Here is a 57671-nt window from a genome sequence, read left to right on the forward strand (position 1 = left end):
GTGGAAGAAATATGGGATTCAATCATTAAGCCAGTAGACGAAACCGATGTACTGGCAAGCTTAATTATCGGGATAAAAGACATGCCCGATGTACAACGCAAGCAACCACGGCTCCGCAAGCCGATTATGAGTGATGGAAGTGTTACGGCACGTTAAATAGGAGATAGACATGGCAAGTAAAGATATACAAAAACTATTACTGGCAGCTGTTGAAATTGCTGAAAACATAGAAAAGGTTTTATCTGAGCGAGGACTTACAGGAAAAGAAAATGATGTTATTGATGTTTTAAAAGCGGCTTGTGAACAAAACCGCTTCATATCATCTAGCTCATTTGATTCCTAGTTTTTTCGCCATTTCCTCAAGAATATGATTCTGGCGAATGTCTATAGCGCTAATAGCGGAACCACACAAAGAGCATCGTATAAATGCAAGTTGATGTCTGCAATTTTTGATTGTTACATAATTTGATAACTCAAAAGTGATTGAGTTGCAGCTTGGATTTGGACATTTGGTATTAATAGCCATTTTAAACATTCCTTATTTTGACTGTGGAATAACCAATATATCAATTTTCCTTGACTGTGGAAAGGAAGGAAACCACCTCGCCTGACGTGGTTAAAAGCAGGCACAGTTAACTAATTACAGTCCATCAAGGTGGGCTGTGGTGAGTTGATTAATAGATAGGAGCTGCAATGAAATGTAGCAACAAATATTGCCACGATGGCATTGAGTTTATTACCTGTTGCTCTGGTCGTGAATGTGGCTGCATGGGTCAACCAGTAGCGGCAACCAATTGCAAGGAATGCAATAAAGAGAACCGAGAGCCAACAGACGAGCAAGTTATTCAGGAGATGCAATACCTTGAATGGCTTGGTGATTAATAGATAGGAGATAGAGATGGAAACAATACCAACAGGCGCTATAGGTCACACCTACAGCGATGGCGACGAGTTAATTAACCAGCCTAACAAAGAGATGCTACCTGCAATTTTATCATCAGCAAAAGCGCATCAGAAACACGCTGACCACTTTTTACGGGTTGGCGCTATGCATGGTAATCCAGCTTTAATCATCAAGGGTCACTTACACGGAATCGTATCCAGAACTTTATGTAACGTGCTTGGCTTGTATGACTGTAAATCGATTGAGTTAGGTGAGTTAGTCGAAGGTACGCAAGACTGGCTTTCTGAAAGTAGTGGAATCCATCAATTTGATGAAACAATAAAAACAATCATCAAATTCGCATCGTTAGATGATGATGACGTTTAGTTAATAACGGAGGGAGTATGACAATAGATGATTTCCACAATGGAAAGCTACCCATGCCGAAGTTATTTAGAGTTGTTAGTGTTGAGCTTGGCGTGTTACGTAGCTGCCTTGGTAGTGGCTATGGAGTCATATTTGATTGCGACGAAACTGTAATAAGAAAAGTTCGCAGGGTTAAGTCAAAAATAGGCTGGCATTGGCAGTTGGTCAGGGAGCATAAAGACCAAGAGATATGGGATTACTACATAGAGTCAGATAGGGAAAGTCTTAACAATATCAATTATGAATACGGACTGATGAAATAGTTAGGAGGGAGTATGACAGATAAAACAGGTGGAGCAGCTTTTCCAATTCCAGCAACAGAATTGCATGGCACTGATACTGGCATGAGTTTACGTGATTACCTAGCGGCTAAGGCTATGCAGGGCGATTTAGCTTCACAGAGTGTAGGCCTCGGTAGCTTTGATAATGACGCACCAGATGAGGCGCTAGTAAATAGAGCTAAATTCCACTACCGCATGGCAGATGCAATGTTAAAGGCTAGGGGGTGATATGGAGAATAAATTTGTACATTTATTTGAAAGTGGAAATTATCAGTTGCTTGTAAAAAAGACCGAAAGTGACGATGGTAAGCCAAAATTATCACTAATCACACAATATGATGGTGCAGAAGTAGATTTCGGTATCGTAATGAACAATGACGATGAACTTGATAAGGCATTTAATAACTATGAGCAAATCAAGACTGGCGCTGAAATGTACTTAAAGGAACTAAACCAATCAACATCTTTGCAAGACTTCATTAAGCGAATTTATTAGCAGTCGCAAAAGCCCTCGGTCAGTAGTAACCCACCGCACCAACACCAGAACCTAAATAACAATCGCTATCAATCGATAAGTGAGGGTTTCGCACATCCAGAGGTAAGCATGAATATTGATAAATACAAACTTTGTTTAGCTCAACAGCAAGCTGGAATTGCACGTTATCTCAAGGATGAGAACGGATGGAGCGAAGCAAACGAAACATTAAAAACAGCATACGGAGTACAGCATGAACGCAAAGCAGAAACACGCAAAACAGCAGATATTCACCCTACTTCGCGAATCTGAAATGACTGAGCAACAAGTCGAATTACTGTTTGCTGATTGGAAATTTAAACAGCAATGCGAAAAGACAAATCGCATCTTACATCAAGTTAATACTCGTGGAACGTACGCATTCACGTAAGGAGATAGTCATGCGCCCTATTCTGGATATGTGCTGCGGCAGTCGCATGTTTTGGTTTGACAGGCAAGACAACAGAGCAATTTACAGCGATATAAGGGTAGAAAAACACATTCTATGTGATGGCAGGAAGCTAAATATAACACCAGATATTATCGCTGATTTTAAAAACCTCCCCTTCCCTGATAACTCATTCCATCAAGTTGTATTCGACCCACCTCACTTAATTCGCGCTGGCCACAATGGTTGGATGTTTAAAAAGTACGGTCGATTAAATAAAGAATCTTGGAAAGAGGATTTAGCAAAAGGATTTAGTGAAGCATTTCGAGTGCTGCGGCCAAACGGAACATTGGCTTTCAAATGGAACGAAACTCAAATTCCTACAAAGCAAGTGCTAGCCCTTACTGACTATAAACCAACGATAGTTCAGCGCGTTGGCAAGAACGACAAAACTCACTGGATATTATTCATTAAGGACGCAGCATGAGAATTTCAGAGTATGAGCTTAAACAAAAGCAGGATGCCGAGAAGAGACGCAGGGAACGCGAGGAAGAGGCTGAATACTATCGCATGGAAAGTCTTGGCGTTCAGCCTCAATCAGTGCCAACAGGCTGGCTAAGGGGTGAATATGGGTAAGTATTTAATACCTGCATTCCCCAGTCATAAAAGCAAGGATGCTGCCCTGAAATATGCTTTATCAATGATTGATGAAGATATCGAAAGGCGAAGAGTGCGTGACCTAACGGGCAATGAAATTCAACCAGTTGAAAGGATTTCAACACTAGAATTAGCTCATGCCACACTAGTTAAAAGTCAAAACTTAGAAATGTCTCAATTCTACCCTCCTCTACCTGAACACATTCAAGCGCAACGAAGACAGGCTGACTTGGAGCGATATGCAAGGCATTTATTCAAAGATAACTTTGACCCTTATTTAAATATTCCAGAACTACCAATGGGAGGTAGAAAAGTTGGTGACTAAATATAGAGTAATCGATACTGAAACTTGTGATTTTGATAGCGGAATAGTTGAAATAGCAAGTATCGATTTAAACGATGCAGAAATTGATTATAACTCGCAGCAATCCCACTTTGTAAACCCTCAGAAACCAATCTCAATAAGCGCAATGGCTATTCACCACATCACCGATGAGATGGTTGAACTATCCCCGCTTATTGAAGAGGTAATTGATGCTTATAAAGGCGCTGATTATCTGGTTGCACATAATGCCGAGTTCGATAAACGAATGATGCCAGAAACGAATGCGCCTTTTATCTGCACTTTAAAACTAGCGAGGCGTTTATGGCCTGAGCTAGAAAGTCACAGCAATCAATATCTGCGCTACGCACTGAAACTGGATGTTCATGTGCCAGATGGGCTACACGCTCACAGAGCACTATATGACTGCATTGTTACAGCGTCATTATTTAAGCGAATCAAGGATGATTCGGGGTGGTCAGATACGGAAATGTTAGAAATAACTAATCAGCCATCACTATTAAGCAAGTTACGCTTCGGCAAGTACAAAGGGATGACATTTGCCGAAGTTAAGAAAGAAAACGCAGGGTATTTAACTTGGCTGCTAGGCCAACCTGACTTAGACCCTGATGTTGAGTTTAGTATTAATTACTGGCTTGAGAGGTAAATATGGACTTAGACAAACTAGATGAGCCATTCAGCCCTAATGATATTGAATGGAGAGTTCAGCAATCAGGAAAGACAAGCAAAGGTGCTTGCTGGGCAATGGTTCTCGCATATGTGACAAATCGAGCTATTCAAAAGCGATTGGATGAAGTTTGCGGAAAACAAGGCTGGAAAAATGAATTCACCCCAGCGCCGGACAAGGGAGTCATGTGTGGAATATCCATAAAAATTGATAACGAATGGATCACTAAATGGGATGGTGCTGAAAATACCGCAGTGGAAGCGGTTAAAGGAGGCATGTCCGGCTCAATGAAGCGCGCGGCAGTTCAGTGGGGCATTGGTAGATACCTGTATCAACTAGAAGAGTCATTTACCAAATGCGTTACCGAAAAGCCCAAAGATCAAAATGGATGGGTTAGAGCCAAAACCAAGGATGGAACTATATTTTGGTGGCAAATCCCAACACTACCAGCATGGGCGCTACCTTCATCTAATTCTCTACAAAATAACTCTAAACAACAAGTGAGCCAACAGCAGGAAGCCGATAACCCACTTGATGTTTTTACAGCCTATCTATTAAAGGCGACCAATGAAGACGAAATCATGACTAAATATAGGGAAACGTGGGGCGCACTGGAAGGCAATAAGCAACTTCAGGATGAATGCCATAGATTAACAGGCATTAGAATTAACGAACTTAAAAAGGCAGCGTAAATGGCTAGTAAAGGCGTAAACAAGGTAATTCTCATTGGTCACTTAGGCCAAGACCCTGAAATTCGATACATGCCATCAGGTGGAGCGGTAGCGAATCTCACATTAGCCACATCGGAATCGTGGCGTGATAAACAATCGGGTGAAATGCGCGAGAAGACAGAGTGGCATAGAGTGTGCATCTTCGGAAAATTAGCGGAGGTTGCAGGTGAATATCTGAAAAAAGGCTCACAAGTCTATATCGAAGGCTATCTGCAAACGCGCAAATGGCAAGACCTGAGCGGTCAAGACCGATACACAACAGAAGTGGTCGTAAATATCGGCGGCTCTATGCAAATGCTAGGTGGTAACGGTGGCAATAATCAGGCAGGAGGCCAGCAGCCAGCGCGACAGCCTCAGCAGCCACAGCAAGCGCCGCAGAATGAGCCACCGATGGATTGGGAAAGCGACCCAATACCCTTCTAACACTTCCCTATGTGATTTAACCAAAGGATATATTTGCAAGGATGCAAACAGGAGATAGATATGAAAAACAAAACTCAATACTCGTGCAACTATGGAAGCCATAGGACAGGTAAATGCGTCGGAGGTCGCTTATATATCGACAATCATAGTGACTATTACGATTATTCAGATGAAAGCAGGCCTTGTCCCAACTGCAATTCAGACGAATGGCTAAAAAAATATCGCAGTGAATACATTAAAGCTGGAATTAATTGTGGCACGAAAAGAAAGCAATTGAATTTAATAGAGTATACATCATGCATTCCTGACGAAATTAGAGCTAAACACGGGGTGGTAAAGAAAATAGAGAGATGGTTAAGGCGAGGTTATTACTACGGATTAAAGAATCGCCATTAACTCGCAGGGATGCAATGAATAAAAAAGCCGCCACGGAGCTGACGGCAAGGGGACGTGCAGGAATGAAACTTATAATTTATCTGTGTAAGCAATTTAAGAATAGTTAAGCCATGGAATTTAGCAAGGAAGTAGATAAAAAAATGCCGACACAGGGAGAATCGGCGAGGACTACAAAAATAATTAGAAAGTTCAAATTAACTATAGGTCATAAATTAAAAACAATGATGAATTATTTTAATCATATCGATTAAATAGATGCAATAAGAGGAGTGAATGCCAATCCTTGGCAATTAAATTCTAGATAAATCTAGCATTAACGTATCCATCTTTACTAATGGATACAACCTCAGCTAGTAATCTTTGCGGAGGATACAGCGGGACTAAATCAAACCTATCCCCTTCAACAAAATAAGAAAAGGCTTTGTCATTTCCAATAAGAGGAAAATTAACAGTACCATCCAATAACTCAGAATTATGGATTTCAACCGTTCTTAGTTTACTTATTTTTTTATCAATAATGCACGCCATACAAATCATATCATTCACCATTAGTAGTCAAAAGGAAAACCAATAATAACACCATGTTTTTAAAAGAAAAGAAGTTAAAATATGGCTGTACAGATTATTATATTTGTAAGTAAAAATACTTATTATATGGAGTAATGTAATAATGAAAGACAGAATCAAGTTTAACGATGCAATGTTAGCCGCTGTCATGGATGGTAAGAAAACGCAGACACGTAGACCGATTGAGCCACAGCCAAAAGTAACCGAGGAAGAGTTACGCAAGCTTGGCGCATGGCAAGAAGGTTACACCTTATCAGAGCAAGTATGTGCGGCATGGAGGCATGGTTTTGTTGATGTTGATTGCCCATATGGTGAGATTGGCGACATCATCAGCGCTGCTGACAAGGAAGGTAATATCAAAGGGGAAATTGAGATTACTGATGTTTGGTTGCAGCAAGTAAATTATATCAGTGAAAGCGATGCTAAAGCTGAAGGTTTCGAGGGATATGAAAACGCTTACTCATCTGAGTTTGCTTTGATGTGGAATGCAATATACGGAACTGATAGCTGGATTAATAACGAATGGGTATGGGTAATAACGTTTAAAAAGGTGGAGTGATGGATAAATCAAGGCGGGAATTTGAAGCGTGGTTTAGCGTAAATCAGAATAACCATTTAGACCAATTAAAAAGAGACCAGCGCGGTAATTATTTTTACATTGTAACCAGAACAGCGTGGGATGCATGGCAAGCATCACGCGAGAGTTTAATTAATAGTTTGGAGCCTGTTGGTTATATATCGGAAGATGGATTGAATTCATTATCAGAAAATAGCGATGCAATAACCTCTTCCAAGCAGCAATATAATAAAGTAATTCCTATATATAAATTAGATTAAATAACCATGCAAATAATCGGATATGTATTACTCATGCTAATACAGGGTTCTGCTGTGCCTGTATCTGAGCAAATATACACACAGCAAGAATGCGAGAGCCGTGCTATGAAGATAATGCAGGTGCGGGATGTTGAGATAGTTTGCGGGGAGATAATAAGAGATGAAATTTAAAATCGGCGATAAAGTTAGAGTGGTTAAAGATATTCTCGGCTCTAATCTTGTTGGTTATGAATGCGAAGTAACATCGATTGATAATAGTGAAACTTTAAATATTGGAGTTAATTTTCCTGATGGTATTGAAACGTATTTCGCACAAGGTGAATTGGAGTTGATCAATGAATAAATACACCAAGCTCTCTGACTTCGAGATTAATAAAAAGGTTGCTGAAAAGTTACTCATTCCACACTATGTAATTAAAGACAAAGTTTTAAATGCTGGTAATGATTCAGTATACGACCCCTGCAACAACCCTGCGGACGCAATGCCGATTATTATTGATAATGGTATCAGCATGGTTCGAGTTAATAATACTTGGTCAGCTCGTCAATTTAACAATCATTGCATAGAAGTTAATGGTGATAATTATTATCGAATTGCCATGGAAGTTTATTTATTAATGAATGGAAAATAGCATAGGTGAATTATGGATATTATCGACTCAGCAAATGAACTAGAACAATTACACATTCAAGCAGCATTATCAAATCGCCAGCCAATAGTTAAATCAATAAACGGAATGTGCGTATGGTGTGAAGAAATGCCAGCAGCACCAAATAGTGCATATTGCAGCAAAGATTGCGGAGATGATGATGAGCAATATAAGCGGAAAAATGGATGATGTAACGCTTGAGAACGGACGCCGAAAGATAGCCCGTGAATGCAGAGACAAATTAAAGCAACTCAAAAAACTCAGCGACAAACAAAGCACTGCAATACTCAAAGATTACCTTCCGAAGTTTCAATTAACACTCAGCGAAAAGCATAAGAAATTCCCACCGATCATGTGGTTGACTTATTACGTCAACTCTATCGATAAGGAGATTAATAGTGGATGACTCATATTACACAGTAGAAGAATACTCGAAGCTATTGAACCTATCAAAAAGCACTATATACAGGAAGCCATCAAAATATTACATGTTTAGAGTTGGTGGCTCTTGGCGTGCAAACAAGGAAAGCCTAAAAAAGTTTGAACAGGCGCAGTTTAACGACAATAATGTCTATCGGCTGGCTTTGGTCGGTAGTAAGAGGAAAACCAAATGCCAATATACAAAAGAGGCAGCAAGTATTGGGTCGATGTATCCACCCCAACTGGCGAGAGAATTAGACGCTCTACTGGCACCTCAGACAAAATAAAAGCACAAGAATATCACGACAAACTAAAGCATGACCTGTGGCAGCAGGATAAGCTTGATAAGCAACCAGATCGGATATTTGAAGATGCAATCATTTTGGCTCTTAAGGATGCCAAGGGGCAAACAAGCTTTAAAACTAAGCAAGCTTACTCTAAGTATTTTATCGCTATTTTAGGTGGAAAAAAGCTCTCATCAATCACTAGTGATGATATAGCAAATGCAATTCCGGATTATAGCCCCATTACTAAGCGTAAGTTAACAAGTGCAACAAAGAATAGATATCGCTCTTTTGTTTTAAGGGCTTTTTCATTGGCACACAAAATGGGGTGGTTAACCAAGTCATCCTATATACCACGGATGAAAGAGCCCACTGTTAGGGTTCGATGGTTAGAAAAGTGGGAAGCTGAACTACTACTGTCTAACATCAAAGTTAAGTGGATGAAGGATTTTGTTTCTATTGCTATTTTAACGGGTATGAGAAAAAGCGAGATATTATCGCTTAAATGGAAAAGTGTAGACCTAGTTAGAAGAGTTGCTCATGTAACTGCAGATAATGCAAAGTCAGGACGAGCTAGACCGGTTCCTCTAAATGATGTGGCCATTGAAATTCTAAATGGGATTGAAAAAGATGGTGACTATGTGTTTTCCAACGAAGGAAAGCGAAGGAGTAACTATTATCGTGAATGCTATTACCAGGCATTGGCTGATTCTGGCATAACTGATTTCACTTTTCACGACCTCAGACATACATGGGCAAGTTGGCACGCACAAAGTGGAACTCCACTGATGGTGTTAAAAGAAATGGGAGGATGGGAGACTTTAGAAATGGTTCAGAAATACGCACACTTTAGCGGTCAACATTTAACCAAATATAGTGAGCATGTCACAATCTCGACACAGTCGAAGAATGAAGCCAGTCAAAAGCCACATCTAACACTTTTAACTGGCTGATGTTAAACGATTAATTTCACACATCCAAAATTCAAAATCACTTCGACTTTAGATTACGAGTCAGAAGCGGCAATTATGGCAAATATGCCGCTAATCACCCAAGGCAGAACCGTTATTAGTATTGCTCATCGACTTAACACTATTATGCATGCTGATAAAATTTGTGTTATTTGCCATGGGGAAGTGACAGAAATGGATACTCATGAGAATTTACTCAAATTAAAAGGCCTGTATGCCAACTTATGGCAGCAACAGACACAATGATTATGTCTAAAAAAGCACCACCCATACTGTAAGTGGTGCTTTTTTGTTAAATGTGTGTTTTTTTTAACCTATTGAATACACTAGCCTAGTATGCAGCTATAGCACTAGGGGATTAGCTAGGGTATCATTGCGCGCTGAATTACTGGCACACCCCTTTAGCAGTTATAGACATGGCAAAAGAACAAACTGATCGTACTACTCTGGATTTGTTCGCTGAGGAACGAAGGCCTGGGCGACCTAAGACAAGCCCGCTATCACGGGATGAACAATTAAGGATCAACAAACGTAACCAGCTAAAACGCGATAAAGTCAAAGGATTGCGTAGAGTTGAGTTAAAACTGAATGAAGAAGCTGTCGCTGTATTGAACCAATTAGCTGAAGATAAAAATATAAGCCGTAGTGAATTGATCGAAGAAATTTTGATGTCACAACTTGAACAGGTTAATGAAGCGATACGCAAATAGTGTCATCTTGATAAATCACACAAATTTGACAGACTTAGACGCATTTTTTCGCCAGAATAAGGCGTAATATTATATTTATTTTCGTTCTAAAAGAGCTATAGAAGATCAGCACTAACTTCTATCTCCCTTAGAAAAACAAGAGGTTAATCACTTTATGGCAGTCATAGGCATTTTCTTCGGAAGTGACACAGGTAACACAGAAAATATTGCCAAAATGATCCAAGAAAGACTAGGCAAAGATGTAGCAGAAGTTCATGATATTGCTAAATGTAGCAAAGAAGATATCGAAGCTTTTGACATTCTACTTCTGGGTATTCCTACTTGGTATTATGGTGAAGCTCAATGTGATTGGGATGATTTTTTCCCAACTCTCGAAGAAATTGATTTTGAAGGTAAACTTGTCGCCTTATTTGGTTGTGGAGACCAAGAAGACTACGCAGAATATTTCTGTGATGCGATGGGAACCATTCGCGATATCATCGAACCTCGTGGTGCTGTTATTGTGGGTCATTGGCCAACTGAAGGTTACCACTTTGAAGTATCCAAAGGTATGGCAGATGACAATCACTTTATTGGTTTAGCCATTGATGAAGATCGTCAGCCTGAACTAACTGATGAACGTGTCGATGCATGGGTAAAACAAATCTCTGAAGAAATGTCCTTAGCAGAAATTATCGGCTAAGGCATATGAAATAGAGCCTAACCCATAGATCAGCTCACTTGTCGCTCTAAACACATCATTCAAACAAGTGATCTAGTCTAAAATAGCCGATAAAGCATCCTAATAGGATAGGCTCTCAAGAGATTATCAAAATAATGAGACAAAGCATGGTTTCTATTTTTATTTTCCATGCCTATAATTGTAAAACAGTTTAGAAGACAACTGAATTTATGTTAAAAACGTCTCATTATTGTTAAATTTATGATTTAAGATACAGGACAAACCCGCATGACAGACAACAATAAAGCATTGAAAAATGCTGGACTCAAAGTCACTCTTCCAAGACTTAAGATTTTGGAAGTACTTCAAGAGCCTGAGTGCCACCACGTCAGTGCGGAAGATCTCTATAAAAAGCTGATCGACATGGGCGAAGAGATCGGGCTAGCTACCGTATACCGTGTATTAAACCAGTTTGATGATGCAGGTATCGTAACCCGCCATAACTTTGAGGGTGGAAAATCTGTATTCGAATTAACTCAGCAGCATCACCATGACCACTTAATCTGTTTAGATTGTGGCAAAGTGATTGAGTTTACTGACGAATCTATTGAAACTCGCCAGAAAAATATCGCCGCTCGCCATGGTATTAAATTATCTAACCATAGTTTATATCTATATGGCCATTGCGCAGATGGTGATTGCCGTGAAAATGCTGACGCACACGAAGCAAAAGAGTAAAAGAATCACAAGGTATTGCTACCCTATGAATAAATCATAGTAGCGACAAACGAAAAACCCCTGATAACCATGCTATTGCTAAATGTTATCAGGGGTTTTTATTTCCATAAATTATATTGTTATTCACACTATATTGGTGATTAAGCTCACTAATCTTCTGACAACTTTCACTTAAATCGCCAAATATCAGCACAGAGCTTGCATATTTAGCGCTCGATAATAAGTTGCAATTCAACCCAAATCCTTTATATTATTTTACATATGAATTTTCTTATATTAGAAATTATGCTGCCTTTATTAGTATAGGTACATAAATATCATCATAGATGATTTCCAATATATCAATAATATAAAATTTATATGTATTTAGCTTATTAACTCATTATAATTGTATTATCTTAAATTACAGTTATTCTTTAGTCTGTAACGAAGACGTTATATTACATTTTTTTTGTGTAGTCATTTTTTTTGACTAAACTCATTTATGTAGCTTTAGTCATTTTGTAAGAGATTAACTGATGAAAAAAACCTACCTTTTTCTTAATACTAGTTTTTTCTTCTGGTTTCTTACTTTGATAGGATGGTTTTTTAGTTACTCTGCCATCACCTTATTTTCATTTGTATTATCAATTTTGTTCTTGATATTACACTTCAATCAAAAAAAGGTAAGTAAAATGTTCACCAAAAGACAAAACAAACCAACCCCTGAAGTAACCCCAACACCAACCGCTAGCACGCCCGAAGCACCCGCTAAGCTAGAAGAACAGATTACAATAGCAACCCCGACTATAAGTGAAGAGAAATCCAATACCATCATCTCAAGGGATGTCATTTTTGAAGGTAATATTACCTCTAATGAACAAGTACATATTTATGGCAAAGTGATTGGTAACATTATAGGGAAAAATAATACAGTGAAGGTCATGTTAAATGGCCAAGTTACTGGGAACATTACCAGTAAAGAGTTGATTGTTAACGGGCGAGTTGAAGGGGAATGTTTATCTGATTCGATAAGCATCGAAAATAATGGTGAAATTCATGGAACCATTCAATATAGTAATTTATCTATTAAGAAAGGTGGTATTTTATCAGGGCAAGCAAAAGTAAAAGAGGCTACTTTACATAATGAAAAAGTAACCCAATTAAAAGATAGGGTAAAACACGACCTTCACACCCCTACCGATAACATCGATAAAGACATCGCTTCTATATAATTATTAATAAATCTAAGTATTGTTTTAACCATTCAAAAAAGGTGAAATATATTCACCTTTTTTATTCAATCACCATTCCCTTAATATACGTATAATTAACTATTTCATTACATCATTTAATATTTAGTCTGTATGTTATTCCTATTTTTAGTAGATCACTGCCAAAATAATTAATTTAAAGCAGCAATCTACTCTCAAAAAAATTGATATTAAAATACAGTAAATGGCATCATCACCATAAATTTAATATCTTTTTCATCTTGGAAGATATTGCCATAACCACCGCCATAGCTAGGAATATCTGTATGGTTATCATATTTAGTAAAGTGCAACTTAAATAGTGTGTCTTTTGCACGGCCTGATTGTACTGTATATAAAATATCAAAGTTCCAAGCGCTTTCTCTTAAACGCACATCCTGAGCGTATTGTGAGTTAGTGCTCGGTTTTGCATCCCAACCATAAATATAGGATGTCCCAACTTTCCACCCTGCTAAATCCCAATTTTTTAAATCATACATTACACCTGCATACACCGCTTTTTCATTGTTCGCATTCCAATCAGAGCGGCCATCCCACCATATATCCATACGGCCGTTTGACGTCGCCCAACCCGGTGTCATACGTTGTAAAAAATAACCTTGGTTTCCTTCAGCTTTAACATATGTCCCTTCAACCTTAAAATCGAATTCGTCATAGGTATAACCTAATGTCATCGCTTGTAACCATGCTAAACCATCGTATACGTCATTAACGCCACCGTCTGAAACTTTATCTTTCGAGCCATAAAATTGATAAGAAAGACGTAAATCGCGGTCAACTACAGGTACTGCATATGATACCTTCGCAAAATACTGGTCCATATAATCCTTTGCTTGACCGTATGAACCTTCTAACACTAATGAATTTTTAAAATCATATTTAAAACCAATAGCATGTAAATAACTGATCCCTGTTTTACCATCCGCTTCTCGGAAATTGTACATATCACGATACCAAGGGGCTTTATAGCGGTCAGCCCATATGTACGACATGCTAAGTTCACCACTTTGCTCAAAATCAAATACCCCACCAACCTCTACCCCTCGGTAAGTTCCTGGCATATAGCTCCAATGAGAAGCAAGCAGTGTTTGCCCTGTTGGTTGAATATAGCCCCCTCTTCCCCAAAAAGGCCCATACTTCATTTTTGCCGCGGCTTTATAAATACTCACACCACTGCGGTCGCCTTTATATTTTTCATCCCAGCGTGTCTTTGCATCACTGAAACCAATTTCATTGGGAGCCGCAGGCCCACTATTGGATAATTCGATTGCGGTAAAACCAGCCAAATCTAAGCCAATAAAGTCCTGAAAATAACCTGAGGAAAAATCAAGGCTAGCGTTGAAAGTCGAGTGCTTAAGGTTATCTGCATATTTTTTATATTTGTCGCTATTTGGGTCTAAATCTTTACGTGAACGATCCCTTTGCCAATAGTAGAGTCCACCTTTTAGTGTCGAATCTTCCAAAAATTGCTCTGCTTGCATGATAGGATGATAACCAATTGGCAGCATAGCGATGGCTATTTTTAAGACGAGCAGTTTCCTGCCAGTATTGACATGTTTATTAACCATTCTTGTATTCCTCTAATAATTTTTAGTTTTAATTTTTCGGCCGAAATACGATTTAACTTTCCTTTTAAATCTAATAATTCACAATAACTTAAGCTATTTGTGATGTATTTAGCCTATTTTTTGCGACGCGAATTATCAACACAGATACTGGCTTTGTTGCCAAAATATGATCAGCGACACATTAATTTTTTTTAGTGATGGTTATCAATATTGATTACTCAATAAAAAATAAAATGTAACCAATTGATAAATAATGAAAATTAAACATGTACTAATAACAGCCTGGGTTAAAAAACAATTCAATAAATAGCTATCTAATGATTTATTTATCTTAATTTTATAGTAATTGCTTAAGTTATATCACCACATTGACCTAATTGAATAAAAATGTATAACTGGTATAAGCATATTTAGTTGGGTTTTCTTAATTTATTTCACATATTAGAGAAAATGGATGACTCAGAATAACGAACAAGGCTGGAGCGTACTCCTTACGGGTAAAAACCTTTGGCTAACTCTAGCGTTAGCAGGGGGCATTTGCCTACATGCGATTAATGTTTATATCACTATCACAACGCTCCCTTCTGTCGTTAGGGATATTGGTGGTATCCGATTCTATGCATGGAATACAACTTTATTTATCCTTTCATCCATTATTCTTTCTGCACTAACCTCTCGGATTTTAAACCATCTCGGTCCTAAACGGAGTTATTTACTCGCTACTGCTATCTTCCTAATTGGCTCTGTTATTTGTGCCATAACGCCTTCTATGTTTATCATGTTGCTTGGCCGGATTATTCAAGGAGCAGGCGGGGGAATATTACTGACACTTTCCTACTCAATGGTGCATATTGTTTTCCCTCAGCACCTATGGTCAAAAGTATTAGCCATGATGTCGAGTATGTGGGGGATGGCAACATTACTGGGCCCCGCATTAGGTGGTTTTTTTGCTGAATATGATATCTGGCGCGGTGCATTTTGGTGCTTAGTATTTGTTGGGATACCTTATTTATGGCTAACGTGGTTGATTTTACCAAGTCATAATTTAACTGAAAAATGCCCTCAAGACCCAATCCCACTGCAAGCTTTGTTGCTACTTTCTGCCGCAGTATTGGCTATTTCACTTGGAAGTCTAAGTAAAGCAAGTCTAATTCCTATTCTTGGGATGTTAATTGCCATTTTATTATGTATACGATTAGTTAAACTTGAACGGACAGCCGAAAATACACTATTTCCCCAAGGTACATTCCATTACAAAGCACAACTTGCTCCTATTTACCTCACGATGGCGCTATTAGGGCTAAGTGTGCAAACAGAAGTTTTTGTCCCTTATTTTTTACAAACCCTTCATGGTGTTGCTCCATTAATGTCAGGCTACTTGGCCGCCTTAGTTGGAGCAGGATGGTCATGTTCTGCCATTATCTCGTCTTCATGCAAACCCGAACATGCGATAAAAACTATACAAATAGGCCCTTTTATTACCTTTAGTGCATTAGCTATTTTAGCACTTTTCATAACAAACATTTGGCAGATTGAAACGCTGCAAATCTGGATAATCTGCTTAGCATTATTCACAACAGGAGCTAGTATCGGCGCAGCTTGGCCACATTTGCTAACCCGTGTCCTGCAAGTTTCTATCGGCCCTGAATCACAAAAAGCCTCTTCAGCGATTACCACATTGCAGCTATTCTCCACTGCGTTTGGCGCATCTTTAGCTGGGTTAATCGCCAACCTTGCAGGGTTATCAGTACCAGGGGGAGTTGAAGGGGCGCAATCCTCAGCGAGTTGGCTATTTGCTGTGTTTTCACTGATCCCGTTACTTGCCTTAATGACGGCAAATATCGTTGCTAACAGAATGAAAGGTCAGTAACTAGAAGGCGGTAAACTCACCGCCTTCTATGCATGGTTAATATTGTTCAAATAGTTCTTGAATTTGTTTTGCATCCTTCGTTTGCGTCAAGGCTAATTGTAGTAAAACCCGTGCTTTTTGTGGGTTTAACCGTTCTGATGCTACAAAGCCATATAAGTTATCATCAACTTCCGCATTGCGTGTGGTATAGCCTGTTGGTACACGGCTTGAACGCACGACCACAACATCTTCTTTTGCTGCGTTTGCTAAGGCATCAAATACTGTTTTATACATATTACCATTACCGACTCCCGCACTTACTATCCCCTCAACCCCTTCTTCTCTAAGTGCTTTAACTGGTGCTGCGGAGGCATTAGCATAATTATAAACAATACCCACCATCGGTAGTTTTTCGAGTTTACTCACATCAAATACCGCCTTATCACTACGGGGCTGGGCAGCTTGGAAGTACGTCACTTTACCATCATGAATAAACCCTTCGGCTCCCGAGTTCACTGCATCAAACGCTTGTACTTCTGTAGTACTCATTTTCATCACATTGCGGCCTTGAACAACTTTATCATTCATAGCCATTAAAACCCCACGCTGCCCTGCTGATTTGTCTGTCGCTAAAACGACGGCGTTATACAAATTAAGCGGGCCGTCGGCACCTAACGCCGTTGAGGGGCGCATTGCCCCCACTAATACAATAGGTTTTTTACAACTCGTGGTTAAATCGAGAAAAAAAGCGGTTTCTTCTAATGTATCAGTCCCATGAGTGATCACAAAACCATCAGTTTTATCACAATCTTGATTAATCTTTTTAGCCAGTGTTAGCCAAACTTGGTCATTCATATCTTGGGAACCGATATTCACCAACTGCTCACCACTTAAATTAGCAATTTTTTTAGTTTCAGGAACAGCATTAATTAATGCGTCAATCCCGACTTTACCTGCTTGGTAGTTTGAAGAGGTTGCTGAATCTCCGCCTCCAGCAATAGTCCCTCCCGTCGCTAATACCGTAATATTGGGTTGGGCAATTGCTGATACGGCAAACAATGAAACCAGTGTCGCGAGCAGCGCTTTATTTCTGTTTTTCATCTTAATTTCCTTTCATTAATAAACTTCAGTTATTATGTGTATTTGTACTGGGTTTTATGTGATCTATATAATTATTTTACGATAAATAATGAATTTTAAGATGATTTCTCTATGAACGAATAAAAAGCGTGAGGCTGACGACAAAAATCCGTATCATAGCCCGTTTGAAACACCCTACTCACAAGTGACTGACAATGAGCCAAACTTTTATACCCGGCAAAGATGCCGCTCTTGAAGATTCCATCGATGCATTTCAAACCAAATTAAAAAAATTGGGGTTTGATATTGAAGAAGCATCTTGGTTAAACCCTGTACCAAACGTTTGGTCAGTACATATTCGCGATAAAGAATGCCCTCTTTGCTTTACTAATGGCAAAGGTGCGAGCAAAAAAGCGGCATTAGCCTCTGCACTTGGCGAGTATTTTGAACGTTTATCAACTAACTACTTCTTTGCTGACTTTTACTTAGGTAAAGCGATTTCTGAAGGGGACTTTGTTCATTATCCCAATGAAAAATGGTTCCCACTGACAGAAGATGACAGCTTGCCTGAAGGCTTATTAGATAGCCGTCTGCTCAAATTCTATGACCCAGATAACGCATTAGCAGCAAGCCAATTAATTGATTTGCAATCAGGTAATGAAGAACGGGGTATTTGCGCCCTACCATTTACCCGCCAATCAGACGATAAAACGGTTTATATTCCAATGAATATCGTTGGCAATTTATACGTTTCTAACGGTATGTCTGCGGGAAATACAGCGAATGAAGCCCGAGTACAAGGCCTTTCTGAAGTCTTTGAACGTTTTGTAAAAAACAAAATTATCGCAGAAAGTATCAGCTTACCAACGATCCCAGCAGACGTGATGGCACGTTATCCTAGCGTAGTTGAAGCTATTGATACCCTTGAAAAAGAAGGCTTCCCAATTTTCTGCTACGACGCTTCATTAGGTGGGAAATACCCTGTCATTTGTGTCGTGTTATTTAACCCACAAAATGGCACTTGTTTTGCCTCATTTGGAGCTCACCCTGACTTTGGTGTTGCCCTTGAACGTACCGTCACTGAATTACTGCAAGGTCGTGGCTTAAAAGACCTCGATGTATTCAATGCCCCAACGTTTGATGACGAAGAAGTGGCTGAACACACCAATCTTGAAACTCACTTTATTGATTCAAGTGGTTTAATTAGCTGGGATCTATTCAAAGATGATGCGGATTATGCATTTGCAGATTGGAGTTTCAAAGGGACAACCCAAGAAGAATTTGCAACGCTTATCAGTATCTTCAATACCTTAGATGCAGAAGTGTATATTGCGGACTATAACCATTTAGGCGTATACGCATGCCGTATCTTAGTACCGGGTATGTCTGATATTTACCCGGTTGAAGACCTACATATCGCCAATAATGCGATGGGGGCTTATTTACGCGATACTATTATTAATTTGCCGGATAGCCAATGGGAAAAGCAAGACTACCTTGCCCTTATTGAGCAATTAGATGATGACGGTCTAGACGACTTCACCCGTGTCCGTGAGCTACTTGGTTTAGCTGTGGGTAAAGATAACGGCTGGAGCAACCTGCGTATTGGTGAGCTAAAATCCATGCTAGCACTGGCTGGTGGTGACCTTGAGCAAGCATTAGCTTGGGTTGAGTGGACGCAAGATTTCAACAGTTCAGTATTTACTGCAGAGCGTGCGAATTATTATCGTTGTTTGCAAACCCTGCTGTTGCTTTCTCAAGAAGAACAGCGTGAGCCTACTCAATACTACAACGCATTTGTTCGTATGTATGGGAAAGAAGCGGTGGATGCAGCATCTGCGGCTCTTGCGGGTGAATCATGTTTCTATGGTTTGTGGTCCATTGACGATGAACTAAAAGCGTTACCTGCACATCAAGCCTTGCTTGCCGCTTATGAAAAACTACAAAAAGCGAAAAGAGACAACGCATAATAGGTATTAGTTTATTGACGGGGTATCATTACCCCGTCAATATTTAGTTTTATTCTAAATAACTTATAAATCGAGTGAACGTTTCCACAGTAAAAAATCATACTGCTCTAAACGGTCTGCTTTGACTTTATAGTCCCCACTCGCCGTTTCAATAACACGCTCAAACAACCCTTCGCTTATCGTCGGTAATGGGACACCCTCTATAATTGGCCCGCAATCATAATCAATCATATCCGATAAACGCTCTGCTATTGCGCTATTTGTGGATATTTTCAACACCGGAACAATTGGGTTCCCTGTCGGCGTACCAAGACCCGTCGAGAAGATAACCACATTACATCCCGCAGCCACTAACCCCGTAACCGCATCCACATCGTTACCGGGCGTACAAACTAACGATAACCCACTATTTGGCATTGGCTCTGCATAATCACACACCGCACTAATTGGCGATGTTCCCCCCTTTTTAGCCGCTCCCGTTGATTTAATTGCATCTGTTATCAACCCATCTGCAATATTGCCCGGACTTGGGTTATCTGCAATGGTCGTACTAAAGAAATTTGCCGTTTTTTCATAGCGTTCCATTAGTTCAAGGAATTTCTTTTTATCATCAAAAGCGATACAGCGTTTCACCATATCCCCTTCAGCACCACAGAGTTCGGGGAATTCCGCTAAACCAGATGCACCGCCAAGAGTCACTAACCAATCAGAAACTAACCCCATTGCAGGGTTACCAGAAATCCCTGAAAAACCATCAGATGCCCCGCATTTAACACCTAGTTTTAAATATGATAGAGGGACATCAACCCGAGACTGAGGCTTAACTGCTTTCATGCTCTCATACGTTTGCTTTAATGCCGTTTGCATCATTTGTTCCTCGCTGTTCCATTCTTGTTGACGGAAATACAGCGTCGGTTTATCAAAGTTAGGATTACGGGCAAAAAGTGATTCTTTGAACATGTCCCGCTGTGCTTTTTCACAACCTAAACTAAATACAGTGATCCCAATGACATTAGGATGGTCTGCATAAGCCGCAAGCACATCACACATCGTTTTGCTGTCTGACGTTGCCCCACCGCACCCGCTGGTTACAGTAATACAGCGAACACCTTCTATATGTGGAAATAGTTTTGGCTTAGTGATTGCCTCTTGTGCGCCTGCCGTTAAATCAAGTGCGAAACTTTTTAAGCTATTATTGCTGTAACCCAATGCGTTATTAAGAGCATCAGTCAACTTAGTCACATTGCGGTTTTCACAAAACACTAATGGAAAAATTAACCAGTAATTAGCCGTACCAACGCGGCCATCATCCCGTAAATACCCTTTAAATGTACGCCCCTTATATTGTGAAACATCTGGGGCCAGCCATTCATAAGGCTCTTGTTCTAACGAAACAGGTGCAGCATAGTGGCGGATATTATCAACCGTAATCGCCTCACCTTTTGCGATAGCTTTTGTGGCTTTCCCTACTGCCGTACCATACATAGACACAATGCCATCAACAGGGATAGCTTCAAGGGCAAATTTGTGCTTGGCTTTGACCTCTGTCACTAACGTAACGCTTTCATTTCCCCATTGATAAGTCTCACCTGCATGTAAGTCTTTCAGCGCTACAATCAGATTATCACTTTCATCTATTCTTAATATTTTTTGCATGTTTCACCTTCCAGAAATCAAGCTATTAATTTGACGGTAACGCCTTAATATTTTTTTTATGTGTATTCTTTTTTAGTAACCCAATAAGCAATGCGCACCCCACAGTGATCACCGCTAAAGTGACAATACCCGCGGTAGTACTATTCATCATTTTATCGACCTCAACGCGAATGATTGGCGCAAGGAATGAGCAAAATGCCCCCATCGTAGTACAAAAGCCGATCCCTGCAGCAAGTGCTGGGCCGCTCAATAGCTGTGGAGGAAATGTCCAAAAAATCGGTTGCACTGATAAAAAACCTACCGCACTTAAACAGAGAGCTGCAATAGCGAATACCGGACTCGCAAATGCAGATAATGCAAGACCTAAAGCGGCTGCTAGCATACACACAACAGAGATTTCGATGCGACGATTTGGGTACCTGTCAGCAATACGAGGGATAAAATACACCCCGAATGCAGAACAAGCCCAAGGGATTGCAGCCACCAGTGATTGTTTAAAGCCTAGGCTTTCCCCCATGAGGGATGCAACTTGAGAAGGTAAAAAGAACATCAAACCATACACTGAAATTTGGATCGTGCCGTAAATCAATGCCAAGTGCCATACTTTGGCATTTTTCAGTGCAGATAATACCGATGTTGTTTCTGTTTTTTCATTTTCTTTTGCTAACTGCTCTGTCAGTGCTTTTTTCTCTTCATCAGTAAGAAAACGCGCTTTTTCGGGGCTATCATCCAGATAAAAGAATGCAAAGATACCAATAACAATCGCGGGTAAGCCTTCAATAACAAACATCCAGAACCATCCCGGACGACCTAACCAACCATGTAATTCAAGCAAAGCTCCTGATAACGGTGAACCTAAAGTTAACGCAAGTGGCACACCAAGAACAAAAATACCAATCACTGAGCCACGAACATTATTTGGAAAATAAATAGAAGCTAGTAATAAGATCCCTGGATAAAACCCAGCTTCACCCAGCCCAAGTAAAAAACGCAAAATAATAAATTGCGTTTCATTGGTAACAAACCCTGTCATTGCAGAAAGAACCCCCCAAATGACCGTCGTAATACTGAGCCATTTTTGGGCGCCTATTTTATTTAAAATCAAGTTTGCGGGAATGCCAAATAATGCATACGCAGCAAAGAAAATCCCTGCACCAAATGCAAAGGCAGAATCTGATAAGCCAATATCCACTTGCATGGCATCTTTGGCAAAACCAACATTCACTCGGTCAATGAATGCAACAAAATACAAAATAAACATCAGGGGGACTAAACGCTTCCACGATTTGGCTATCGCAGAATTTAAAACGGGATTGTTATAAGCTTTTATCGTTGCCATGATATTTTTTCCCTGTCAGTAAGATGTTCTATGTTTTGGATTCAGGAAAGATTAGAGCGGTGCGTCAGCAAGTGCCAATAGCTGCTGAAGCTGCTCTATCTGTGTACTATTCAATCCAATAAATGGTGATGTGCAATGATCAGAATTAATCACCCCTTTGAGTTGTAACGCTTTTTTAAATGTTGGAATAAATGGCGTATTCACCCCATAAATCGCCATTAATTGGTCGACGCGTTGCTGATATTTTGCGACTAATGCTAAATCACCTTGAGCAAAAGCCTGCATCCATGATGCAAAAAATTGAGGGAAAATATTCGATAAACCGCCGATACAGCCACTTCCGCCAGACAACACGACATGAGCAAAGTTATTGTCATAGCCTGCATAAACTTCAAAATGTGGGAGCCGTGATTTTACTGTTTCAATCACTTGAGCTGTATGAGAAGTGTCAGGAATGGTATCTTTTAGCCCAACAATATTAGTGTATTTATCCGCTAAGCGAAGACAAACCTCAGGAGAAACAGAGTAGCCAGTGCGCTCAGGGAAGTTATAAATAAAAATTTTAGCGGGTGTTTTTTCCGCAATCGTACTGTAAAAACGGTAAACCCCTTCATCGTCTAGTGGGAAATAATACGGGCTAATGATCATCACACCGTCAATTTCCTGCTCATAGGCAAAATTAGCCAATTCAATGGATTCATTCACGTCTAGACGGCTTGCCCCTGCATAAACATGCATTCCTTCTTTTTGATAACCGCCACAAAGTTCTATTAATGCTTTTGAATTCTGCATATTTAATGCAAAAAACTCCCCAGTACTCCCCATCGTCACAAAACCTGACACCTTTCCTTTCAAAGAGTCATAAACGTGTAAGTTCTGTTCAAGATCTACTCGCCCCTTGTCATCAAAAACGGTCACTACGGGGGTAATATAACGACTTTCCATACTTTTTTTCTCCATTATTCTTTTTCTTCATCAATCATTGTTCATATATACAAACTGCATTCATAAATAAAAACACAATCAAATAAACACGAATTCTAGATGGAGTCAAATTTATCCATTAACTTTAACTATTCACTTAATGAATTGATTAATTGAGATTTAATTGATGAAAGGGATAATAACGGTAGATTAAATCTATTTTTTTTATTAAAAAATTTTGAGCAGTATCACGGCTTTTTATTGCTCATATCAGGTTTATTCATGATGGAAATGAGATAAATCGTTTTTCTACGGCGATTTACATCGTGTTATTTTAAACCTAGAATAGCGGCAAAATTAATCAGGGAGATAGTTCAATGTCTACGGAGCACATGCCGACAATTCGAGTATTAGAGATACTTCAAGTTTTAGCGGCTGAAAATACTGGGCTTTCTTTGACACAACTTTCTGATAAAACTAATATTTTAAAGGGGACAATTTACCCTATTTTAAAAACATTGGCTGAGTTTCGGTATATCAATTACGATGATAAGAGCCAGCTTTACTATTTAGGCATTGCGTGCTCAATTCTTTCCCGCTCATTTTTCGAAAAATCATATTGGTTGAAAATGATACATCGAGAGATGACGCAAATTGTTGAAGAGTGTAATGAAGTTTGCCAAATGGGCATCTTAGATGGCGCTGATGTACTATACATAGACAAAGTGCAATCTGCACAAAAAGTCCAACTAATTTCTAACATTGGAACCCGCTTACCCGCCATTTATTCAGCATTGGGTAAAGCGATGATTTTTAACTATACTGACCAACAAATTGCTCAGCTATACCCTTCTGGCTTTACGCCACTCACTCAATATAGTGTGCAAACTCTACCTGAATTGCGCCAGCAACTTAATATTGTTAGCCAAAATGGCTATGCTGTAGACAATAAAGAAATTAACGAAGAAACAACTTGCTATGCTGTGGCATTGCGCCAACGTAATAAAATCATTGCAGCAATTAGTGTATCTATTCCGACCTTCCGCAGTGATAAACAAAAAGTTGATCAAGTCATCAAAACATTGCTCAACAGCCGTGAACGCATCGAACAAGAGCTAAATACATTAGAAGATATTGAATTTTATACTGAAAACTAATTTAGCGTCTTCATAAAAATTTAAAGCATTGGTTGCTTCCATCAAAGATTATTTTCTTATAATTGGCATAATTGTTAGATAAATATTGCTCGTTAATATAACTAACTAAAAAGTGGTATATCAGATTAAAGTTATACAAGTTAGGGGGATATATACACATAAGTTAAATTAAATATTAAACGGATCATATTCATCTTAAATAATTAACATTTGCACGTATTTTTTTACTTAATCATGGCCTTAAGATAGCCTTTATAAAAATATTTTATAAATTTTAAAAAATATTTTTATGTTATTTTTCATTTAGTTACAGTTAATTTTAACATTTAATTAACCATTTTGACCGCTTTCTCTAGAGACTTCATGATCCACATCAAATTTCTCATTTATCCCCTTTGTTACTATTATTGCGTGCTATAATTAATCAACTTTGTAAGAGAGTGTTGGTATGAAAGCTGACAACCCTTTTAATTTACTGCCACCAGCTGTAATGGCGCAAGTCGCAGATGATGCGGCCTTTTATAAGGCGAATAAGCATCCTGCAATTACTTACTTGTCAGCATTCACTGCCGGTATTTTTATCTCTATCGCATTTGTATTTTACATCACTGCAACTACAGGGGCGGCTGAAGCGCCTTATGGTTTTACTAAGCTCATTGGTGGGATTTGTTTCTCCTTGGGTCTGATGCTAGTCGTTGTATGCGGTGCCGACCTTTTCACTTCTACCGTACTCACTATTGTTTCGAAAGCCACAGGCAGGATCACTTGGGGACAAATGTTCCGTAATTGGTTTCATGTCTACATTGGTAACTTAATTGGTGCATTGTTCTTTGTCGCAATTATCTGGTTCGCAGGGCAATATACTGCAGCAAATGGGCTATGGGGTCTTAACGTTTTACAAACCACCAGCCATAAATTACACCATACTTTTGTTGAAGCTGTTGCATTAGGAATTTTAGCAAACTTAATGGTCTGCCTTGCGGTTTGGATGAGTTATTCAGGTCGTAGCTTAACTGATAAACTGGTTGTTCTTGTTCTGCCTGTTGCTATGTTTGTAGCAAGCGGTTTTGAACATAGCATTGCAAATATGTTTATGATCCCATTAGGGATTATGATTAAAGAATTTGCTCCTGCTGAGTATTGGGCTCAAATCAATATGTCACCAGAGCAGTTTTCGCACCTAACAGTCGGAAACTTTATTACAGATAACTTAATTCCAGTCACTATTGGAAATATTATTGGCGGCGCGATTTTAGTCGGCCTCATTTATTGGTTCATGCATTTACGTGGTGGCCAAAAACATTAATAGCCACTGACACACACAAAAAGATTTATTAAGATCCTTAAAAGATCCATTGTTAAAAGGTAAAAGTATCATGTCCGAGTTAAATGAAAAATTCGCTTTAGCATGGCAAGGTTTTAACCAAGGTAACTGGCAGGATAACGTCGATGTACGTGATTTTATCCAGAAAAACTACACTCCATATGAAGGTGATGAATCTTTCTTAGCAGGCTCTACCCCAGCGACTGACGCACTGTGGGATAAAGTCATGGAAGGGATCAAAATCGAAAACCGCACTCACGCGCCAGTTGATTTTGACACAGATGTTGCGTCAACTATCACTTCCCATGATGCTGGTTACATTACTAAAGAATTAGAAAAAATCGTTGGTTTACAAACTGACGCCCCTCTGAAACGTGGTCTTATCCCGTTCGGTGGTATCAAAATGGTTGAAGGCTCATGTAAAGCTTATGACCGCACTTTAGACCCAGAAATCAAAAAAATCTTCACTGAATATCGTAAGACTCACAACCAAGGTGTTTTCGACGTTTACACACCAGACATCTTAAAATGCCGTAAATCAGGTATCTTAACAGGTCTACCGGATGCATATGGCCGTGGTCGTATCATCGGTGACTACCGTCGCGTTGCACTGTACGGTATTGATTTCCTGATGAAAGACAAATTTAACCAATTCACCTCTTTGCAAGAAAGATTAGAAAAAGGTGAAGACCTGCAAATGACTATCCAACTGCGCGAAGAAATTGCTGAACAGCACCGCGCATTGGGTCAAATGAAAGAAATGGCTGCAAAATACGGTTACGATATTTCTGCACCAGCAACAAATGCACAAGAAGCTGTACAGTGGACTTACTTCGGTTACTTAGCCGCAGTGAAATCACAAAATGGTGCAGCAATGTCATTTGGTCGTGTTTCAACGTTCTTAGACGTTTATATCCAACGTGATATCGAAGCAGGTAAACTGACTGAACAACAAGCGCAAGAACTGATTGACCACTTAGTCATGAAACTGCGTATGGTACGTTTCTTACGTACACCTGAATACGATGAGCTATTCTCTGGTGACCCAATTTGGGCAACAGAATCATTAGCGGGTATGGGTCTTGATGGCCGTACTTTAGTCACCAAAAATACGTTCCGCTTCCTGAACACACTGTATACCATGGGCCCATCTCCAGAGCCTAACATGACTATTTTGTGGTCAGAAAAACTGCCATTGAATTTCAAAAAATATGCGGCAAAAGTCTCTATCGATACTTCATCAGTTCAATATGAAAACGACGACCTGATGCGTCCAGATTTCAACAACGATGACTACGCTATTGCATGTTGTGTTAGCCCAATGATTGTTGGTAAACAAATGCAGTTCTTCGGTGCTCGTGCTAACTTAGCGAAAACCATGCTGTATACCATCAATGGTGGTATCGATGAAAAACTGAAAATGCAAGTTGGTCCTAAACATGCGCCAATCATGGACGAAGTCCTTGACTTCGATACTGTGATGAATCAAATGGATGGCTTTATGGACTGGTTAGCAACTCAGTACGTCACTGCACTGAACTGCATCCACTTCATGCACGACAAATACAGCTATGAAGCTTCTCTAATGGCGCTGCATGACCGTGATGTCTATCGTACAATGGCATGTGGTATTGCGGGTCTGTCTGTTGCAGCTGACTCACTGTCTGCGATTAAGTATGCCAAAGTTAAACCAATTCGTGATGAAGACGGTATTGCAATCGACTTTGAAATCGAAGGCGAGTATCCACAATTCGGTAATAACGATTCTCGTGTAGATGATATCGCGTGTGACTTAGTTGAACGTTTCATGAAGAAAATTCAGAAACTACCTACTTATCGTAACGCAGTACCAACTCAGTCAATCTTAACTATCACATCTAACGTTGTGTATGGTAAGAAAACAGGTAATACCCCTGATGGTCGTCGAGCAGGTGCTCCGTTTGGCCCAGGTGCAAACCCTATGCACGGCCGTGACCAAAAAGGTGCGGTTGCATCGTTAACTTCTGTTGCTAAACTGCCATTTGCTTACGCGAAAGACGGTATTTCTTATACTTTCTCTATCGTACCAAATGCATTAGGTAAAGATGACGATGTTCGTAAAACTAACTTAGCAGGTCTGATGGATGGTTACTTCCACCATGAAGCGTCTATCGAAGGCGGTCAGCACCTGAACGTTAACGTTATGAACCGTGAAATGCTGTTAGATGCAATGGAAAACCCAGAAAAATACCCACAACTGACTATCCGTGTATCTGGTTACGCAGTGCGTTTCAACTCACTGACTAAAGAACAACAGCAAGACGTTATTACTCGTACTTTCACCAGTACAATGTAATAATTAGCTTATTAAAATAAAGTAAATTAAAGGCCCCGTTTTATGGGGTCTTTTTATCTATACCAGCAACGATATTTTTCTCTCTAAAGTTTGCGGTATGACGGATATTTTGGAGTGCCTGCTATGTCTATCGATGATACTAAAACTAAAACAATAGCGACAACTAATGTGACAGAAACCCCTGCCGTACTTGGCCGTATTCACTCTTTTGAATCATGCGGTACCGTCGATGGTCCGGGGATCCGCTTTATTGTCTTTTTCCAAGGCTGCCTAATGCGCTGTCTGTATTGTCATAACCGCGATACATGGGATACCCACGGCGGTCAAATTGTGACTGTCGATGAACTAATGAAAGAAGCAGTTACCTATCGCCACTTTATGAATGCAACCGGTGGTGGTGTTACCGCATCCGGTGGCGAGGCAATTTTGCAGGCAGAATTTGTCCGCGATTGGTTCCGCGCCTGTAAAAAAGAAAATATCCATACTTGCTTAGATACGAATGGCTTTGTGCGCCGTTATGACCCTGTTATTGATGAACTAATGGATGTTACTGATTTAGTCATGCTCGATTTAAAACAAATCAATGATGATATCCACCAAAAATTAGTGGGTGTATCCAACCAGCGTACACTTGAATTCGCTCGCTATCTGGCTAAACGTAATCAAAAAACATGGGTTCGCTATGTCGTTGTGCCAGGTTGGAGTGATGATGACCACTCAGTGCATCTGCTAGGTGAGTTTACTAAAGATATGAGTAATATCGAAAAAATCGAGTTATTACCTTACCATGAGCTGGGTAAACACAAGTGGGAAACTATGGGTGAAGAATATAAACTTGATGGGGTGAGACCACCAACAAAAGAAGTCATGGAGCGTGTTAAAAGTATTCTCGAAAGCTATGGCCATAAAGTGATGTATTAATACTCGTTGGGGCTTGAAATAAAGCCCCCCTTACCTTAGCGTATTGCAACTGGCTCTGTTAGTTGGGGTTGGTTTTATCAAGCAATACGCAGGTATAAAACAATTTATCCGATGCAAGTTTCCATTTCCGTATATTGTTTTTGAATTAATAACGAATATTTGGAATTGGTAATCAAACATAGAAAATGCTGTTTTACGTACCGTTCAAATACTGCAAAAACAGACCAACCGAGAATAAATCTGCGACTATGTGTTGATGCGACGTAGCCAGCCTCCCTTAAATCTACAAATAGCATAATTCAATGATAGAGCGGCCTTTGAATTTAATTTCTTTATTAACAGTTAGTAAAGAAGCTTTATTAATAAAAGCTTGAACTTTTATTGTGCCTTTTATATTAGAAAAAAGAGCAGGTTGCAAACTCCCTAATTTTGCCCAAGATATGATTTTATTTGAAGAATCATTAGGTAATAAATCACCATTCGCATGTTGCCAAATGATATTTTGGTCTCCACAAGATGCATTACCTGATATTGGCTGCACTCTCTCTGCCTTATTATCTACATATAAAGAACCTAAATCTAACGCTATCGCATATCCACCAATAGGAACACCTTCCTGAGTATTACCTAATCCCCCTGCCATCATATTGTTATTTAATAACTGAACAGGAGGAACTCCATAACCGCTAACACCTTCTTGTTTATTTGGCGCAAGTGAACGTTCAATTTGATTAAAAGTTTGGAGTGCTATAGCAGTTTTCCCCGAATCACATTGTACAGTGAAGTTAATATTTTTTTCGGGTAATATTGTATAAGAATAATTACTTAACTCATTTCTATTTATAGCACCATAGTCAATTGAGGTAGAATCAACAATAAGATTACATGCTGTTGTCATTTCTGAATAGCTAATACTTAAACTTGTACTTCCACCCAACGTTTTTAACGGTATTTTGTTCCTAACAACAACACCTTTTTTACTCAATGAATTAATTTTTAAATCAACAAGTAAATTGAAGGAAAATACTTTTCCTTTTTCACCCTGTGCGGGTTGAATACGTAGATTGGGATGAATTTTAACATCTTTTTGTGATGAGTTGATTCTATTTGAGCTATTTAATTCAATAGCATCGATTAAAATAGGTTTCCCATCAAGCATCGGATTATTTACATTTAAAATAGCTTCAGATGTATTATTTGAAAAGGTATTGCTAATCGTAGAAAAATCAATATATGGGGTAGTTTCTTCACTGCACTCTACTACTACAGGAACAATCCGATTCCCCGCATATACCACACCATTTTGTTTTTTTGTATTAAAATCAGCTAAGGTATCATAGTTAACCTCATCTGTTCCCAAGTTGATGTTACATGTCCCATGACCATCTGATGCAAATGCACTAAAAGATAGGCAAGTTAGTAGCCCTGCAATTAATTTTATCATTCTAAAGCCTTTAGTTAGCCATAAAGCAAATAGGGTTTATTATTGTAAACAATTCAGTTTTCGAAATACCAACATCACTAGTGAGATTAATAGTGCATTTTTTATTATTGCCTACGTCAACAAAATAACTTGTCGGCAAGGATAGATTATCGATAATAATTCGCCCAGCATTGTCAGTTATGGTTAATAAATCACCGTTTTTATCATATACTTTTAAATTTTTAGAAAGTTTCTTCCCATTAAATGATGGAGTTAAAATAGCACGGTTAACTTGATTAATGTAGAAATTAACCAAGGGAACACTTCCATTAGCAGGTTGAAATTCTATAATCCCATAGGGAGCATTCATATTTTTAGGTAATTTTCGGTAGTCTATCTTAGCATAATTAGTTCTATAACTATCTATACTTGGTATTACCGCGTAACCTTTACTATTAGTCATCACTGTTCCTGATGAAGATTGTATTGGAATATTTTCTTGGTTTTCTGTTTTTGCTATAGCAAATGTATTCGCTATTCTTTTCGATGAAAAAATGAGTTCATTATCAAAATAAACCATGCCGCCGGATAACGACCCATAGTAACTACTGGTATTATTACCTTTACTAATATTACCCGAAAGTAAAGTGACCGGTGTAGTATAATTCATATTCAATGAGACATTTTGATTACTTGGTTCTGTATTTTTATTCGCACTAATCGAATAACTTAAGTTATCATAATTATGGTTGCTATATCGCGTTCCGTAACTTTTGTTATTGTCATACTGATTCATCCAACTCGATAAATTTTGCCTATCCCCTAACGAAATATCGACATTTAAATAAATAGTGTTATCATTTGTGTGGTTATATAACCTTCTCTCATATCCTAAATAAACATTATATTTATTTGCATATAAGTTGTTCCAATTAGCATTATAATAATTAATCGTTCTGTCACCAAGAGAACGGTTCCAACTTAATGAAAATGACCCTAAGCTATTGAAATGTGTATTTACACCAATACCATATTGAGTTTCACTGCTGTTTACATGATTTGAATACATTATTGTATCGTAATCATTCAATGTTTCGTTAAAGTCTTTGTATTCTTTACTTCTATATAAAGAGTTCGCCGCTAAATTAGTATTCGCGATAACTGGATAATTATAACTTAATGTATAATACTCACCGTATTTGTTGTCCATATCTTTAGATATATTAGTTGTTATAGTTGCTAGTGATAAATTCGGAAATTCATAAGTATTACTGAGCCCCACACCTTGGTAATCTTTTGATGCAAGCCCCCCGACAACAACCAACATATCTGGACGTAGATTAAACCCTTTACTGACATTCATAACATAAGGCTTTTTATCTGCTTTATTTTGGTTAACTTTACCTAAGCCAAATGTTATATCTTTATTGATACTATTTGAGGCTAATATAAATGAACTAGCAGGAACGATAAATGTACTTTCTTTATTACTTTGGTTTATAACCGTTACTGATAAATCCAACCGATTATTTAATAGCGGGAGGTTTTCTAATGTATAAGGGCCTTCTGGGACAGTTGTTGTATAAATTAAAATTCCCGCTTGCCTTACTTCAATCACAGAACGTTCAAATGCGATACCATTGACGATACCACCGCCTTGAGATGAGCTATCTAATGCCAATTCCGGAACTAACTGAAAGCCAATAACTTGCCCAGAGCTAAAAAACGAATTCGATAAATTAATCTGGCCAACCTGCAAGTTTTTTTTAAGAGGTTCTAATGTTTTCTCTGCATATAAGGTTTGATGATCAAAACTCGTTTCGCCATTAAAATACGTATATGTTTGGTCGCTTCTCACAATCCAATTGTATACATTGAATCCTAATGTAAGATTTGAATTAAAAAATGACTGAGAAGCAAAATCACTTTTAGTAGAAAAATATTTTATATCATAATTGAAAACGCCTGATTTCCCTGTGTGAAGCCAATCATTTGTTGATTTATTTTTTAACAGTGATGGCGATGCGTAGATATTGACGCGTAAATCACCAGGTATCAGTTCTACCTCTAAATTATCGTAGTCCTTTATTGTTGGACACGTTGAATTAATTTTGGATAGTTCGATATTTGTAGTATTAATAAACTTAGTATCAAGACAAAGCTCTCCTTGAGAGTTAAATAAAAAAGAACTCTGACCAATATATTTATCATTTAAAAACACACTAACGATATTTTCGCCTTGAGGAAAATGAGCCTTTTCACTATATAACTTTGCAATATCACTAGGTATTCCTTTGTGTTTTAGTGCATCTTGGTCGAAGACTACTTCTTTCGCATAGGAAGAAGTAGTCACAAATAGCAAAATTGCAACAATTTTATTCTTTTTTTTTCTAGTCATTTTTACTAGTTATTTAACTTGATAGAATATTTTTGCGTGGTTGAATACCCCCATTGAGTAAATGGTTGTATAGTAACCCCATCAATCAGTGTCGGCGAACGTTGAGATGTAGTTAACTCTATAGATTGATTAGGTAAAATATAATTAGATGGTAACACCCACTCAATATTCCCAGGCTTACTCAATACACTATTGCTTAATCTTACGATATAAGGGCTAGGGTTAGTTACGATTAACGTATTTTTTTCATACTTCCATTTTAACAATTCCCAAGGAGTATCATTTTCAGGCAAATTTTTGGGTTTTATAATAAGAGGAAGATTTTGTCGAATAGTAAATTTGATCTGTTCAGCATCAGGATCTGCTTGTGGCGGGATGCCTTCAAAAATAACTCTCATTAATACTTCATGCTTTAAATCAGAATTACTTGTGAGCATAAAGCGTATTAATTGCTTAGCTTTAGGCTCAACTCGAATAAGTTGAGGAGTAGCAATAACCAGATCTTGGTATTCAGGATCGACATTTACTAATTCTGTTGTTAATAGAACAGGATAGTTGTCTGTATTAGTCACAACAATCTCACCATCTTGACTTTTTTCATTAACAACAACGACTGACGTAGCAGGTAATATACCTGCTGCAATTGATAGCTGTGGGATTAGTAATACAATTATAAGTAATAAATATGTTTTTATTTTCATTTTAGTTGCGTCATTTTATTATAAGGTAACTAAATTAATTTAGTTACCTACAAATTTTAGATATAATTTAATTCAATTGTTGATAAACCATCGAGTAAAACAGGTTTTGATTTACCGACTGTAGCTGCCTCTTCACTTACATAAGCTTGAACCTGTAAAACTCCATCATAAATACTCGCTTCAATAGGCGTTGTTTCATTTGCTTTCGCAAAAGAAGTTTGTAAATCCATATTATTTGAGAATAGGTTTCCGCCCGAAACTTTCCAAGCTTTGCTTTGAGTATTATAGTAAATATTCTGAACTTCACTACCTGAAATAGTTGTTAGCTGATTATTGCTATCCAATGTACTCACATTCAAGCTATTCGCTTTGTAACGAACAATATACCCGCCAATATTTATACCTGTAGAGGTTTTACCTAATCCAGCTACACCATTTGAGCTATTTCCCGCACCAATATCTAATAATTTAATAGGAAGTGCAGCAAATCCTCGAGAATTCTCAGTTGCGCCAGCAACTGTACCAACTCGTTTACTAGATGCAGATAATTTAACAGGAGCATTAGCTGAACAACGAATTGTAAAACTGGTTTCCTGTATTGGTAAGGCGGCAAATTTGCCACCAAAGGCACCATCTACAAATGTTAATGTATCAAGATCAATCAAACCATAATCAATATTACCACCACCAGCAATATCTAATTCACAAGCTGCAGGGTCAATTCGACCTGTAACGCTAATATCTATAGAACCAACGCTAGCCGCTGAGGCTGTAAATGAGCATATCATTGCTGACGAAATGAGGATTGGTAATAGCTTTTTCATACTTGTTTTCCATATAATTTATTAGTTTGGCTTATATCTTATGTTTTATCCCAAAAAAGAGTAGAGAAATAATGTTCTATTTTGTAAAATTTAACTACATATTAATAATATTATAGACCTTGCTATACGCAGAATAAAACACCAACAATTTCAGATTAAATACGATAACTTATTACTTTGGCATTCTCAATATGACACACTCTATGATTTAAATTAACATCATTAACAAAATAGCATCATTTTATGACTAAGTTTTTAATGATGTTAATAATGATGTTAGTAACATTTTGTTTCATTCAATACCCCAACTGCTAACTAATAGTTAAAAATAATAACTAATTTATCGTGCTAATATTTTAATATGGGAGAGTTCATAATTTAATTTACTACTCATAATACAATAATATAATTTTACGCTTGGGTTTTGCATAATGTTAACAATCTTATATTTAAGCAAATCAAGGTATTGAATACTCACCCTCTATTTCTTAGATTAGTGTTTTATTGGTACTGAAAAGCGCTATCTCAACTATAGCAATCGCTGGTTTAAAGGTCGTGCTCTAGTCTAGAGCAGCTCTAATTTATGTTGATGATGCGACAAGTTCACTGATGTAACTGAGATTTGTTAAATATGGAGCCACTTTTAGTTATTTTGAAGCAACTACAGTGATATAGAAAAGCATGACAACCTCCTTTCGTGATACAGAAACAAAGCAAGCATTTTTCAGATCAATAATAAAAATATAACTAAAGGCGATGAGCACACTGAATTTGGAAGAACGATGCGCGACTTAATATCCAAACCATTTGTATTCAGACTAGCTCAGATAAAGATCGTGTCGAAGTGCTCATTTAACCCTTCACGACTGGCTAGTCAAAGAGTTCAGGCATAAAGGTATCAGTTGTATGGGAGAATTGATATTTTCCCAATAGAACAACCTCCACAGCTGTACCATAAAAAACATACCCAATATGCTAGGTACTGGCTTTATACCTATACTCCCACTTCACCACACAGGTACATATCTTGACTTAGTTTTCCTACTAATTTTGATTAGTACAAACCCTACGTTCAACAATATAGTGCGATTAACCCGAAAAAATTAATATAAATACCTTATTTCAATATACCGATTACGTTCCTTTTAAATAAAGGAATTACAACGTATGTTTCTACTGAAAGAAATTAAACCATCAGATATCTGCCCAATATCGAGTATTAGTTTATAAAAATTACCAATATTAACCATGTTGTTTTCATGGGTAATGTATTTCAATTAAGAATGATTTAATGCTATATTAATGTGTTATAAAAACAAAAAACAGTATTTTATACCAACTTAAAAAGCCAATTGTTTGTTGTCATTGATAAAATATTGTCTATTTGGATTTTTTAACAAAATACTTTTTATTGAAAAAATAATTAAACATAAATACCTTACCAGAATTGTCTGCTTTATAATGTACTCACTTATCTGCATACTACTGCCAATAAGTAACAAGAGTGACATAAACTCAAAACACTTATCTATAATAATATATTGCTAACTCACTACGAAAAATAGGTTCCTTTTTTATCATGAATAATGAAAACTTTAGTGCAGATAACAACCCTGCACCTACAATTGACCCACAAAATCAAACTGATACTTTTGTTTTCCATGCTGAGCCTCGCGCGGTAGATGCTGGTGAAGGGGTTAACTGGATCAGCCAATCATGGTCTCTCGTTAAAGAGAAACTGGGTATGTGGATCTTGATTAACATCGTACTATTTGCATTAATCTTTATCATTTCGATGATCCCTTTCCTTAATTTACTGATTACCTTTATTACTCCTATTTTTATTGGCGGTATTATTGCAATCTGTGAAAACCAGCGTAAAACAGGTCAAGCTGAAATTGGCTTACTATTCGCCGGTTTCCAAAATAAATTCGGTACCCTATTTGCCGTTGGTGCAATCAACTTTGCCGCTAACTTAGTGGGTATGATCATCGCCTTTATTATTGGTGGTTCCGCTATGTTTGGTTTATTGATGGAAAGCAACCAATATGGCTCACCATCTGATGCTGCAATCCTTGCGTCTTCAGGTACATTCTTCTTTGCAATCATTATTATGGCTGTTGCTGCATTAGTCGGTACCGCATTAACTTGGTTTGCACCTGCACTGGTAATGAACCATAACTTTACTGTTGGCGCTGCAATTTCTGCCAGCTTACAAGCTGTTAAGAAAAACATCCTGCCAGGTATTCTGTTCTTTATCGTTATTTCAATCCTAATGATAATCTCAGTTATTCCTTTAGGTTTAGGTCTGTTAGTTTCTATGCCAATTATGTATGCTTGTTATTACAGCAGCTACCGTAGCCTGTTTTTCTCCCAAGTAAAATAAGCCAAGGTATGATGATTTAGCGATTTTGCTAAATCATTAAATCTAAAAAAGGAAAGCATTTGCTTTCCTTTTTACTATCCCCTACAAATCCACATATATTCCTTTAAATAATAATTTTCTTCCTCCTTTTTTAAATTAGAGTTGTTTTCCATTTATTTCGATATCACTGATTTGCAACTGTGTTAATGTCGCTAATGCAGGAAGCATCAGCCATGGAGAGGAACTAACTTATCTTACATTGCAATCTGTAGGTGAATGAATGGGTGGGTTAGAAAATGAATTAAATATTGGCATATTTAGTCATTCAGTGAAAGGGGGCTCAGGTTTAACCTGAAGATACTTATTCAGAACACGTTAAATTTACAAAAAAAACGCGACCACTATGAGCCGCGTTTAACTTTTGAAAGAATAACGGAAATTAACCGATATATTCTAGGCCTTTCATATATGGGCGTAATACTTCTGGAACTTCAATACGGCCATCTGCTAATTGGTAGTTTTCTAAAATCGCCACCAATGTACGACCAACGGCTAAACCAGAACCATTTAGCGTATGAACTAGTTGAGTTTTCTTATCACTCTTACCACGGAAACGCGCTTGCATACGACGTGCTTGGAAATCCCACATGTTTGAACAAGAAGAAATCTCACGGTATGTATTTTGAGCTGGTAACCATACTTCTAAGTCGTAAGTTTTGCGTGAACCGAAACCAATATCACCAGTACATAAAATCACTTTACGGTAAGGTAAGTTCAATAATTGCAGAACCTTCTCAGCGTGACCTGTTAGCTCTTCCAGTGCATCCATCGATTTTTCAGGGTGAACTATTTGTACAAGCTCAACTTTGTCGAACTGGTGCATACGGATAAGACCACGAGTATCCCGACCATATGAACCCGCTTCAGAACGGAAACAAGGTGTATGTGCAGTCATTTTTAGCGGAAGATCATTTTCATCTAAAATTTCATCCCGTACTAAGTTAGTAACAGGGACTTCTGCTGTTGGGATCAACGCATAAGTGCTGCTGTCTGCTTCTTCTTCCAACGGTTTGGTATGGAATAAATCTTCACCAAACTTTGGTAATTGGCCGGTACCGTACAGCGTATCATGATTGACCAAATACGGAACATATAGCTCTTGATAACCATGCTGCTCTGTATGTAAATCCAACATAAATTGGGCTAACGCACGGTGCATACGGGCTATTTGCCCTTTCATCACCACGAAGCGTGCACCGGTCAGTTTTACCGCAGCAGGGAAGTCTAGGCCCCCTGTTAATTCGCCTAGGCTAACGTGATCTTTAACTTCAAAATCATATTCACGAGGTTTACCCCAACGCGCAACCTCGACATTGTCGGAATCATCTTTGCCATCAGGAACTTGGTCATCAGGAATATTCGGGATACTCAATGCAATATCACGGATTTCTTGTTGCAGCTTGTCTAATTCTGCCTTAGCAGAATCCAATTTTTCGCCTAATAAGTTAACTTCTTGACGTAATGGCTCAATATCTTCACCACGTGCCTTAGCCGCACCGATAGTTTTCGATCGCGAGTTACGGTCTGCTTGCAGGGTTTCAGTTTCAACTTGTAAAACTTTGCGGCGTTCTTCTAATTCACGCAGCTTTTCCACATCAAGGGTAAAACCCCTGCGAGCCAGTTTTTCAGCAACCGCGTCTAGCTCCGTACGCAGTAAATTTGGATCGAGCATGCTTATCCTGTGATAATTGTTAGTTATTGATGGTACTTAATATAACGCATTCCAGCGTTATAAATAAAAGTATAGTAATTGGCTATATAACCTTACCGCATTGCCCAGTTTAGCGATAGCGTTTTATGGCACTATTTTGATCCTGTTGGGCTAACCAGTCTAATTTTTCAGCAAACTTGCTCTCTTGCCCTCGTTTTTCAGGGTAATAATAACGCGTTGCCTGCATTGGCTCAGGAAAGTAGTTTTCCCCAGCAGCGTAAGCATTAGGCTCATCATGAGCATAACGATACCCTTTCCCTGCCCCCATTTCTTTTAACAACTTAGTTGGGGCGTTGCGTAAATGCTCAGGGACGTCGTAGTCGGGCTGCATTTGAGCATCTTTAATAGCTGCTTTATATGCGGTGTAGACAGCATTACTTTTTGGAGCACAGGCAAGGTAAATAATCGCTTGGGCAATTGCACGCTCACCTTCTGCGGGCCCCACTCGGGTAAAACAATCCCATGCAGAAATGACCACTTGCATAGCCCGAGGGTCGGCATTCCCGACATCTTCAGAAGCTATTGCTAACAAGCGGCGTGCGACATAAAGTGGATCTCCCCCCGCCGTAATGATCCTTGCATACCAATAGAGCGCGGCGTCAGGGGCCGAGCCTCTTACTGACTTATGCAATGCAGAAATTAAATCGTAATAACGGTCACCTTTATTATCGAAGCGTGCAGTACGTTCACCACTGACTTCTTTCAGTAAGTCAGCGGTCAAAATACGTTGGCCTTGGCTATCGGCTTCAGCCATATCGGCCATCATTTCCAATAAATTCAATGAGCGCCGAGCATCGCCATTAACTAACTGTGCAATAATTTTACGTGTACTGTCAGGTAGAAGAATATTTTGCCCACCTAGCCCTCTTTCTGTATCAGCTAAGGCTTGTAACAATACTAGCTCAATATCCGCTTCTTCCAGTGACTTAAGTAAATAAACCCTTGCGCGCGAAAGTAGTGCAGAATTCAACTCAAATGAAGGGTTCTCTGTTGTCGCCCCAATGAATGTGATAGTGCCATCTTCGATATGAGGTAAAAAAGCATCTTGCTGGCTTTTATTAAAACGATGAACTTCATCCACAAATAAAATTGTTCTGCGGCCTGCGCTACGGTTTTGGCGTGCTTTTTCTATTGACTCACGGATTTCTTTAACACCTGAGGTAACAGCAGAAATACGCTCTATGTCAGCCTGAGCATAATGGCCAATCACTTCAGCAAGAGTCGTTTTACCTGTCCCCGGTGGCCCCCATAAAATCATGGAGTGCAAATGCCCTGCTTTAATAGCGCGTGGTAATGGTTTCCCCTCCGCTAACAAATGCTTTTGGCCAATGTATTGCTCAAGGGTTTCAGGCCGCATTCTTGCTGCTAAAGGTTGGAATTCATTCTGCGAAAAATCGAGAGACAGGTTACCCACGAGATCCTCTTTTTTACGTCTTAAAAATAAAGAAGTGCAAATCACCAGGCCATTAAAACCTGATGATTATTGTCGTTACTATTGGTTATTTTGCATTCGGTCGCTGGTCATCTAAGGTCACCCCTTTAGGCATCGTAAATTTGAATTTACTTGCATCAACAGGACCATTTTTTTGTTCTTTTAACTGATAAGCACTGACTTGCCCATCCTGTTCCACTGCCGAAAATTTTTCAATTGTCCCCTCTGGTGAGACTGTGATTGAAAAGCGTTTCAAGGTGCCATTAGTTTGCTTTGGTTTTAAATCAAACGTGTTACCTTGCTGAATAATTGAATACTGCTTCCAATCTTTAGGATCATTACGAGTGATTAATAAAAATGGCGTGTCTTGTGTGGCATCGGCCAAATTAGTTACCGTAACTTGTTCAACAAAAGGGTTATAAAACCACAAGTTTTTGCCGTCCGAGACTAATACACTTTCATCAGGTGATGTCATATTCCAATTGAATAAATTCGGGCGTTCAAGCCATAAATCCCCAACACCTTCTTGAACAAGATCCCCTTCAGGGCTAGTCACCTTCTGTGAAAAACTGGCTTGGAAGCTATTGACCTTGTTCAGACGAGCTTGTAGGTCTTGGCTGGCGTCGGCCAGTACTTGGCCGATATGTAAACTGAAGGCGAGTACGCCTAATAACATCATTTTTTTCATCGAACAATGACCTTAAGTTATGACCCTAAGAGGTGTGATAACGTTATACACCCCTAAAATTAAACCAACAATCAGCACACTAAATGATTAAGCTGTTAACCTATTTTTAATGCCCCATTGACGGTGGCGCAAGGACTTCACGATTCCCGTTATGACCTTGTTCACTCACAATACCTTGGATCTCCATTTGCTCAACAATCCTTGCGGCGCGGTTATAGCCAATCCTAAATTGACGTTGAACACCGGAAATAGAAACACGTTGTTTTTCAACCACAAACTCTACAGCTTGGTCAAATAATGGGTCAAGTTCTTCCCCACCACTATCATAGCCCCCACCTTCGTTATCATCACTACAAGTGGTAATGTTATCAATATATTGTGGTTTCCCACGCGCCTTCCAATCATTCACAACCGCATGAACCTCTTGGTCACGAACAAAAGCACCGTGTACACGCATAGGGATTGATGAGTTTGGCGGAAGATATAGCATATCCCCCATCCCTAATAGGGACTCAGCACCGCCTTGGTCAAGGATAGTACGAGAGTCTATTTTACTGGAAACAGTAAATGCAATACGAGTAGGGATGTTTGCTTTGATCAACCCAGTGATAATGTCGACAGACGGACGTTGCGTTGCAAGAACAAGGTGAATACCTGCTGCTCGGGCTTTTTGTGCCAATCGAGCAATTAGCTCCTCAACTTTTTTACCTGCCGTCATCATTAAATCAGCAAATTCATCAACCATAACAACGATATAAGGTTCTTTTTTCAGCATAGGATGTTCAATTTCCATGCTATCACTAGGTTTCCAATGCGGATCAGGTATTGGACGCCCCATCTCTTCGGCTGCTTTAATTTTATCATTATAACCCGCAAGGTTGCGTACACCGAGAGCAGACATTAGCTTATAACGACGTTCCATTTCATTCACACACCAACGTAATGCATTAGCGGCGTCTTTCATGTCGGTAACGACTTCTGTCAATAAATGCGGGATCCCTTCATAGATGGAAAGCTCCAACATTTTCGGGTCAATCATAATAAAGCGGACATCTTCGGGCTTCGCTTTATACAAAATACTGAGGATCATGGCGTTGACACCAACGGATTTACCTGACCCAGTGGTACCTGCTACTAATAAATGCGGCATTTTTGCTAAATCAGCAACCACGGGGTCACCTTCGATATCTTTACCTAACACAATCGTTAATGGCGAAGGGGTTTTCCTAAAGTCATCGCAGTCTAAAACTTCACTTAAATAAACCGTTTGGCGTTTTTCGTTAGGGAGTTCAAGCCCAACGTACGGCTTACCCGGTATCACTTCCACAACACGTACTGCCACTGTAGATAAAGAGCGTGCAAGGTCTCGTGATAATGTTGATATACGAGCGGCTTTCACGCCGGGTGCCAAATCCAGTTCAAAACGCGTGATCACAGGCCCTGGGGAGAAACCAACAACCTCAGCTTTCACCCGATAGTCATTTAACCGAGCTTCGATTAACCTAGCGGTTTGCTCAAGTTTAAACATGTCGACTGGTTCTTCCTGTTCAGGTGGGCTCGCCAGTAAGTCAAGGGATGGCATTGGTGTTGTTGGTTTTGGTAAAGGTTGATCATTTCGCACCAAAAACGGGTGGAATAAGCTATCTTGCTGTGGCTGCTGTGGCTGCTGTGGCTGCTGTGGCTGCTGTGGCTGCTGTGGCTGCTGTGGCTGCTGTGGCTGCTGTGGCTGCGCAAAAGTGTGTGCCGATGTTGACGAATTGCCAAGACCTTCATGAATATTATTTTGTGAATTTTCCGAAGGAACTGGCACCGCACTAAATGAAGGCATAAATAATGGGTCAGCTGGTTCATCGTCTACCAGATCATCAACTGGAGAAAAACTACCCAGCACGGAAAACTCTTTTTTCAAATCAACCTTAGATTCAAAGTGATCAGATATCTGGGAATGTTCATCTTCTGCAAAGCTATTTTTGTACACGTCATCGACTGCAGGAGTGGATTCAGTTGATGCGGGTATTGTGTGAGTATTATTAGAAAATGCTGACGCTGATGGCCAACGATGCTCAATTTCTGGCTGCGTCAAAGAACCTGATTCAGATGGTTCATCTTGCTGCTGTTGTTCTGCAACGCTCGGTTGTGCGCTAAATACCGGCGATTCATAGTCAGTTTCATCGATATCACCATAACGCTCTCGTTGTTGCTCTAAGAACTGAGCTCGTAGCAATTCATCTTGCTGTGCTTCCTCTTTCGTTTCAGAGGACTCCTGCTCACCTGCGGACCACTGTTGATACGCTTGCTCGCGTTTTAACGCCTCTTCTTGGCGGCGTTGCAACTCAGCATCACGCTGAGAAGGGATACGGATACCGTAAAGTTCACGACGAGTAGGTAAACGAACAGGGTTTGGCCTTGGTAATTCAGGCTCTACTGTTTGTTTTACCTGGGCGTGGCGTTCAAGTGCGGCAATGGAAATCCCCGCAGCAGCAATGGCCGCTGGGTCTGAAACACGCTCCGTCACTGTTGAACTTACAGCACTCGCGACATCACTAACATTCATCGATGGCGATGAAAGTGATTGTGGCTCAAACGAGTTATATTGTGGCCTTTGAGGCTCTATTTGATTATTTGACTGTTCTTGATGAGGAACATCAGCTTGATTTTGTGGTGTTATATGTTCATTAGCGTGATATTCAAATGGCGTGGATGTCGCGTTTGATTGATGAACAGGAGGTTCATCCGATATTGGTGCTGTTTCCTCAAAACCAGAACCTAATTGAGGCTGGTAATCTTCAGGCACTTCAAAATGATAGGTATTAGGCTCATCAATAGCAGAAAACGATGGCACCGTTTCTTGTTCCGGTACACCTTGAGCCGCTATTGGCGTTGCCCCTTCAGTAACCGCTGTATTTTCGGTAGACTCTGCCTCTGGTGCAGAGGATACTTCTGTCACCAACTCGGCAACAGTAGGCGCAGAAAATAAAACGTCATCTGGGTCTATAGTATCTGGGTAATTGTTAGCCCTATGCTCTGCTTCTTGCGCACGTTGTAACGCACCTTCGGTTTCTTCGACATCTACATCATAGTCATCTAAGTCATCACCCCTCGCCCTATTTGTTAATAAAGCGATAGGAAAAAGGACGGCAGATCCAATTTTTTCTGCAATTGTCAGCCATGACCAACCTGTAAATAACGTAAAACTAATAGCCCATAAGAACAGCAATGCAAGTGTTGCACCTAATGAGTTAAACCACGGCATTATTGCGTTACTAAACACGCTACCAATAACACCGCCTGAAGCAAAGTTAGGTAAATCATCAAAATTCAGTGCAGCTAGCCCACAAGAGGATAAAATTAGCGCTAACCCACCAATTAACCTTAGAGAAAGAGAGAAGAAATCAATATAGCGACGCTGACTTTCGTATTGGAAAATAGCCCAGCAACCGAGAATTAATAAGGGAGGAATTGCAAAAGCAAGAATACCAAAAGCAGAAAAAAGAATATCCGCGCTCCATGAGCCAACACTACCACCTAAATTCTTTACGGGCGCATTCCATGTGGTTTGGGACCAACTTGGGTCCGAAGGGCTGAAACTCAATAAAGCAACCATTAAAAAGATAGCGCTCAAGCAAATTGCGAGCAAAATAACCTCTAATAGCCGCCTACCGCTACTTAATTTTTTAAATTTGATGTGTTTATCTTCTGTGTATTCTTGGCTCATTATTGTTTCTTTGCTGACTGATGTTCTTTACTGATTTATGTTTATTCTAACATTAATCGCCTTGCTGTGCCTGTTTTACCGTTACGGAAGTAAATCAATGCATCACAGGAACGACAAGTTTCAGTATTTCATCTAACGCATAAGGATTCAATTTCTATTTCCCGTTAAAAATCCTAAATATTTATAGATTTAAAATCAATTAATTGGAAACAATACTCCTTGTTTACTAAGTAATTTTAGCAAACAAATGTCAACGCGGTTAGATTTGCGATTAAATGAGACACTTGAGGGTGAATAACACAATGTTTTTACTGTATTAAAACGGAACAACGCTGAGTAAACTCAGCGTTGAAACTGCAGTGCGACAACAAAGCTGAAAATGCTGTGCTGAAGTGAGGTTAAAAAAGTAAAAATTAGCGTGTTTTAATCACTAAACGGTTACTTTGTTTAACTTCTTCCATAACCACGTAGGTACGAGTATCGTTTACACCAGGTAAGCGTAAAAGAGTTTCACCTAGCAGCTTACGATATGCGGACATATCTGGCACACGCGTTTTCAACAAGTAGTCAAAATCACCAGAAACAAGGTGACATTCTTGAATTTCTTCAAGCTTTTGAACTGCTGTATTGAATTGCTCAAACACGTCTGGTGCACCACGATTCAGTGTAATCTCAACGAACACTAATAGGGATGCATCTAAGTAATGTGGATTTAACAAGGCGGTATAGCCAGAAATAAACCCTTGTCTTTCAAGACGACGCACACGCTCTAAACACGGTGTCGGTGATAAACCAACACGCTTAGACAATTCTACGTTAGAAATTCGCCCGTCTTTTTGTAATTCGTTTAATATATTCCTGTCGATACGGTCAAGGTCTTTGCCTGGACGCTTTTTATTGTCAATCATCTCTTAATCTCTCTTTCTCTAATTGTTATTTTCTACATCTATAAAATAGCACCTTAGCCGCACCTTTTATATTTAGGGAACCGTGTTCAGGAGCAAATTTTATTCATAGTGCTGAATTTCGTGTGAATGTAATTATCACCCACAATTTTGACTCATTTTTTAAGTTTGTAAGTAGCGTAAAGTTAACTTTCCAGTAAGAACAAAAATGCGCCATTTCCATTGACCTGCTAGATAATTAACTCTTACACAGATGTTTTCGCAAATGCGCAGCCGATTGTCAAAGCAAATGAATAAAAATCAGTACAAGATTTCGCTTTTTTTTCCAGTAAAACGTTTCGCAGCCTTAATTCAAGATAATTCCTAAAAATTGTGAAGCGTGACATATTCAACTTTTTGCTACATTTTTTTACAATTAGTAGGTATTGCCTATCATAGAAATTAGTGGCATGACACTCACTCGCACTTAAACCACTTTTGTTAACCTGCTATTTCTCCTACAATCCTGTTAACGCTTTTTTTTAGATTAAAAGAGGAATTCATGAGCACAACCACACATCGCAAGTTAATCATTCTAGGTTCAGGCCCCGCAGGTTATACTGCCGCAGTCTATGCTGCACGCGCAAATTTAAGCCCAGCCCTGATTACTGGGGTGGAAAAAGGTGGTCAGTTAACTACCACCACTGAAGTTGAAAACTGGCCAGGCGACCCTGAAGGGCTTACTGGACCGATGCTAATGGAGCGCATGCATGAGCACGCAGTTAAATTTGAAACTGAAATCATCTCTGACCATATTCAAAAAGTAGATTTAAAGCAACGCCCTTTCCGACTAATCGGTGATGAAAATCAATATACTTGTGATGCCCTCATTATCGCAACAGGAGCTTCCGCTCGTTATATTGGTTTACCTTCAGAGGAAGCCTTTAAAGGTCGTGGGGTCTCTGCTTGTGCCACTTGTGATGGATTTTTTTACCGTAACCAAAAAGTCGCCGTCGTTGGTGGTGGAAATACCGCGGTTGAAGAAGCACTATATTTATCGAATATTGCCTCAGAAGTTCATTTGATCCACCGTCGTGATAGCTTCCGTGCAGAAAAAATCCTTATTAATCGTTTAATGGATAAAGTCGAAAACGGCAATATTATTCTGCATACCGACCGTACTTTAAACGAAGTACTCGGCGATGACATGGGGGTTACGGGTGTACGCCTTGAGTGCACTAAAACCCACGAAACAGAAGAAATACCTGTAATGGGAGCCTTTATTGCTATCGGCCATAGCCCAAATACCGCTATTTTTGAAGGACAATTAGACTTAGACAATGGTTACATTAAAGTCCAATCTGGCACACAAGGTAATGCAACCCAAACCTCAGTAGAAGGTGTTTTCGCCGCTGGTGATGTAATGGACCATATATACCGCCAAGCCATCACCTCAGCAGGGACAGGCTGTATGGCAGCATTAGATGCAGAACGTTACCTTGATGGGCTTGCTTCTAAATAATCTATAACGAACACCTAGGCTTTAATCTTAAATAGATTAAAGCCTTTTTTATTCTTTCCTACTCTCCCTAGTTTTTCTTAACAACTTGCTATTGCTCTATATTTTAAGAGCAAGTTTATATTGCGTGCAAAACATTCAACCTATACTGTTTTTACATAAAATTAACGTTAACAAGGCACAAATATGGGGCAGCAATTAGGGCGTGATGATATTCGTGGTTATGCCTATTTTATTATTGTAGTTCTCGCAATAATCCAAGGTGTTATTATTGCAGCTACCACGGATTATTCTATCCGTTATGATAGCCAGTTAAGTACAACAACAGTGTATCTACCAGTCTTACTCGCTATTTTTGTTCCTTCGGTCATTAGCTACTTAATTACTAATGCGAAATCCGCCATTTTTTATCTCAATATTGCAATTACAGTCGGGTTAACTTGCTGGATTAACTACTGGCACGCCCAAGATTTTAAAACGCCAACAGAAGCAGACCCATTTTTTGCCTTTCTCACACTGACTGTTTTATTCTTTTTCATGTTGCCATGGATGCAAATGTTACAAACAAGCGCAACATGGAAAATCAATTACAGTTGCTTAATGGGTTTATATATTAAAAATACTTTCCTAGGTATTTTATCCTCTGCCATTGGTGGGCTATTAGCGTTAATTATAAAGCTAGCTAGCTTTTTATTTGGCATTGTAAACCTCAATTTTTTGCACGATATCCTAGATAACGAATTAGTCTATTGGGCAGGCTTTGCTCTTGGATTCAATATCAGTTTGGTCTTTTTAAGGGCTGTACTTGATATTCAACTTAGTAATTTTGCCAGTTTTATTGCTCGATTTTTCTTACCGTTGCTTAACCTAGTCGCTGCCATTTTCTTAGTGGGTTTTGTGATTTCATATTTCTCAGGTTTAGCCTCCGTCGGTCTAGGTTCGGCAGTCATGCTGTGGTTTATTATCCTGAACCTTATTTTTATTAACTTCGTATATGGTGATGGCAGTACACAATACCGATTCCGTCCGGGGCTAAATGGTTTTGTTCTCCTTAGCATTATTCTGCTCAATGCATTTTCAGCACTGTCTCTATACGGGATCATTGCACGTGTTAACCAATACAGTTGGAGCATTGAGCGCTTATACGCTTTCACAATTGCCTTGTTTTTATCCGCTATTGTCCTTGCCTATAGCCTTGCAATTCTTCGCAAAAAAACAGCATGGATGGCATCTCTAGGTACTATCAACAAAGTCGGTATTTTGTCTTTGCTAGCGATTATTTTGGTCATCAATAGCCCGATTGCCGATTTTAAAAGGATCACGGTCAACAGTATCATAGCGGGGGTTGAAAACGGCAAAATTAAGGTAAATAGTTCTTTAGCATACGACTTAAAGCATTTAGGTGAATATGGGGAACAAGCCTATAAACAATTAGATAAAAACCCAGAATACACAGAAGCGTTTCAAACTAGCCCATACAATGAAGAACAACGTAAGCCATTGAAAGGTGTGTTAATACAAGCTAAAAACAGCCCTAAATTACCAGATAGTTGGTTTGACCTCGGTGAAAATCTCACCGGCGAATGGTATTGCACATCACAGTATGAGCCATACTCATGCATGGGCTTTATGGCAGACGCCAACCAAAATGGGCAAAATGATGTTGTTATGTGTTATACCTACCCCACCAGTGCCAGTATTGAATGCAATATTTGGCAACAACAGGAACAAAGCTGGGAGTTAGTCGATAACCAAACTCGTTTGTTTAATACTGTACAAGCGAAAGACAAAGCTTGGGATAATTTATTAGACGGACATTTTCAATTAAAACCTAAAGAATGGTTAATGATTGACCCTACCCCTTAATTTTTTCTAAAAATGTAGATGGCTTAACAGAATGTCATTTAGCCATCTACATATCAAATAAAAATACAGTAATATCTCAACCAACCTCATCTTTTAAGACTGACTGAAATATTAAATTTACCTTTATAAAACAATTTAATAACAAAACACAGTTCACTTTAAATAAGGTGCTTTTATTATGTAACATATCCTAATGAAGCTGTTATGATGGAGCCTAAATAACTCGAATTACCGAGCAAGATCAAAAATACTGGTTTTCATATCGTCATTAATTATGTTGCTAGGTCACTCTATTATCTTTCTTGTGCAGTTTAAAATAGGGACTAGCGCAATATAGTAATGATGAAAGCGACGTTAGGTTGGCATAATCTAACTACACTCAATAACATTAAAACTACACCTGCTAACTAAATCATTATGGATAAATCAAGACAGACTGAATTGGTACGTTGGTTAAAACAACACAGTGCTCCCGCGAAGCGCTGGTTGCGGATCTCTATGCTGTTGGGCATGCTTAGTGGCTTACTGATTATTGCTCAAGCGTGGTTTTTAGCCGTTATCCTACAAGCATTAATTATGGATGGCACTCCACGGGAACAACTTGTAACGCCTTTTATTCTACTAATTAGCGTCTTTATTCTTCGTGCAATTGTCACTTACATACGAGAACGTATTGGCTTTCGCTGTGGGCAAGTTGTACGCCAAGAAATCCGCACAATGGTGCTAGATAAACTCCAAGAATTAGGCCCCGTTTGGGTCAAAGGGAAACCAGCGGGAAGTTGGGCAACCATTATTCTTGAACAAATCGAAGATATGCAAGACTACTACTCCCGCTATCTACCTCAAATGTATTTAGCGGGTATTATCCCCATCATGATTTTGATTGCTATCTTTCCCTTTAACTGGGCTGCTGCGTTAATTTTATTCGTGACCGCACCGCTTATTCCTATTTTTATGGCATTAGTTGGGCTTGGCGCTGCGGATGCTAATAGGCGTAATTTCATTGCATTAGGCCGCCTCAGCGGTAGTTTTCTTGATAGGTTGCGAGGCCTCGATACTTTACGATTATTCTTCCGTGAAAAAGCAGAAATTCAGCAAATTCGTGAGTCAACTGATGATTTTCGCTCTAGAACCATGGAAGTACTGCGGATGGCCTTTCTCTCTTCTGGGGTCCTCGAATTTTTTGCGTCAATTTCTATTGCGGTTGTTGCCGTCTACTTCGGGTTTTCATACCTTGGTGAAATGAACTTCGGTAGCTATGGTTTACCTGTCACACTGTTTGCGGGTTTTTTAGCTCTCATTCTTTCCCCTGAATTCTTCCAGCCATTGCGTGATCTCGGCACATATTACCATGCGAAAGCCCAAGCGGTTGGAGCTGCTGAAACGTTAGAAACATTGCTAAATAGCGAGGGGGAACAAAAAGCCCAGCAAGGTACAAAAACCCTCCCAAATGAACCTATTCGTATCGAAGCCAAGCAGCTAGAAATTTTATCGCACGATGGGGTGTGTCTTGCAGGGCCATTAGATTTTAGTATTGAACCACAGCAACGTATTGCTTTAGTAGGCCAAAGCGGTGCGGGCAAAAGCTCTCTACTCAATCTACTATTGGGTTTTTTACCCTATAACGGCTCAATCACGGTAAATGGCATTGAATTAAGTGAATTATGCCCCGATAAGTGGCGTGAATTGCTTGGCTGGGTTGGGCAAAACCCACATCTACCCGAACAAACACTGATTGAAAATATCTGTTTAGGTAAACCTAACGCTTCTGAAGCAGAAGTTAAACATGCTATTGATAATGCTTATGTCTCTGAATTTTTACCGCACTTACCTGATGGCTTAAATACACGGCTTGGCGACTACGCCGCTCGCCTTTCTGTTGGGCAAGCACAACGAGTTGCTGTTGCTCGCGTTTTATTGAAACCATCGCGTTTATTGCTGTTAGATGAGCCCGCCGCAAGCCTTGATTCTCATAGCGAACAACGGGTTATGCAAACACTAAACCAGCTATCAGAGCAACAGACGACCCTGTTAGTCACCCATTTACTGGAAGAAACTATCGATTACGACCAAATTTGGGTAATGGCTAATGGCCAAATCATTCAACGGGGTAATTACAAACAACTCAGTCAATCTGAAGGGGCGTTTGCCCAGTTACTTGCCCACCGCAGTGAGGAGCTTTGATAATGAAAGTTTTATTACCCTTCTTAGCCCTTTATCGCCGTCATTGGTTTTTGATCACCTTAGGCATTATTTTAGCCATTGTGACCCTACTTGCCAGTATTGGACTATTAACTCTTTCTGGTTGGTTTTTAGCAGGTACCGCAATTGCCGGTTTCCCTGGGCTGTACTACTTTAATTATATGTTACCTGCCGCAGGTGTACGTGGCGCTGCTATTTTCCGTACTGCTGGTCGCTATGGAGAACGCCTAGTTAGTCACGATGCGACGTTTAAAGTTTTAGCTCACCTACGTGTTTTTGCATTTAGTAAAGTACTTCCACTCTCCCCAGGTGGGATCAGCCGCTTTCGCCAAGGTGAATTACTTAACCGCCTTGTTGCCGATGTAGAAACACTTGATCACCTCTATTTACGGGTGTTATCACCAATTATCACTGCATTTTTCGTGACTTTCGTGCTGATTTTTGGCTTAAGTTATCTTGACCCTCGCCTTGCGTGGACACTGGGAGCGGTCATGTTATTTTTATTATTTACCATGCCAATAGTCTTTTATCGTGCGGGTAAACCAATTGGTCGAGAACTGACTGAATTACGTGGAAATTACCGCACTATTTTAACGTCTGCACTACAAGGGCAAGCGGAATTAACATTATTTGGCGCAACATCGCGTTTTCGCCAAACCTTGTGGGGAATAGAAAATAGCTGGCAAGCTCGCCAACAGCAACAAGCTGCGCTTACAGGGCTATCACAAGCGGTTATCTTGTTTGCATCGGGTATTACCGCAACATTATTGCTGTGGATGGCTGCGGAGCATGTAGGAGGTGATACAAAGCCTGGCGCATTAATCGCATTATTTGTTTTCTGCGCCTTAGCAGCCTTTGAAGCGCTAGGCCCAGTTGCTGTTGCTTTCCAACATATGGGCCAAGTTATTGCTTCTGCCACCCGAGTTTCACAACTGATGACAGCCAAACCGGAAGTGACTTTCCCTACCCAAAGCCATTCAATAGAAACACTAGAAAGCTTAGAGGTTGAAAATATTTCGTTTACTTATCCAGAGCAGCCTTTTGCTGTTCTGAACAATGTCTCCCTGTCTTTGACTAAAGGCCAACATTTTGCCTTGTTAGGTAAGACTGGCTGTGGAAAATCTACTTTGCTTCAGCTTCTTACCCGCGCATGGGATGTCGACAGTGGAAGCATTACTCTCAATGGTCACCCCATCAATGAGTTTAGTGAACAAGCCTTGCGCAGCGTGATGTCCGTAGTACCACAGCGCGTTCATGTGTTTAGTGATACTTTACGTAATAATTTATTATTAGCAAAAGAACAAGCGACTGATGCAGAACTTAATGAAGTGCTTCGCCAAGTTGGGTTAGGTAATTTGTTAGAAAACGAATTAAAACTCAATGCATGGATGGGCGATGGTGGCCGCCAATTATCTGGAGGGGAACAACGCCGCTTAGGGATTGCTCGGGCACTATTACACAATACTCCATTGGTCCTTATGGATGAACCGACAGAAGGGCTTGATGCACAAACTGAGCAACAAATTTTAGCACTGCTAAAAGAAAAGTGTGCAGATAAAACCTTGATTGTCATTACTCATCGGATGCAAGGTCTAGAAGAAATGGATAACATATGTGTGATGGATGATGGTAAAATCGTCGAACAAGGCACCCATCAAGCGCTGTTAGATATGCAAGGTCGGTATTACCAATTCCGCCAGCGCCATTGGGTACAGCAACCCCTTTGAGGCGCATATGTACCAATTAGATGATGACTCCAATTTATTTCCTCCCGTGTCTGAAGCGATGCGGGAACCGAATGGTTTATTAGCCATTGGGGGAGATCTTTCATCAAAAAGGCTGCAAGCTGCTTATTATGATGGTATCTTTCCTTGGTTTAATCCTGGAGAGATGCCTTTATGGTGGTCACCAGACCCCAGAGCTGTGCTAATGGTGGGCGATTTACATATTAGTCGTTCAATGAAAAAAGTGTTAAAAAAACAGATTTATCGCATTACGATTAACACTGCTTTCAAGCAAGTTATTGAAGCTTGTTCTGTCCGTCCCGAAGGTACGTGGATTTTACCTGAAGTACAAGCCGGTTATCTGGCTTTGCATCAAGAAGGGATCGCACATTCTGTTGAGGCTTGGCATGGCTCACAACTTGTTGGGGGGCTCTACGGCGTGAACATGGGTCACCTATTTTGTGGGGAATCTATGTTCAGTAGAATGAATGATGCATCCAAATTTGCTTTTATTACATTCTATTTTCATTTTTTGCGCTATAATGGGCAGCTTTTTGATTGTCAGGTACTTAACCACCATACCGCCTCGATGGGCGCAAAAGAGATATCCCGTAGGGATTTTTTACATATTCTTTATCGGTGGCGTAACAAAGCGATTGACCCCGCCTGCTGGTTACCGCAATCGATTGAAATACCGCCAATTTTTAATTAGTGAAAATTGGTTTTTACAATAATTTTATTCCCCATGAAAAAATAAAGATCGTGTTAAAATGCGACACTTCTTTACTTAGTGCGGGTTTTTGGGCATTATCTTGCCCGTTAAAAATCACGGTTATTAGACTTAGAGGATTAGATGGCCAAAGAAGACAATATTGAAATGCAGGGCACAGTTTTAGATACCCTGCCAAACACAATGTTCCGTGTTGAACTAGAAAACGGTCACGTAGTGACTGCTCATATTTCTGGTAAAATGCGTAAAAACTATATCCGCATCCTGACAGGCGACAAGGTAACTGTAGAGTTAACTCCTTATGACCTGAGCAAAGGCCGAATCATTTTCCGTAGCCGTTGATATTCTCTTCAGGCAAGGCCTGACATTACCACAGGTGCATGACACACCTGTGGTCTATTTCGTCAGAATACCGCATCCTCCGGAGAGGCCTTGTGCACGCTACTGAAGCTGTATGTCAGTGTGTTACTTTTTTCATCAAGCCCGATACTTACAGAGCCGCCATTGGTTAATGAACCAAATAGCAATTCATTTGCTAATGGTTTTTTCAGGTTATCCTGAATTGCGCGCGCCATAGGTCGGGCGCCCATTGCTTTATCATAACCTTTTTCACACAACCAACGGCGAGCCGCTGAGCTCACCTCAATGGATACCCCTTTCTCATCAAGTTGTACTTGTAATTCAACAATAAACTTATCAACCACTTGCGTGATAATCTCAGGCGTTAACGAATTAAACCAAATAATGCCATCTAGACGATTACGAAACTCTGGAGAAAATACTTTTTTAATCTCAGACATCGCATCAGTACTGTTGTCTTGGTCAGCAAAACCAATGGAACGACGTTGTGTTTCTTGCACACCAGCATTGGTTGTCATCACCACCACTACATTACGAAAATCAGCCTTACGGCCGTTATTATCGGTTAATGTGCCGTGATCCATTACTTGCAGCAGAATATTAAACACATCAGGATGTGCCTTTTCGATTTCGTCCAATAACACCACTGAATGTGGATGTTTAATAACGGCATCAGTCAGTAAACCGCCTTGGTCAAACCCGACATAGCCCGGAGGTGCACCAATTAAACGACTAACTGTGTGGCGCTCCATATACTCAGACATATCAAATCGTAATAGTTTGATATCTAGTGCTTTAGCTAATTGAACGGTGACTTCTGTTTTACCAACCCCAGTTGGACCTGCAAATAAAAACGAGCCAACAGGTTTATTGTCTACCCCTAAACCTGCTCGATTCATTTTAATGGCTTCCGATAATGCATTGATCGCATTGTCTTGGCCAAATACGAGCATTTTCAAACGCGAATCAAGGGTTTTCAGTTTGTCTTTATCACTCGATGAAACCGTTTTTTCTGGGATACGTGCAATACGTGCCACCACGGTTTCTATTTCAGGTACACCAATGGTTTTTTTACGCTTACTTGGTGCAATAAGCCGCGTACGGGCTCCAGCTTCATCAATAACATCAATTGCTTTATCTGGTAGGTGCCTGTCTGTGATGTATTTAATAGATAAATCCACAGCAGCTTGGATAGCTTTAGCGGTATAACGCACATCATGATGCGCTTCATACTTAGGCTTTAACCCAGTGATGATACGAATAGTTTCTTCTGGTGTAGGTTCAACAATATCAATTTTTTGAAAACGACGCGCTAACGCCCTATCTTTCTCGAAAATACTACTAAACTCTTGATATGTCGTTGAGCCAATGACTCGAATACGCCCGCCTGATAGCAAAGGCTTAATCAAATTAGCGGCGTCAACTTGGCCACCGGATGCAGCACCCGCACCGATAATCGTATGTATTTCATCGATAAATAAAATACTCTTCGGGTCTTTTTCTAGCATTTTTAGCAGCGCTTTAAAGCGTTTCTCAAAGTCCCCGCGGTATTTGGTGCCCGCTAATAATGAGCCAATATCTAATGAATAAATAGTGCAACCTTTCATCACTTCTGGGACATCGTCTTGCTCAATACGCCACGCTAAGCCCTCTGCGATTGCTGTTTTACCAACGCCAGACTCCCCGACTAATAGTGGGTTATTTTTACGGCGGCGACATAGCACTTGGATCGTACGCTCTAATTCTGCCTGCCGTCCCACCAGTGGGTCGATATTCCCTTTTTTAGCCTGCTGGTTCAGGTTAGTCGTGAAGTTATCCATATGGTCTTCTGAGACCGGCTGTTCTTCATTTGGAGTACTACTCGGGGAAATATCTTGTTCAGATGAAGGCCCCTCACCTTTTACTGTGCCATGAGAGATATAATTGACGACATCTAAGCGACTGACATCATGCTTACGCAATAAGTATGCCGCTTGAGATTCTTGTTCACTAAAAATAGCGACTAAGACATTCGCACCACTGACCTCGTTGCGCCCAGATGACTGCACATGAAAAACAGCTCGCTGTAATACACGTTGAAAACTCAGAGTAGGTTGGGTGTCTCTGTTATCATTTTCGGGTAACAAAGGTGTAGTTTGCGCGATGAAGTGTTCCAGTTCTTGGCGCAGCGCGACAAGATCAACCTTGCAAGCATCTAGAGCTTCGCGCGCAGAGATATTACTCAATAACGCCAGCAATAGGTGCTCTACTGTCATAAACTCATGGCGGCTATCTTTCGCTTTTGTAAAAGCTACATTTAAACTAAGCTCCAGTTCTTGATTGAGCATAAGCACCTCCCAAAATTGATATTAAACCAGTCAAACTTTCTCTATAGTGCAAAGCAAAGGGTACTCATGTTCACGAGCAAAAGTATTGACTTGCGCCGCTTTTGTTTCAGCAACCTCTGCGGTAAAAATTCCACAAACTCCCTTTCCTTGAATATGGACATCTAACATTATCTGTGTAGCGCGTTCTTCATCAAAAGAAAAGTATTTTTGTAACACTTCGACAACAAAATCCATCGGAGTATAATCGTCATTATTTAATAATACCTTATACATCGATGGTGGCTGTAAGGTTTGCTCTACTTCATCTTTAAAAATGACGTCTGTTTTAAATGTGCCCAGAAAATCGCTCATTACTTTCTTGCTCAGTCTTACTAAATGTTAAATTTCAATTTTAGCATAGTCTTTATTATCAACGATTTCACCAATCAAGTTGATAATGCCATCAAACTATACGGTTAGATTAGTATGTCATTTTTTATCATATGTACTATAAACCACAGTGTAGCATGGCAATCGCTCTCACTTCTATGATTTGCAATCTGTGAGCCATATCAAATATCACAGAAAATAGCCGTCAATGCTTATCGAATTCTTAACACTTTACCATAATTACTGAGACTCGCCTCTTGACCTTATAAGGCAATTTACTACAGTATGTTTTACGAGCAATCAACAGAGTATTTATACTTAGTTGTTGTGTGTATTTTATACATGTCTGTAAAACACTATTTGCAAACCTAAAGGATAAAATATGGAGACGGGTATCGTTAAGTGGTTCAATAACGCAAAAGGCTTTGGTTTTATTTGCCCGGCTGATGGCGGAGAAGATATTTTTGCTCATTATTCCTGCATTAAAATGGATGGTTATCGGACTTTAAAAGCAGGTCAAAAAGTGCAATTTAGCGTAACGATTGGGCCAAAAGGTAATCATGCGGATCTGATTATTCCAATTGAAGTTGAGAGTACTCTTCCTGATAATACTGAATCAAATTAATACGTTGTACAATTTAACACTTTGTGCAATAGAGCACAGTTAATTATTTCAATATCATTGATGACGTCAATAATTAACTGTGGCTATTTATAACTTAACTATCAGATAATGGTTTTTTAGCCGCACAACCACCCGCTGTTTGCAGATGGGACATATCACCATACAATGACGTTAATAATGCATATTGTTCAACGTCATAAAACTTACATTGGTTTTCTGTAAACGCTTTTGCAACTTCAATCATAAATTTTACAGCCGCCGCAATATCAACTTCATGGCTAGCCCCTGTGGAGCAACCCGGTACGACGGTATCTGAGCAAATGGCCACACCAACAACAGGAGCTGATGTTGACACCGCAGGTTGTAAAATACTATTAATATGATGAAGGCCATTACCGTAAGGCGTTATGTCTTGAATAGATAACGGGAACGTGACTGCCTTTTGCCCACTACTCCACTCCATTAAGCGGATCAAATCTTCAGACACAGGCAGGATATAACCACTTTTTACTGTAGGGGATAACGCATACCCCTTGTGGTTCAGTAAACGATTCCCTTTTGTCGTATCTACCGACAAAATTGCATCCGCCTCAGGAATTGCTTCATGCTGATTCATCGTCGCATCTTCAAGGGGAGAATCCATAAAATCAACAGGTGTATGAGGGCGCGTTGGGGCATTAGGGCAAATATGAGTTGTGATAATCACATCCCCTGCCAGTTTATCCCCCTTTTCATGCATTTCTGCTAACTTAAGACCTGCCGCAACTGCAGCTATGGCTCCATCAGCATCAGAAACAACACCAATTCGAGATGGCCTAGCACCAA

57 protein-coding genes and 2 pseudogenes (2 of these 59 running past the window's edge) are annotated in these 57671 nt (G+C 39.6%); 41 read left to right on the forward strand and 18 right to left on the reverse strand.

What is annotated here, in order from left to right; translation table 11 throughout:
• The 14 genes from ACIPUA_RS20035 to ACIPUA_RS20100 form a co-directional block, all read left to right on the forward strand.
• On the forward strand, window positions 1–156 hold the 3' portion of the coding sequence (locus ACIPUA_RS20035) for a hypothetical protein (RefSeq protein WP_449060073.1). It extends 120 nt beyond the left edge of the window; 156 of the gene's 276 nt are visible here — the last part of the coding sequence; its start codon lies beyond the left edge, outside the window; it ends in the stop codon at window positions 154–156.
• 13 nt (window positions 157–169) lie between these two features.
• Window positions 170–343, forward strand: a complete 174-nt coding sequence (locus tag ACIPUA_RS20040) for a hypothetical protein (protein WP_155405714.1) — start codon at window positions 170–172, stop codon at window positions 341–343.
• A gap of 350 nt (window positions 344–693) precedes the next feature.
• A complete protein-coding gene (locus ACIPUA_RS20045) occupies window positions 694–882 on the forward strand; it encodes a hypothetical protein (RefSeq protein WP_210789247.1) in 189 nt (62 codons plus the stop codon).
• Between the two features lie 16 nt (window positions 883–898).
• Window positions 899–1270 carry a hypothetical protein gene (locus ACIPUA_RS20050; protein ID WP_210789245.1) on the forward strand — a complete coding sequence of 124 codons (372 nt, stop codon included), beginning with the start codon at window positions 899–901 and terminating at the stop codon, window positions 1268–1270.
• Window positions 1271–1287: 17 nt separating this feature from the next.
• Window positions 1288–1572 carry a hypothetical protein gene (locus ACIPUA_RS20055; protein ID WP_449060074.1) on the forward strand — a complete coding sequence of 95 codons (285 nt, stop codon included), beginning with the start codon at window positions 1288–1290 and terminating at the stop codon, window positions 1570–1572.
• 12 nt (window positions 1573–1584) lie between these two features.
• Window positions 1585–1818: a hypothetical protein gene (locus ACIPUA_RS20060; protein WP_449060075.1), complete on the forward strand. Its 234-nt coding sequence runs from the start codon at window positions 1585–1587 to the stop codon at window positions 1816–1818.
• A gap of 1 nt (window position 1819) precedes the next feature.
• Window positions 1820–2086 (forward strand): hypothetical protein, encoded by a 267-nt coding sequence (locus tag ACIPUA_RS20065; RefSeq protein WP_349489336.1) that lies wholly within the window; start codon window positions 1820–1822, stop codon window positions 2084–2086.
• A 232-nt stretch (window positions 2087–2318) separates the two neighbouring features.
• On the forward strand, window positions 2319–2495 hold the full coding sequence (locus ACIPUA_RS20070) for a hypothetical protein (RefSeq protein WP_272575474.1): 177 nt from the start codon (window positions 2319–2321) through the stop codon (window positions 2493–2495).
• A gap of 10 nt (window positions 2496–2505) precedes the next feature.
• Window positions 2506–2979, forward strand: a complete 474-nt coding sequence (locus ACIPUA_RS20075) for a class I SAM-dependent methyltransferase (RefSeq protein ID WP_198633507.1) — start codon at window positions 2506–2508, stop codon at window positions 2977–2979.
• Window positions 2980–3120: 141 nt separating this feature from the next.
• Window positions 3121–3474: a hypothetical protein gene (locus ACIPUA_RS20080; protein WP_264402908.1), complete on the forward strand. Its 354-nt coding sequence runs from the start codon at window positions 3121–3123 to the stop codon at window positions 3472–3474.
• Window positions 3464–4138 carry an exodeoxyribonuclease X gene (exoX, locus tag ACIPUA_RS20085; protein ID WP_449060076.1) on the forward strand — a complete coding sequence of 225 codons (675 nt, stop codon included), beginning with the start codon at window positions 3464–3466 and terminating at the stop codon, window positions 4136–4138. Before ACIPUA_RS20080 ends, exoX begins: the two co-directional genes overlap by 11 nt.
• 2 nt (window positions 4139–4140) lie before the next feature.
• Window positions 4141–4851 (forward strand): Rad52/Rad22 family DNA repair protein, encoded by a 711-nt coding sequence (locus tag ACIPUA_RS20090; RefSeq protein WP_264402911.1) that lies wholly within the window; start codon window positions 4141–4143, stop codon window positions 4849–4851.
• Window positions 4852–5313 (forward strand): single-stranded DNA-binding protein, encoded by a 462-nt coding sequence (gene ssb, locus ACIPUA_RS20095; RefSeq protein WP_264402912.1) that lies wholly within the window; start codon window positions 4852–4854, stop codon window positions 5311–5313.
• 350 nt (window positions 5314–5663) lie between these two features.
• On the forward strand, window positions 5664–5816 hold the full coding sequence (locus tag ACIPUA_RS20100; RefSeq protein ID WP_449060077.1) for a hypothetical protein: 153 nt from the start codon (window positions 5664–5666) through the stop codon (window positions 5814–5816).
• Window positions 5817–6006: 190 nt separating this feature from the next.
• On the opposite strand, the gene ACIPUA_RS20105 is transcribed toward ACIPUA_RS20100, so the two are convergent.
• Complete coding sequence (locus ACIPUA_RS20105) at window positions 6007–6246, reverse strand: hypothetical protein (protein WP_119246239.1); 240 nt, start codon at window positions 6244–6246, stop codon at window positions 6007–6009.
• A 133-nt stretch (window positions 6247–6379) separates the two neighbouring features.
• On the opposite strand from ACIPUA_RS20105, the gene ACIPUA_RS20110 reads away from it, so the two are divergent.
• The 12 genes and pseudogenes from ACIPUA_RS20110 (at window position 6380) to ACIPUA_RS20165 (ending at window position 12761) form a co-directional block, all read left to right on the forward strand.
• Window positions 6380–6835 carry an ASCH domain-containing protein gene (locus ACIPUA_RS20110; protein WP_449060078.1) on the forward strand — a complete coding sequence of 152 codons (456 nt, stop codon included), beginning with the start codon at window positions 6380–6382 and terminating at the stop codon, window positions 6833–6835.
• A complete protein-coding gene (locus ACIPUA_RS20115; protein WP_449060079.1) occupies window positions 6835–7113 on the forward strand; it encodes a hypothetical protein in 279 nt (92 codons plus the stop codon). The genes ACIPUA_RS20110 and ACIPUA_RS20115 overlap by 1 nt, the downstream gene beginning before the upstream one ends.
• 160 nt (window positions 7114–7273) lie before the next feature.
• Entirely contained in the window at window positions 7274–7456 is a 183-nt protein-coding gene (locus ACIPUA_RS20120; RefSeq protein ID WP_283026855.1) for a hypothetical protein, read from the forward strand.
• The gene (locus ACIPUA_RS20125) at window positions 7449–7745 is read left to right on the forward strand and encodes a phage protein NinX family protein (protein ID WP_283026854.1); all 297 of its coding nucleotides are present in this window, start codon (window positions 7449–7451) and stop codon (window positions 7743–7745) included. Before ACIPUA_RS20120 ends, ACIPUA_RS20125 begins: the two co-directional genes overlap by 8 nt.
• Before the next feature lie 12 nt (window positions 7746–7757).
• On the forward strand, window positions 7758–7952 hold the full coding sequence (locus ACIPUA_RS20130; protein ID WP_311848229.1) for a hypothetical protein: 195 nt from the start codon (window positions 7758–7760) through the stop codon (window positions 7950–7952).
• The gene (locus tag ACIPUA_RS20135) at window positions 7924–8169 is read left to right on the forward strand and encodes a hypothetical protein (protein WP_195848684.1); all 246 of its coding nucleotides are present in this window, start codon (window positions 7924–7926) and stop codon (window positions 8167–8169) included. Before ACIPUA_RS20130 ends, ACIPUA_RS20135 begins: the two co-directional genes overlap by 29 nt.
• Window positions 8170–8373: 204 nt before the next feature.
• Window positions 8374–9420 (forward strand): tyrosine-type recombinase/integrase, encoded by a 1047-nt coding sequence (locus tag ACIPUA_RS20140; RefSeq protein ID WP_137019268.1) that lies wholly within the window; start codon window positions 8374–8376, stop codon window positions 9418–9420.
• A 39-nt stretch (window positions 9421–9459) separates the two neighbouring features.
• Window positions 9460–9684 (forward strand): annotated as a pseudogene (locus tag ACIPUA_RS20145) (type I secretion system permease/ATPase); the annotation flags it as partial.
• Between the two features lie 170 nt (window positions 9685–9854).
• Window positions 9855–10148 (forward strand): LexA regulated protein, encoded by a 294-nt coding sequence (gene ybfE / locus ACIPUA_RS20150; RefSeq protein ID WP_042846485.1) that lies wholly within the window; start codon window positions 9855–9857, stop codon window positions 10146–10148.
• 154 nt (window positions 10149–10302) lie between these two features.
• Complete coding sequence (fldA, locus tag ACIPUA_RS20155) at window positions 10303–10830, forward strand: flavodoxin FldA (RefSeq protein WP_042846486.1); 528 nt, start codon at window positions 10303–10305, stop codon at window positions 10828–10830.
• A gap of 267 nt (window positions 10831–11097) precedes the next feature.
• The gene (gene fur, locus ACIPUA_RS20160; RefSeq protein WP_042846487.1) at window positions 11098–11547 is read left to right on the forward strand and encodes a ferric iron uptake transcriptional regulator; all 450 of its coding nucleotides are present in this window, start codon (window positions 11098–11100) and stop codon (window positions 11545–11547) included.
• 674 nt (window positions 11548–12221) lie between these two features.
• Entirely contained in the window at window positions 12222–12761 is a 540-nt protein-coding gene (locus ACIPUA_RS20165) for a bactofilin family protein (RefSeq protein ID WP_225832874.1), read from the forward strand.
• 209 nt (window positions 12762–12970) lie between these two features.
• On the opposite strand, the gene chiP is transcribed toward ACIPUA_RS20165, so the two are convergent.
• Window positions 12971–14368, reverse strand: coding sequence for a chitoporin ChiP (gene chiP / locus ACIPUA_RS20170; RefSeq protein WP_042846489.1), 1398 nt, complete (start codon window positions 14366–14368; stop codon window positions 12971–12973).
• 454 nt (window positions 14369–14822) lie between these two features.
• On the opposite strand from chiP, the gene ACIPUA_RS20175 reads away from it, so the two are divergent.
• Entirely contained in the window at window positions 14823–16238 is a 1416-nt protein-coding gene (locus ACIPUA_RS20175; protein WP_042846490.1) for an MFS transporter, read from the forward strand.
• Window positions 16239–16274: 36 nt separating this feature from the next.
• Here ACIPUA_RS20175 and ansB read toward each other — a convergent pair whose 3' ends face one another.
• Complete coding sequence (gene ansB, locus ACIPUA_RS20180; protein ID WP_449060080.1) at window positions 16275–17318, reverse strand: L-asparaginase 2; 1044 nt, start codon at window positions 17316–17318, stop codon at window positions 16275–16277.
• A 194-nt stretch (window positions 17319–17512) separates the two neighbouring features.
• On the opposite strand from ansB, the gene ycaO reads away from it, so the two are divergent.
• Entirely contained in the window at window positions 17513–19267 is a 1755-nt protein-coding gene (gene ycaO, locus ACIPUA_RS20185; RefSeq protein ID WP_071547884.1) for a 30S ribosomal protein S12 methylthiotransferase accessory factor YcaO, read from the forward strand.
• 63 nt (window positions 19268–19330) lie between these two features.
• Here the strand turns inward: ycaO and ACIPUA_RS20190 are convergent, their stop codons facing one another.
• From ACIPUA_RS20190 to ACIPUA_RS20200, 3 genes are read right to left on the reverse strand one after another with little or no spacing between them, the layout of a single operon-like run.
• Window positions 19331–20923, reverse strand: a complete 1593-nt coding sequence (locus ACIPUA_RS20190; RefSeq protein WP_226693263.1) for a UxaA family hydrolase — start codon at window positions 20921–20923, stop codon at window positions 19331–19333.
• Window positions 20924–20948: 25 nt separating this feature from the next.
• Entirely contained in the window at window positions 20949–22262 is a 1314-nt protein-coding gene (locus ACIPUA_RS20195; protein WP_042846493.1) for an MFS transporter, read from the reverse strand.
• Window positions 22263–22313: 51 nt separating this feature from the next.
• Window positions 22314–23207, reverse strand: a complete 894-nt coding sequence (locus ACIPUA_RS20200; protein WP_094301200.1) for a dihydrodipicolinate synthase family protein — start codon at window positions 23205–23207, stop codon at window positions 22314–22316.
• A 356-nt stretch (window positions 23208–23563) separates the two neighbouring features.
• Here ACIPUA_RS20200 and ACIPUA_RS20205 point away from each other — a divergent pair, with 356 nt between their 5' ends.
• The 4 genes from ACIPUA_RS20205 (at window position 23564) to pflA (ending at window position 28923) form a co-directional block, all read left to right on the forward strand.
• Window positions 23564–24343 carry an IclR family transcriptional regulator gene (locus ACIPUA_RS20205; protein WP_449060081.1) on the forward strand — a complete coding sequence of 260 codons (780 nt, stop codon included), beginning with the start codon at window positions 23564–23566 and terminating at the stop codon, window positions 24341–24343.
• A gap of 448 nt (window positions 24344–24791) precedes the next feature.
• The gene (focA, locus tag ACIPUA_RS20210; RefSeq protein WP_048606577.1) at window positions 24792–25649 is read left to right on the forward strand and encodes a formate transporter FocA; all 858 of its coding nucleotides are present in this window, start codon (window positions 24792–24794) and stop codon (window positions 25647–25649) included.
• 70 nt (window positions 25650–25719) lie between these two features.
• A complete protein-coding gene (gene pflB / locus ACIPUA_RS20215; RefSeq protein ID WP_042846497.1) occupies window positions 25720–28002 on the forward strand; it encodes a formate C-acetyltransferase in 2283 nt (760 codons plus the stop codon).
• A gap of 123 nt (window positions 28003–28125) precedes the next feature.
• A complete protein-coding gene (pflA, locus tag ACIPUA_RS20220; RefSeq protein ID WP_164975525.1) occupies window positions 28126–28923 on the forward strand; it encodes a pyruvate formate lyase 1-activating protein in 798 nt (265 codons plus the stop codon).
• A gap of 283 nt (window positions 28924–29206) precedes the next feature.
• Here pflA and ACIPUA_RS20225 read toward each other — a convergent pair whose 3' ends face one another.
• From ACIPUA_RS20225 to ACIPUA_RS20240, 4 genes are read right to left on the reverse strand one after another with little or no spacing between them, the layout of a single operon-like run.
• On the reverse strand, window positions 29207–30367 hold the full coding sequence (locus tag ACIPUA_RS20225; RefSeq protein ID WP_048606574.1) for a DUF1120 domain-containing protein: 1161 nt from the start codon (window positions 30365–30367) through the stop codon (window positions 29207–29209).
• A gap of 10 nt (window positions 30368–30377) precedes the next feature.
• Window positions 30378–32744 (reverse strand): fimbria/pilus outer membrane usher protein, encoded by a 2367-nt coding sequence (locus tag ACIPUA_RS20230; protein WP_449060082.1) that lies wholly within the window; start codon window positions 32742–32744, stop codon window positions 30378–30380.
• 5 nt (window positions 32745–32749) lie between these two features.
• Window positions 32750–33445, reverse strand: coding sequence for a fimbria/pilus chaperone family protein (locus ACIPUA_RS20235; RefSeq protein ID WP_042846500.1), 696 nt, complete (start codon window positions 33443–33445; stop codon window positions 32750–32752).
• 56 nt (window positions 33446–33501) lie between these two features.
• Window positions 33502–34269 (reverse strand): DUF1120 domain-containing protein, encoded by a 768-nt coding sequence (locus tag ACIPUA_RS20240; RefSeq protein WP_042846501.1) that lies wholly within the window; start codon window positions 34267–34269, stop codon window positions 33502–33504.
• Between the two features lie 542 nt (window positions 34270–34811).
• On the opposite strand from ACIPUA_RS20240, the pseudogene ACIPUA_RS20245 reads away from it, so the two are divergent.
• Both ACIPUA_RS20245 and ACIPUA_RS20250 read left to right on the forward strand, forming a co-directional pair.
• Window positions 34812–35178, forward strand: a pseudogene (locus tag ACIPUA_RS20245) (ISNCY family transposase); the annotation flags it as partial.
• A gap of 670 nt (window positions 35179–35848) precedes the next feature.
• Complete coding sequence (locus ACIPUA_RS20250) at window positions 35849–36655, forward strand: BPSS1780 family membrane protein (RefSeq protein ID WP_042846502.1); 807 nt, start codon at window positions 35849–35851, stop codon at window positions 36653–36655.
• Between the two features lie 418 nt (window positions 36656–37073).
• Here ACIPUA_RS20250 and serS read toward each other — a convergent pair whose 3' ends face one another.
• From serS to lrp, 5 genes are all read right to left on the reverse strand, one after another.
• Window positions 37074–38366: a serine--tRNA ligase gene (gene serS / locus ACIPUA_RS20255; protein ID WP_042846503.1), complete on the reverse strand. Its 1293-nt coding sequence runs from the start codon at window positions 38364–38366 to the stop codon at window positions 37074–37076.
• 109 nt (window positions 38367–38475) lie between these two features.
• The gene (locus tag ACIPUA_RS20260; RefSeq protein WP_449060083.1) at window positions 38476–39819 is read right to left on the reverse strand and encodes a replication-associated recombination protein A; all 1344 of its coding nucleotides are present in this window, start codon (window positions 39817–39819) and stop codon (window positions 38476–38478) included.
• Window positions 39820–39904: 85 nt separating this feature from the next.
• Window positions 39905–40525 carry an outer membrane lipoprotein chaperone LolA gene (gene lolA / locus ACIPUA_RS20265; RefSeq protein ID WP_042846505.1) on the reverse strand — a complete coding sequence of 207 codons (621 nt, stop codon included), beginning with the start codon at window positions 40523–40525 and terminating at the stop codon, window positions 39905–39907.
• Window positions 40526–40631: 106 nt separating this feature from the next.
• A complete protein-coding gene (locus ACIPUA_RS20270; RefSeq protein ID WP_449060084.1) occupies window positions 40632–44240 on the reverse strand; it encodes a DNA translocase FtsK 4TM domain-containing protein in 3609 nt (1202 codons plus the stop codon).
• Window positions 44241–44653: 413 nt separating this feature from the next.
• A complete protein-coding gene (gene lrp, locus ACIPUA_RS20275; RefSeq protein ID WP_004918089.1) occupies window positions 44654–45148 on the reverse strand; it encodes a leucine-responsive transcriptional regulator Lrp in 495 nt (164 codons plus the stop codon).
• Window positions 45149–45686: 538 nt separating this feature from the next.
• Between lrp and trxB the strand changes: the two genes are divergently transcribed.
• From trxB to infA, 6 genes are all read left to right on the forward strand, one after another.
• On the forward strand, window positions 45687–46646 hold the full coding sequence (gene trxB / locus ACIPUA_RS20280; protein ID WP_042846507.1) for a thioredoxin-disulfide reductase: 960 nt from the start codon (window positions 45687–45689) through the stop codon (window positions 46644–46646).
• Window positions 46647–46829: 183 nt separating this feature from the next.
• Window positions 46830–48509, forward strand: a complete 1680-nt coding sequence (locus ACIPUA_RS20285) for a DUF4153 domain-containing protein (protein WP_048606565.1) — start codon at window positions 46830–46832, stop codon at window positions 48507–48509.
• Window positions 48510–48926: 417 nt separating this feature from the next.
• Window positions 48927–50693, forward strand: a complete 1767-nt coding sequence (gene cydD, locus ACIPUA_RS20290) for a heme ABC transporter permease/ATP-binding protein CydD (RefSeq protein ID WP_071547881.1) — start codon at window positions 48927–48929, stop codon at window positions 50691–50693.
• 2 nt (window positions 50694–50695) lie between these two features.
• Window positions 50696–52438 carry a heme ABC transporter ATP-binding protein/permease CydC gene (gene cydC / locus ACIPUA_RS20295; protein ID WP_181469162.1) on the forward strand — a complete coding sequence of 581 codons (1743 nt, stop codon included), beginning with the start codon at window positions 50696–50698 and terminating at the stop codon, window positions 52436–52438.
• Between the two features lie 7 nt (window positions 52439–52445).
• On the forward strand, window positions 52446–53147 hold the full coding sequence (gene aat / locus ACIPUA_RS20300; protein WP_042846511.1) for a leucyl/phenylalanyl-tRNA--protein transferase: 702 nt from the start codon (window positions 52446–52448) through the stop codon (window positions 53145–53147).
• Window positions 53148–53288: 141 nt separating this feature from the next.
• A complete protein-coding gene (infA, locus tag ACIPUA_RS20305) occupies window positions 53289–53507 on the forward strand; it encodes a translation initiation factor IF-1 (protein ID WP_004244560.1) in 219 nt (72 codons plus the stop codon).
• Window positions 53508–53569: 62 nt separating this feature from the next.
• On the opposite strand, the gene clpA is transcribed toward infA, so the two are convergent.
• The gene (gene clpA / locus ACIPUA_RS20310; protein WP_048606557.1) at window positions 53570–55852 is read right to left on the reverse strand and encodes an ATP-dependent Clp protease ATP-binding subunit ClpA; all 2283 of its coding nucleotides are present in this window, start codon (window positions 55850–55852) and stop codon (window positions 53570–53572) included.
• 30 nt (window positions 55853–55882) lie between these two features.
• Window positions 55883–56203, reverse strand: coding sequence for an ATP-dependent Clp protease adapter ClpS (gene clpS / locus ACIPUA_RS20315; RefSeq protein ID WP_042846513.1), 321 nt, complete (start codon window positions 56201–56203; stop codon window positions 55883–55885).
• 400 nt (window positions 56204–56603) lie between these two features.
• Here clpS and cspD point away from each other — a divergent pair, with 400 nt between their 5' ends.
• Window positions 56604–56846, forward strand: coding sequence for a cold shock domain-containing protein CspD (cspD, locus tag ACIPUA_RS20320; RefSeq protein WP_042846514.1), 243 nt, complete (start codon window positions 56604–56606; stop codon window positions 56844–56846).
• Window positions 56847–56940: 94 nt separating this feature from the next.
• On the opposite strand, the gene ACIPUA_RS20325 is transcribed toward cspD, so the two are convergent.
• Window positions 56941–57671, reverse strand: partial view of a DUF1177 domain-containing protein gene (locus tag ACIPUA_RS20325; protein WP_042846515.1) — the 3' portion only. 232 nt of this gene lie beyond the right edge of the window; only the last 731 of its 963 coding nucleotides appear in the window; its start codon lies beyond the right edge, outside the window — the gene reads right to left on this strand; it ends in the stop codon at window positions 56941–56943.

The sequence above is a fragment of the Providencia sp. AGC89 genome, from assembly GCF_053543535.1.

What these genes read in the sequence shown, in the direction of transcription:
- ACIPUA_RS20040 (WP_155405714.1), top strand. Translation starts at nt 170, where the DNA reads ATGGCAAGTAAAGATATACAAAAACTATTACTGGCAGCTGTTGAAATT.
- ACIPUA_RS20045 (WP_210789247.1), top strand. Translation starts at nt 694, where the DNA reads ATGAAATGTAGCAACAAATATTGCCACGATGGCATTGAGTTTATTACC.
- ACIPUA_RS20050 (WP_210789245.1), top strand. Translation starts at nt 899, where the DNA reads ATGGAAACAATACCAACAGGCGCTATAGGTCACACCTACAGCGATGGC.
- ACIPUA_RS20055 (WP_449060074.1), top strand. Translation starts at nt 1,288, where the DNA reads ATGACAATAGATGATTTCCACAATGGAAAGCTACCCATGCCGAAGTTA.
- ACIPUA_RS20060 (WP_449060075.1), top strand. Translation starts at nt 1,585, where the DNA reads ATGACAGATAAAACAGGTGGAGCAGCTTTTCCAATTCCAGCAACAGAA.
- ACIPUA_RS20065 (WP_349489336.1), top strand. Translation starts at nt 1,820, where the DNA reads ATGGAGAATAAATTTGTACATTTATTTGAAAGTGGAAATTATCAGTTG.
- ACIPUA_RS20070 (WP_272575474.1), top strand. Translation starts at nt 2,319, where the DNA reads ATGAACGCAAAGCAGAAACACGCAAAACAGCAGATATTCACCCTACTT.
- ACIPUA_RS20075 (WP_198633507.1), top strand. Translation starts at nt 2,506, where the DNA reads ATGCGCCCTATTCTGGATATGTGCTGCGGCAGTCGCATGTTTTGGTTT.
- ACIPUA_RS20080 (WP_264402908.1), top strand. Translation starts at nt 3,121, where the DNA reads ATGGGTAAGTATTTAATACCTGCATTCCCCAGTCATAAAAGCAAGGAT.
- ACIPUA_RS20090 (WP_264402911.1), top strand. Translation starts at nt 4,141, where the DNA reads ATGGACTTAGACAAACTAGATGAGCCATTCAGCCCTAATGATATTGAA.
- ssb (WP_264402912.1), top strand. Translation starts at nt 4,852, where the DNA reads ATGGCTAGTAAAGGCGTAAACAAGGTAATTCTCATTGGTCACTTAGGC.
- ACIPUA_RS20100 (WP_449060077.1), top strand. Translation starts at nt 5,664, where the DNA reads ATGGTTAAGGCGAGGTTATTACTACGGATTAAAGAATCGCCATTAACT.
- ACIPUA_RS20105 (WP_119246239.1), bottom strand. Translation starts at nt 6,246, where the DNA reads ATGATTTGTATGGCGTGCATTATTGATAAAAAAATAAGTAAACTAAGA.
- ACIPUA_RS20110 (WP_449060078.1), top strand. Translation starts at nt 6,380, where the DNA reads ATGAAAGACAGAATCAAGTTTAACGATGCAATGTTAGCCGCTGTCATG.
- ACIPUA_RS20115 (WP_449060079.1), top strand. Translation starts at nt 6,835, where the DNA reads ATGGATAAATCAAGGCGGGAATTTGAAGCGTGGTTTAGCGTAAATCAG.
- ACIPUA_RS20120 (WP_283026855.1), top strand. Translation starts at nt 7,274, where the DNA reads ATGAAATTTAAAATCGGCGATAAAGTTAGAGTGGTTAAAGATATTCTC.
- ACIPUA_RS20125 (WP_283026854.1), top strand. Translation starts at nt 7,449, where the DNA reads ATGAATAAATACACCAAGCTCTCTGACTTCGAGATTAATAAAAAGGTT.
- ACIPUA_RS20130 (WP_311848229.1), top strand. Translation starts at nt 7,758, where the DNA reads ATGGATATTATCGACTCAGCAAATGAACTAGAACAATTACACATTCAA.
- ACIPUA_RS20135 (WP_195848684.1), top strand. Translation starts at nt 7,924, where the DNA reads ATGAGCAATATAAGCGGAAAAATGGATGATGTAACGCTTGAGAACGGA.
- ACIPUA_RS20140 (WP_137019268.1), top strand. Translation starts at nt 8,374, where the DNA reads ATGCCAATATACAAAAGAGGCAGCAAGTATTGGGTCGATGTATCCACC.
- ybfE (WP_042846485.1), top strand. Translation starts at nt 9,855, where the DNA reads ATGGCAAAAGAACAAACTGATCGTACTACTCTGGATTTGTTCGCTGAG.
- fldA (WP_042846486.1), top strand. Translation starts at nt 10,303, where the DNA reads ATGGCAGTCATAGGCATTTTCTTCGGAAGTGACACAGGTAACACAGAA.
- fur (WP_042846487.1), top strand. Translation starts at nt 11,098, where the DNA reads ATGACAGACAACAATAAAGCATTGAAAAATGCTGGACTCAAAGTCACT.
- ACIPUA_RS20165 (WP_225832874.1), top strand. Translation starts at nt 12,222, where the DNA reads ATGTTCACCAAAAGACAAAACAAACCAACCCCTGAAGTAACCCCAACA.
- chiP (WP_042846489.1), bottom strand. Translation starts at nt 14,368, where the DNA reads ATGGTTAATAAACATGTCAATACTGGCAGGAAACTGCTCGTCTTAAAA.
- ACIPUA_RS20175 (WP_042846490.1), top strand. Translation starts at nt 14,823, where the DNA reads ATGACTCAGAATAACGAACAAGGCTGGAGCGTACTCCTTACGGGTAAA.
- ansB (WP_449060080.1), bottom strand. Translation starts at nt 17,318, where the DNA reads ATGAAAAACAGAAATAAAGCGCTGCTCGCGACACTGGTTTCATTGTTT.
- ycaO (WP_071547884.1), top strand. Translation starts at nt 17,513, where the DNA reads ATGAGCCAAACTTTTATACCCGGCAAAGATGCCGCTCTTGAAGATTCC.
- ACIPUA_RS20190 (WP_226693263.1), bottom strand. Translation starts at nt 20,923, where the DNA reads ATGCAAAAAATATTAAGAATAGATGAAAGTGATAATCTGATTGTAGCG.
- ACIPUA_RS20195 (WP_042846493.1), bottom strand. Translation starts at nt 22,262, where the DNA reads ATGGCAACGATAAAAGCTTATAACAATCCCGTTTTAAATTCTGCGATA.
- ACIPUA_RS20200 (WP_094301200.1), bottom strand. Translation starts at nt 23,207, where the DNA reads ATGGAAAGTCGTTATATTACCCCCGTAGTGACCGTTTTTGATGACAAG.
- ACIPUA_RS20205 (WP_449060081.1), top strand. Translation starts at nt 23,564, where the DNA reads ATGTCTACGGAGCACATGCCGACAATTCGAGTATTAGAGATACTTCAA.
- focA (WP_048606577.1), top strand. Translation starts at nt 24,792, where the DNA reads ATGAAAGCTGACAACCCTTTTAATTTACTGCCACCAGCTGTAATGGCG.
- pflB (WP_042846497.1), top strand. Translation starts at nt 25,720, where the DNA reads ATGTCCGAGTTAAATGAAAAATTCGCTTTAGCATGGCAAGGTTTTAAC.
- pflA (WP_164975525.1), top strand. Translation starts at nt 28,126, where the DNA reads ATGTCTATCGATGATACTAAAACTAAAACAATAGCGACAACTAATGTG.
- ACIPUA_RS20225 (WP_048606574.1), bottom strand. Translation starts at nt 30,367, where the DNA reads ATGATAAAATTAATTGCAGGGCTACTAACTTGCCTATCTTTTAGTGCA.
- ACIPUA_RS20230 (WP_449060082.1), bottom strand. Translation starts at nt 32,744, where the DNA reads ATGACTAGAAAAAAAAAGAATAAAATTGTTGCAATTTTGCTATTTGTG.
- ACIPUA_RS20235 (WP_042846500.1), bottom strand. Translation starts at nt 33,445, where the DNA reads ATGAAAATAAAAACATATTTATTACTTATAATTGTATTACTAATCCCA.
- ACIPUA_RS20240 (WP_042846501.1), bottom strand. Translation starts at nt 34,269, where the DNA reads ATGAAAAAGCTATTACCAATCCTCATTTCGTCAGCAATGATATGCTCA.
- ACIPUA_RS20250 (WP_042846502.1), top strand. Translation starts at nt 35,849, where the DNA reads ATGAATAATGAAAACTTTAGTGCAGATAACAACCCTGCACCTACAATT.
- serS (WP_042846503.1), bottom strand. Translation starts at nt 38,366, where the DNA reads ATGCTCGATCCAAATTTACTGCGTACGGAGCTAGACGCGGTTGCTGAA.
- lolA (WP_042846505.1), bottom strand. Translation starts at nt 40,525, where the DNA reads ATGAAAAAAATGATGTTATTAGGCGTACTCGCCTTCAGTTTACATATC.
- ACIPUA_RS20270 (WP_449060084.1), bottom strand. Translation starts at nt 44,240, where the DNA reads ATGAGCCAAGAATACACAGAAGATAAACACATCAAATTTAAAAAATTA.
- lrp (WP_004918089.1), bottom strand. Translation starts at nt 45,148, where the DNA reads ATGATTGACAATAAAAAGCGTCCAGGCAAAGACCTTGACCGTATCGAC.
- trxB (WP_042846507.1), top strand. Translation starts at nt 45,687, where the DNA reads ATGAGCACAACCACACATCGCAAGTTAATCATTCTAGGTTCAGGCCCC.
- ACIPUA_RS20285 (WP_048606565.1), top strand. Translation starts at nt 46,830, where the DNA reads ATGGGGCAGCAATTAGGGCGTGATGATATTCGTGGTTATGCCTATTTT.
- cydD (WP_071547881.1), top strand. Translation starts at nt 48,927, where the DNA reads ATGGATAAATCAAGACAGACTGAATTGGTACGTTGGTTAAAACAACAC.
- cydC (WP_181469162.1), top strand. Translation starts at nt 50,696, where the DNA reads ATGAAAGTTTTATTACCCTTCTTAGCCCTTTATCGCCGTCATTGGTTT.
- aat (WP_042846511.1), top strand. Translation starts at nt 52,446, where the DNA reads ATGTACCAATTAGATGATGACTCCAATTTATTTCCTCCCGTGTCTGAA.
- infA (WP_004244560.1), top strand. Translation starts at nt 53,289, where the DNA reads ATGGCCAAAGAAGACAATATTGAAATGCAGGGCACAGTTTTAGATACC.
- clpA (WP_048606557.1), bottom strand. Translation starts at nt 55,852, where the DNA reads ATGCTCAATCAAGAACTGGAGCTTAGTTTAAATGTAGCTTTTACAAAA.
- clpS (WP_042846513.1), bottom strand. Translation starts at nt 56,203, where the DNA reads ATGAGCGATTTTCTGGGCACATTTAAAACAGACGTCATTTTTAAAGAT.
- cspD (WP_042846514.1), top strand. Translation starts at nt 56,604, where the DNA reads ATGGAGACGGGTATCGTTAAGTGGTTCAATAACGCAAAAGGCTTTGGT.